Consider the following 57,671-nt stretch of genomic DNA (forward strand, 5'->3'; position numbering starts at 1 on the left):
CAGGTGCAGCGGGCCGGCTCGGGGCCGCCCACCAGCACAGTGTACCACACGCCGGTACCACGCACCCGGGCCTCGGTGCGGCCCTGGGGGCCAATGCTGACCAGCTGCACGTCCTCGGCCGCGGCCAGAAGGGCGCGGGCGTTTTTCAGGCGGGGGTTCAGGCTCAGGATGCGCTGGGTTTTGAAGGGCAGGCGGCGGTAGAAATACTGGTTTTCGAGCAGGTCGAAGCCCAGCAGACCCATGGCTGAGAGGCTGGCGCAGAGGCGGTCCACGGTATCGGGGGCGAGGCCGTGCTCCAGAGCAAACAGGGTAGGGTTGAAGGTTTCGTTGCCCCGGAACAGGGCGTTGGCCCCGGCCACCCACTCGGCGGGCAGCTCCTCGGCCAGGGTTTCCAGCTGGTTGCCCTCGCCCGAAAACCCGCGCCACGCATCCGCCGACAACGCCAGCACAAACTGCTGCCCGCCGCCCAGCTCCAGCACGAAGGCCGCGGCTTGCCCGTTGGGCGCGGCGTACACGCGCAGGGTTTCGCAGAGCGGCAGCAGGCCTTCCAGCAGCCGCAGCCGGTGCACGCCACCCACCCGCACCGCGCCGGGGCTGGCTACGGCCGCAAAACCGGGCCGCGGCCCCCGCAGCACCAGAAACATATCCTGCCGGACAGCCCCGGCGGGCAAACTTTGCACCAGCTGCACGGCCTGCAGGCGGGTGAGGCGCAATGCTTCCTCCATCTGGGCCAGGTAGGCCTGCACCGTGGTCAGGCCCTTAATCCAGCGCTCCGGCAGGGCCACTTTGCGCTCCGTCACGCGCCCTTCGGCCCGCTCCAGCACCACCTCCTGCTCACCCACCGACAACAGCACCGGCTCGGTGCGAGAAATGCGGGCCAGGGCATTCACCATCGGCTCGTTGAAATCGACGTTGGTGGTGCCGCTGCACAGAAACTCGCCGTCCAAGGCTTCGGGGCCCAGGTCGAGGCGGGCGTACACGCCATTGCACGACGAAAACGCCTCGAACCGCAGCCGCCCGGCCCCGGCCGTCACAATCGGGTCGCGCAGCACGGCGCTCTGGGGCACGAAGCGGGCGGCTACCACCTTAGCCAGCGTGCTCAGGCCCCGGGCCGCCAGCCAGGAGTCGCGCAAACGGCCGCGGAAAAAGCAGGCGGTACCGGCCGCATCGGCGGCGTTTTCCGCAAAGGCCGATAACAGCAGGGCCTGGCCCTCGGGTCCCGTCTCCAGGGCCGAAGGCCGGGCATAGGCATAAGCAAAATCAGTCATAACAGTGGCAGTTGATTATGATGCCAAGTAAGCGAATTATTTTGGCAAATGCTAATAATGTTAGTAAAAATTTGCGCCCTAGGTCGGCGGCAATGGCTAAATAATTTAGTTGAATATCTGCGCTCAAGTGAATAGGCTAAATCAGGCTTAGTAATACGCAGCGTGGCTTTTTTGCCAAGCAAGCAGACTGCTTCCAGCAGAATTTTCGCAGCTGACTTAGTAGGGGATAAGGCGTATTGTATGATGAGCACGAAAAAGCCCCGGCAACAAGGCGCTACGGGGGCTTTTTATAAGCTGAGAACTAGTGCTAAAGACTAGGCTGTGTCTGAAAAGTGGTGTTGCAAAATGCGCCGAATACAGGCCAACAAGGCCATGTTGAGGAAGTGTGCATCATGTTTGTCGTAGCGAGTAGCCACGCGGCGGTGCTCCTTGAGCGAACCGAAAAAGCGCTCTACGACGTTGCGGCAGGCATACCGTTGCGGCTCGATGCGCGGCGGGCGGCCGCGTCGGCGGCAGTGCTGGCCTGCGGCAGGCCGGCGCCGCGGAATGACCGCGCGAATGCGGCGCCGGCGCAGCCAGCGGCGGATGTGCTGTGCGTCGTAGCCGCGGTCGGCAATGAGCTGACGCGGTCGGCGGCGGGCGCGTACCTGCTCGCACAAGGGCTCGAACTGCGGCGCGTCGTGGCGCTGCCCGGCCGAGAGCTGCAGGGCCAGTGGCGTGCCCGCTCCGTCGCAGACCACGTGCAGCTTCGTGGTCAGACCACCGCGGCTGCGCCCGAGGCACTGGGCTTTTTTTTCGCCCCGCCGGCCGCGCTTTTCGTGGCGCGCACCGTGGTCGAGTCCACCAGCCACGTGTCCAGGTCGAGCAGCCCATCTTGGTCCAGGCGTAAGCGCAAGGCGGCCAGCACCCGCTCGAAGGTGCCGTCCGAGGACCAGCGCCGGAACCGCTCGTAAGCCGTTTGCCACGGGCCGTAGCGCGCCGGCAAGTCCCGCCACGCCGCACCCGTGCACAGGATCCACAACAACGCGTTCCACAGCGGCCGGTCGTCGCGCCGCGGCCGGCCCGTGCGCTGCGGTGGCAACTCGGCTGCCACCACGACCCACTGCGCATCCGTTAACTCGTATCGTGCTGCCATACTCTAAGTTAAGCAACACCACTTTTCAGACACAGCCTAGTTCCCCTCCTTGGAAAGGAGGGGTTAGGGGTGGTTGACAATCGTTAAACGGTTTTTAGAACTAACTCTAGCATCGTTCCAGCGCGAGGTCAACCACCCCTACCCCCTCCTTGGAAAGGAGGGGAACTAGCTTTTAGTTTTAGCTCTACAACTCGGGCTAAATGCTACGCCGGTTGCGGGGCGGCCGAATGGTCGCCTTCGCCGGGGCCTTCTTCCTGGGGGCCGCCGTGCTCTTCGTCGGGCTTGTAGTTGGCTTCCAGCTCGGCCAGCTTCTCCTTACCGTAGGCGAAGCGGGTGATGAGCACGTACAGCACCGGCACGATGAAGATGGCCAGCAGCGTAGCCGACAGCATCCCGCCCAGTACCGTCCAGCCAATGGTCTGGCGGCTTTGGGCACCCGCGCCGGAGGCAAACACCAGCGGCAATACGCCCAGAATAAAGGCCAGCGAGGTCATGACGATGGGGCGCAGACGGAGGCGCACGGCCTCCAGGGTAGCATCAACCAGCGGCATGCCCTTATCCACGCGCTCCTTGGCAAACTCGATAATCAGAATGGCGTTTTTGGCCGACAAGCCAATCAGCGTAATCAGGCCAATCTGGGCGTACACGTTGTTGGTGAGCTTGGGCAGGAAAATTAGGGCCAGAATAGCCCCGAACGCGCCCAGCGGCACGGCCAGCAGCACCGAGAAGGGCACCGACCAGCTTTCGTAGAGGGCCGCCAGGAACAGGAATACGAACGTGAGCGACAGGGCGAAGATGTACACCGTTTGCCCGCCGGCTAGCTGCTCCTCGCGGCTCAGGCCCGAAAACTCGTAGCCGTAGCCAGCTGGCAGCGCCTGGGCGGCCGTTTCCTTCAGGGCGTTGATGGCGTCGCCGGAGCTGTAGCCGGGGGCGGCGTTGCCGTTGATTTCGGCCGAGCGGAACAGGTTATAGTGCGAAATCAGCGGGGCCGACTCGGTGCGCTGGTAGGTGGTGAGGGCGCTCAGGGGCACCATGCCGCCCTGGGAGTTGCGCACGTAGTACTGGCCCAGGTTGCGGATGTCGCCGCGGTACATGCTGTCGGCCTGCGTTACCACCCGGAAGTTGCGGCCGTACACCGTAAAGTCGTTCACGTAGGCCGAGCCCAGGTAGGTGCGCAGCGCCGTACCAATGTCGGAAATGGACACGCCCAGCTTCTTGGCTTTCTCCCGGTCAATGGTGAGCTGGTAGCCGGGGGTGTTGGCGGTGAAGAAGGAGAATGGGGCGGCAATTTCGGGGCGCTTGCGCAGGGCCCCGAGGAAGTTCTGGAGCTGAGCGTCGAAGTTCTTGATGTCGCCGCCCGCCTCGCGCTCCTGGAGCACAAACGAGAAGCCGCCGGTGTTGCCCAGTCCCGGAATGGCCGGGGGCGAAATCACCACCACGTTGGCTTCCTTCAGGCGGCTCAGGCGCTGCTGAATGGTGGCAATCAGCCCCTGCAGCTGCACTTCCTTGTCCTTGCGTTCCTCCCAGGGCTGCAGCTGGCAAAACACCGTGCCGCTGTTGGATTTGGAGGAGAAGTTTACCGCGTTGAGGCCGCCCAGACCGGCGTAGTGCCGGATGCCCTTAATCTGGCTCAACTCCTTCATGATTTCCTTGAGCGTGCTCACGGTGCGCTCCGTAGACGAAGCCTCGGGCAGGTTAAAGGTTACGATGATGCGGCCTTCGTCTTCGGTGGGAATAAAGCCACCGGGCTTCTTGGCAAACAGCAGCCCGGTGCCGGCAATAATGCACACCAGAATCACCACCACGAAGCGGCTGTGCTTGATGCCGCGCTGCACGCCGGCCCCGTACTTGCTGGTTACCTTCTCAAACCAGGTGTTGAACTTGTAGAAGAACCGGTCAAGTCCCTTCGAATTATCATCACGCTTGTGGGGCTTGAGCAGCAGCACGCACAACGCCGGCGTGAGCGAGAGGGCCACGAAGGCCGAGATAATCACCGAAATGGCAATGGTAATAGCAAACTGCTGGTACAGCCGCCCCGTGATGCCCGGAATAAAGCCCACCGGCACAAATACGGCGGCCAGAATGAGGGCAATGGCAATAACCGGGGCCGAAATTTCGCGCATGGCCGCCAGCGTGGCGTCCAGCGGCGAAAGGCCCCGCTCATTCATGTTGTGCTCCACGGCCTCCACCACCACAATGGCATCGTCCACCACAATGCCAATGGCCAGCACGAAGCCGAACATGGTGAGCGTGTTGATGGTGAAGCCCAGCGGAATGAACAGAATGAACGTGCCGATGATGGACACCGGAATGGCCAGCACCGGAATGAGCGTGGAGCGCCAGCTCTGCAGAAACAGAAACACCACGAGTATTACCAGCACCAAGGCTTCCACCAGCGTGTGCAGCACTTCCTCAATGGACACCTTCACCACCGAGGCGGCCTCAAACGGCACCACGTATTCCAGGTCGGCGGGGAACTGCTTTTTCAGCTGCTCCATGGTGGTGTTCACGTTTTCGAAGGTTTCGAGGGCGTTGGCGCCGGGGGCCTGGTACACCAGCAGGTAGGCGGCGCGCTTGCCGTCCACGAAGGAGTTGTTGGCGTAGTTGAACTTGCCCAGCTCCAGCCGAGCCACGTCCTTGAGATACACCACCGAGCCGTCCTGGGGCCGGGTTTTCACAATGACGTTGCCGAACTCCTCGGTGTTGGTCAGGCGGCCCTTCACGAACACGATGTACTCAAACGTCTGGCCCGTTTGAGCCGGGGGCGCGCCAATGGAGCCGGCCGCAATCTGGGCGTTCTGCTCCTGAATGGCGGCCGTTACTTCCTGGGCCGTTACGCCGAGCTGGCTGAGCTTATCGGGCTTGAGCCACACGCGCATCGAGAAGTCGTCGGCGCGGCTCACGATGTCGCCCACACCTTTGGTGCGCAGCAGCGCGTCCTTCACAAACACGTTGGCGTAGTTGTCGAGGAAGGTGGTGTTGTGGGTGCCCTTGGGGGCGTACAGGGCCACCAGCATCAGAATGCTGGGGTTGCGCTTGCGCACAATCAGCCCCAGGCGCTGCACTTCCTGCGGCAGCGTCGGCTGGGCAATGCTCACGCGGTTCTGCACGTCGAGAGCGGCAATGTTGATGTCGGTGCCCACTTCGAAGTTCACCGTCATGCTCATCTGCCCGTTGCTGGTGCTGTTGCTTTGCAGGTAAGTCATGCCGGGCGTACCGTTCACCTGCACCTCCACGGGCGTGGCCACGGTCTGCTCCACCGTCTGGGCGTCGGCGCCGGTGTATGTGCCGCTCACCGATACCGTGGGCGGGGTAATTTCCGGGTACTGCCCCACGGGCAGGTTCAGGATGGCCAGCACGCCCACCAGCACAATCACCAGGGAGGTGACAATGGCCGTGACGGGACGCCGGATAAAGGTTTCTGCAATCATAGCGGTGGACCTCACCCCCGGCCCCCTCTCCTCGGGGAGAGGGGGAGCCTGACGATTGGCGGGGGCTGGTTGCGTCAGATGGATAGTTTGAACTTGATGGGCAGGAATGGCCATTGCCAGCCTTGCGGCTGCGTGCTACAAAGCCGAGAAGCAACAGCCAGCAAGTACTCGTTGAACGCCCCCTCTTCTGAAGAGAGTGGCCCGGGGGAGGTTACCTGGCACCGGCGGCAGGGGCCCCGGCCGTAGCGGGAGCTTCGGTGGTGATTTTGCCCCCGTCGCGGAGGCGGTTCAGGCCCTCGGTTACCACTTTGTCGCCCTCCTTGATGCCGTTCATGATGACAATCTGGTCGCGGAGGCGGGGGCCGAGCTGCACTTTGCGCTGGGCAGCCTTGCTGCTGTCGCCGGCAATGAACACGAAGTTCTCACCCATCTGCTCCACCACGGCCTTAAACGGCACCACCAGCCGGCGGCCCGACTGCCGGTTGAGCACGTTGAGCACGGTGCTCATGCCGTCCTTCAGCTCGCGCTGCGGGTTGGCAAACTGCACCCGGATGGTCACAGTAGCCGTCTGCTGGTCCACGCCCCGGTCGATGGCCAGCATACGGCCGGGCTGGGGGTAGCGCGTGCCGTCGGGCAGCACAAGGCGGAAGGTGGAGTCGGGGCGGCCGCCGCTCTGGCGCTGCAAGTCGGCAAAGCGGCTCAGGTCGGCATCCGGAATTACGAAGTCTACGCCCATGGGATCCTCGGCGCTGAGCGTGTTGAGCAGGGTGGTGCCGGGGCTGACCTGTGCTCCCAGCCGCACCTGCGAAATGCCGATGCGGCCCGTAAACGGCGCGTTGATGAGGGAGTAGTCGAGGTCGGTGCGGGCCAGGGCCACCTGGGCCCGGGCCTCAGCCACCTGGGCCTGGGCGGTGGCGTAGCTGGTGGCGGCGTTGTCCACAATCTGCCGGGCAATGGCATCCTGCTGAGCCAGGCGCTGGTAGCGGTCCAAGTTTACTTTGGCATTTTGCACGGTGGCCTGGGTGCTGCGCAGGCCGGCCAGCGCCTGCTGGTAGGCGGCTTCAAACTTGCGGCGGTCCACCTCATACAAGGGCTGCCCCTTCCGTACTACGTCGCCATCCTTGAAGTAAATGCGGGTAATGAAGCCGGCTACCTGGCTGCGCAGCTCTACCTGGTTGATAGCCACCACAGTGGCGGGGTACTCATCGTAGTACACGGCGTCGGTGGTGCGGGCGGCAACCAGCGTTACGGGCGTGGCCGGGGGCGGCCCGGCGGCTTTTTCGTCTTCTTTCTTGCCGCAGCTGGCCAGGGCCAGCAGGCCGGCGGCCAAGGCGAGGGGGCGGAGGAGGGTATCGTGCATATTGGAAAGCAGGAGGGGCAGAGAGGAGGGTGATGTGTGTTTCAGAACGTCATGCTGAGCGAAGCCGAAGCATCTCTACCGCTTCGTTCTGGCGGGGCGCCTCACGGGACCCCTCCGGGGCAAGTCCCCTCTCTGAGAAAGGAGAGGGGGAGCCGGACGATTGGGGTTAGTCAGCGGTTGAGATGCTTCGACTACGCCTCCGGCTTCGCTCAGCATGACGGGGTAAAAAACGGATACTTAATACTCCGTGGGAAGTTCACCGCGGGCCCGCAGCAGGTCTACTTTACTGCTTAGCAGCTGAAACAGGGCGGTGTAGTAATTGAGTTGGGAAGTGCGGAGGGTCGTCTGGGCTACAATGAGGTCGATGTAGGCCCGAATGCCTTCCCGGTACTGCAGGTTGATGACGTTATACACCTCCTTGGACGCTTCCAGATTGCGCTTCCCCAGTAGGTACTGGGTATAGAGGCCCTTATAGTTAGCCAGTGCCGTCGCATACTCCGTGTTGATCTGGTTGCGGGTGTTGGTGATGTCCTCGTCGAGGCGGGTAGTTTGCAGGCGGGCCCGGCGCACGTTCTGCAGGCGCCGGAAGCCGGTGAAAATGGGTAGGCCCAGCTGCAGCCCCGCGTACGAATTGGGAAAGCGCGTGCGGTACAGCTCGCTGGCCGAGTTGTTCTGAAACACCGAGTTGTAGTTGGCAAAGGCCGACAACGACGGCAGAAACCCGAAGCGGTAGTAGTCCACCGTCAGGCTCTGCAAGGATTTCTCGGTTTGCAGCTGCTGTAGCTCAATGCGGTTGCCAATGTTCAGGGCGGCAGCCGTATCGGCGGAGGCTTCCAGCTCCAGCTGCAGCGTATCGTACTGCACGGTCAGCCGGCGCTCGGGCGGCAACCCCATCAGCTGCTTCAGGTACGCCAGCCGCGACTTAATGGCTTCCTGGGCCTGCTTACGACCAGCCAGCGAGTTGTTCAGCGACACCTCGGCCTGCAGGTATTCGGTTTTGTCGGCCAGGCCGGTGTCGTAGCGGGCCCGGGCGTCGCGGTAGTTGCGCTGGAGGCGGGCAATATCCTGGCTGAACACCTCCAGCTGGCGCTGGGCCAGCAGCACGTCGTAGAAGCTCTTGCTTACGTCCGATACGGTAGCAATCCGCACGTTCACCGTATTCTGCTCGGCGGCCTGGTTGTTGAACCGCTTGCTACGGGCGGCCAGCAGCACGTCGTTGTTGTAAATGGCCTGGGTTCCGCTCAGGCCCACCGTAGTAACATTGCGCACCCCAATCTGCCGGGGCGTAAGCGTGCCGGTGGCGGGGTCGGGGAAGATGGTGAAGGGCAGCTGAAAATAGTGCTGGGCCGTTCCCTGCAACCCTACCTGCGGTAGCCAGCCGGCCAGCGCAATCTGGTTGGTAGAACGGGTAATTTCCTGGTCGATGCGAGCCTGCCGAACCAATGGTTGGTTTATCAGAGCCACATTCAGGCACTGTTGAAGGGAGAGGGCCGTATCGGCGGGCAGTACGGGCGCAGTAGGCTGGGCCGTGGCCCAGGCAGGGGCCAGCCACAGCAAGCCCAGCAGCAGCCGAAGCGTCTGGTGTACGTGTTTCATTGGAAAGGAAAGCGGCTAACCCCCGGCGTATGGGGGCGGCGGGCGGGGAAACCCGGTAAGAGCGGAAGAGAGGATGCCCTGATGGACACCGGCCGCCGGGGGGAGGCTGCACGGGCCGCCGGGCCCGGAAACGACCAGCCAGCCCCGAAAGGCCGGCCCTGTTCCGGTAGATGAAAGGAGCGGAAGCCTACTAAACCCGGCAGTTGCCGAAAGGTTATAGCACTTCTTAGAAACGTACTGGTATTGCTCAGCTTACGCGGGAAACGCAAAGCCGTTGCGCCGAGCTATGCAGGTAGTTAACACACACATTAAGACGACGCAGATAGGCGGCTCTTGGATAGAAAAAGTGTGTGATTATTGCGGCAATTAGGTAGCCGCTCGTCACGTATGAGGTGGTCTTCAAATCCGTTTGATTATGAAATACCACGGCATTTATCACCAGTAATTCGTAGGATATCAAAGTGTGCAGAAAAGGTATTTCTTCTGCTGTCCTCATTTGCTTAGCCAGTGCTTTATTGGCCTATCATTTTCTCTTGAATTAGAGGCTAAATAGCGGAACACGCTGTCGAGAAAAGAGGTAAGCTGTGGTGCTTTATAAGCGGTATCCTGCACTCCGTTGAGTAAATCGGCTTGACCTGCGGGCATTTTGTAGAGTACCATCTGACAAGTGTCGGTGCCCTTCACAAGCAGTAAGGTATAGTGACGTACCGAAGGACGATAATCACCGGGCTTCACGCGTATCGGGCTTAGCTTTTTAGCGAGCTTCCGTAACTGTTGAAGAGTTGAGGTATCGGAAGTGCTTTTATAAATCAAGCGCCCATCATCTGCCTGTCCCACTACGGTGAGGGAGGTTAGACTCGGGCTGCTAATTGACCTAATACACAACCGATCAGCCGCTCGTTGAAGCACTACATCCTCATTCAGGCGCAAACAGCTATACACAAGGAATGCTGGTGCTAAAATGAATAAGCCAGTTTTTACTAAAAGCTCTTTGACGCTCATTGAGTAGTAGTGCTAGAAGTAGACGAATGATAGTTAAGGATAATTGCATGCGGGAGTCTATCGGCTTACTCAACGGCTTCACGCTCGGGGGTGCGACATACAAGGTTTGTGCTACTGGACGGCCCACTACTCCAGCTCCGTCACGGTTACCAGCACGTCGGTGTTGCGGCCGTGGTCGTCGGCGCAGGAGATTTTGAGGGGGCCGGGCTTCGGCCGGAAAAATACCCGCTCGGTAGCCCTGGCGGTGCGCAGAAACTGGTCGTTCACGTACCAGTGCACCTGACGCACCTCGTTGTCGGTGGTGCAGCTGAGCAGGAGCTGCTGCTGCTCGCGGGCGTTGAGCACGTACTCAGTGTTGGCAGTGGGGGAGGTGATGGTAGGGGCCAGCTCCCGGCCGCCGCGCACCCGCTGGCACTGCGGATTGTGGGGCGGCAGGCGGCGGTACGGCAGGCCCTGGGCCTCTTTGTAGGCCGCCACTTCCGGCAGCAGGTTGGGGTACAGCTCCCGCCGGAACCCAGCCGCCGGCGCGCAGGCCCGGCAGTAGGTGTAGCTGCCATCTCCCGACACGAGCACCTCCCGCACGTGCTGGCACCGTTGCCCGGTGCTTACGTTGGGCAGAAAGTAGTCGATTACCTGGTTCGGGCAGTTCTCGCCCGGCACCCGCCCGCTTTCGGCGCACACCAGCCGGAAATCCAGCGCCGCGGGCGGCACAAACCAGTCGTTGGGGGCATTGTAAGCCAGGGCATTGAACAGGTCGAACAGCAAAGGCGTGGCCACGTCGGCCCCGGTGAGGGCGGGGCTGCCCTGCCCGCTGAAGTTGCCCACCCACACGCCGATGGTGTATTGGCGGTTGTAGCCGATGCTCCAGGCGTCGCGGCGGCCGTAGCTGGTGCCGGTTTTCCAGGCCACCTTCGGCAGGCGCATACTGCTGGCGGCTCCCAGCGGCAGATCGGGCCGGGTAAGCTGGCTGAGGATGTCGGTTACGAGAAAGGCAGCGGATTCGGAGAGGAGCGCCTCACCCCCCGACGCCCTCTCCTGCAAAGAAGGGGAGCCTGACGATTCCGAACCGCGCCGCCGTGGCTCTCCCTCCCTGAACGAGAGGGGGCCGGGGGGCGAGGCCAACCGCAGCGGTGCGTACCGTCCCCCATTCGCTAGCGTCACATATACGCCCGTCAGCTCTTCCAGACTCGCCCCGCAGCCGCCCAGGATGCTGCTAAGGCCCAGCTGCGCCCGGTTGCGCTTCACGTTCTGAAAACCGGCCTGCTGGAGTTTTTCGGTGAAGGCGGGTACGCCCAACTGGTTGAGCACGCGCACGGCCGGAATGTTGAGCGAGTAGGCCAGGGCGCGCTCCAGCGTCACCTCGCCGTTGCAGCGCTTGTCGAAGTTCTCGGGGCGGTAGCCCTGGAAGTTGGTAGGCACGTCGGGCAGCAGCAGCTTGGGCGTCACGAGGCCCCGGTCCAGGGCCAGGGCATAGAGAAACGGCTTGAGTGTGCTGCCCGGCGAGCGGACAGCCACCACGCCGTCGTTCTGGCCCTGGCCCGCGAAGTCGCGGAAATCAGCCGAGCCCACGTAAGCTTCCACCTGCCGGGTGCGGTTGTTCACCACCAGCACGGCCGCCTGCGAAATGCCCAGCTCGCGCAGGCGGCGCACATAGCCCCGGGTGAGGTCTTCGGCCTTGCTTTGCTTGCTGCGCTGCAGACTGCTGCGGATGATGGCCTGGTGCGGAAACTGCCGTACCAGCCGCCGCGCCAGGTGCGGGGCCAGCGTAGGCGCGGGGTGGCGCTGCACGTCCAGGGGCTCCAGCAGCGCATCGGCCACGTCCTGGGCTGGGAACAGCCCCGCCGCCCCGAAGCGCCGCAGCCACCGGTTCCGCTCCCGCAGCACGGCCACGTTATTGCGGCCCAGCACCAGCCCCCGCGGGCGGTTCGGAATGATGGCCAGCGTCACCGTCTGCGCCAGGGAGAGGTAGTCGGGCGTTTGCTGGAAATAGAGCAGCGCGGCCGATTTTACGCCTTCCACGTTGCCGCCGTAGGGCACCAGGTTCAGGTAGAGCTGCAGAATCTCGTCCTTGCTGTAGTGGGCCTCCAATTGCGTGGCGCGCAGCATTTCCAGCAGCTTGTTGGGCAGGGTGCGCTCCTTGGGCTCCAGCAGCCGGGCCACCTGCATGGTAATGGTGCTGGCCCCGGTGGTGCGGCCCCGGCCAGACAGGTTGCGGCCGGCCGCCTGCACCAGTGCCAGCGGGTTTACCCCGTAGTGCCACCGAAACCACCGGTCTTCCTTTTCCAGTATGGCCTTGCGCAGCACCGGCGTGATTTCGCGCAGCTCCGTCTTCATCCGCCACTTCTGGGTGGGGTTGAGGTAAGCATGCAGCACGGTGCCGTCCTGGGCCAGTACGATGGGCGAATACAGCGGCGCGGGCGGCAGCGGGAATAGCCGGTCGAGGCTCCACAGCAACAGTGCCACTACCCCGATACCCGTGAAAAGCCGAATGGCAGAGCGCCGCTTCATAGGAGCAAATATAGGGGAGAACTGAGTCCGGCTAGGAATAGATGAAATAGGATACGCGTTAGGGTATATGTGTAAACAAACGGGTTATTTATTGTCAATAGTGTAATGAATAAGCTGTTTCGTTGAAAAATAACCAATAGGGCGAAATCCGGCTGAGAGGTGGCACTCGTACATGAAACTGCCGCTGTATTCTACCAGCTACGCTGCCCTATCTCAGACCTGGCCAGTCGAGGAGAAGGCACCCAGCGGGCACAATCAGAAGCGGCAGCTCCACCTTTCTACCCCCTTTCTATTTCCACAGCCCTACATGAAAAACAAGTTCTTACTCACCCTGGTGCTGCTGGGCGCCGGCGTTCGTGCGTCCTTCGCACAAGCTGTTGTCGACCCCGAGCTGCGGACCGCCCTGGCCGCCAACCCGACGGCACAGGTGATTGTCACCTTCAACGGCAACGGTGCGCCGGGGCTTGCCCAGCTGTCCTTGCTGCAGCGTCTGGGTATTTCGCGCGGCATTACGCTGCAGGCCCTGCCGGTAGCCGGCGTTATTGCCACGGCGGCCCAGGTAGATGCGCTGGCGCAGAACCCGGCAGTCCGCTCCCTTTACATCAACAAAAAGCTCGACTATTATAACTTCGACGATACCCACCTGACGGGCGTGAAGCGCCTGCGGGCCGACAAGCAGATGACGGCCCGCAACGGTGGCCTGCCGGTATCGGGCAAGGGCGTGGGGGTACTCATCAACGATAGTGGCGTGGATGGCACCCACGAGGATATCAAGTTTGGCTCCCACCTGGTACAGAATACGCTGGGCTCCACGAACCTGAACTCCCTGAGCACCCTGCTGCCGGTAACGTACATTGAAGGCGTGCCGAACACCGATACCAACTCCGGCCACGGTACGCACTGTGCCGGTACGGTAGGCGGTACCGGGGCCCGCTCCAACGGAAAGTACGAGGGCGTGGCTCCCGGGGCCTCGCTGCTGGGCTACGGCTCGGGTGGGGCGCTGCTGGTGCTCGATGCAATGGGGGGCTTTGATTACGCCCTCACCCATCAGTTTCAGTACAACATCCGCGTCATCAGCAACTCCTTCGGTAGCAGCGGCGACTTCGAGCCCAACAACCCGCTGAACGTGGCCACCAAAAAGTGCTACGACCGGGGCATGGTGGTGGTGTTTGCGGCCGGCAACGAAGGCCCCGGCGCCGACACCCACAACCCCTACGCCATTGCGCCCTGGACTATTTCGGTGGGTGCCGGCGACCGGAACGGGCTGCTGGCCGACTTCTCCTCCCGCGGGGTGCGCGGCGAGCAGGGCACGTTTGTGATGGACGGGGAAACCTGGACGTTCAAGAACGAGCCCGCTATTGTGGCTCCCGGGGTAGATGTGGTGTCTACCCGCGCCATTGCGCCGGTATCGTCGCTGGGTGCCCAGCAGGATATTGAGGTGCTGCAGCCCGGAGAAGTGCCGTTTTACACCCACAGCAGCGGTACTTCCATGGCTACGCCGCACGTGGCTGGTATTGTGGCGCTGCTGCTGGAAGCCCGCCCGAACCTGACGCCCGACCAGGTAAAGGAAATTCTGCAGAAAACTGCTACCAACATGCCCGGCCGCCAGTCGTGGGAAGTAGGCGCAGGGTATGTGAATGCCTACGCCGCCGTGGACCAGGCTTTCCGCTCTGCCACCTATGGCTCCTCCGTGAATGCCAGCCGCCGCTTCAACAGCAGCGTGAATGCGCAAACCACCACGGTGCCTTTCTCCATCAACTTCAACCCCGCCGTTACGGCCGGCAACAGCATGTCGTTCCCGGTTAGTGCCGGTACCAATAGCTTGGAGGTGAAGATTTCGTCGCGGGGTATCCTGGGCGAAACCGGCAACCTCACCAACCTGGTGCTGCTCGACCCCAACGGGGTGCGCTACAGCTCCGGTACGCCCGTTACCTTCACGCTTTCCACCGACCGGAGCGTAGCCGTGGCCTCGCCCATAGCGGGCACGTGGAAGGTGCAGGTAGAAGGCGTACGCGGCGTGGCTGCCCCCGAAACCGTGAGCGGTACTATCTCCCTGCTGACGGCCGCTGGCACCACGAACCTGAACGATGTAACTGGCCACCCGGCTGAGGCCGCTATCAAGCTGGCCGTTACCAACCGCCTGGTGGATGGCCTGAGCAACGGCTTCCGTCCCGATGCCCCGCTTACCCGCATTCAGCTGGCCGACTACCTGCTGATGGGCCAGGGCATCCGTCAGCTGCTGCCCTTCAGTGGGGCCCGTTCCTTCTCCGACGTTTCCTCCGCCGCCGATGTGCTCCTGACGGAATCGGTGGTTGCGAAGGGCGCGGCCCAGCGCGACCGGTTTCATCAGGCGGGTGGTGTTATGCTGCCCACGGCCACCGGCACGTTCTCGCCCAATGCGCAGGTAAACCGCGCGTCGCTGGCGTACTCACTGGTACAGAGCCTGGGCTTCGAGCAGCAGGCCCTGGCCCGCAACAACCAGCCTCTCACGGTGCAGGTAAACGGTCAGGCCATTCCGGTGGATGATGCGGCCAACATTCCGGCTGCTCTCAAAGGCTACGTGAGCGTGGCCCTGGAGCTGAACCTCATCAACGCCTACTACACGCTCAAGCAGGGCCCCTACGACCTGCAGCCCACGCTGCACGCTACCTTCAAGCCCAGCCAGAATGTAACCCGCGCCGACTTTGCCGTTATTGCAACCCGCACCTTCCCGCAATACGACGCCGTGACCCAGCCCACCGCCGCCCGCGGTACGGCTACGGCTACCACTACGGCTACCACGGCTGCTACTCTGCTGGACCGCAGCACCGTGGCGTACCCCAACCCCTTCAGCGGCTCTACTACCATCAGCTACCACCTGGCTCAGCCCGGCCCGGTAAGCGTGGAGGTGTATAACACGCTGGGCGTGAAAGTACGCACTCTGGTAGCCGGTACCGAAGAAGCGGGTCTGCACCAGGTACGTTTCGACGCCGGTAACATGGCTCGGGGCACCTACTTGTTCAAAGTGAAGAGCGGCGCTGCCGTTACCACCCAACGCCTCGTGCTGCAATAAGCACCGGGTAGCATTTCAACCAACAGGCCGGCTCCATTGGGGCCGGCCTGTTGCGTTGATGGGAACAGGGTTTGGATAACAGAAGCGGGGTATACTGGGCCTTTACACGGCCTTGAACCGTACATTCGTTCTGTTCTTTCGCTCTGTCGCTATGGCTGTCATCACCGATATTTCCCAGCTCGACCTCACCAAAACGTACACCTACGCCGACTACCTGACGTGGCGGTTGGAAGGAGCAGTGGAGCTGATCAGAGGCAAAGTGCGCCGGACGAGTCCCGCGCCGCGCGTGCGCCATCAGCAAGTGTCCTTTCGGCTAAACACGCTTATCGGAGCCACCCTGCGCGGTAAAACCTGCCAGGGTTCCGCCGCGCCGTTTGATGTTCGCCTGCTGAAAGCTTCGCCCAACGGCGACGCCCAGATTACCACCGTGGTGCAGCCCGACCTCTGGGTGGTGTGCGACCCGGCCAAGCTCGACGAGTTCGGCTGCGTGGGCGCCCCCGACTGGATTATCGAAATCCTGAGCCCCGGTAACACCGCCCACGACAGCAAAACCAAATTTGACCTCTATGAGGAAAATGGCGTGCTGGAATACTGGATGGTGAATTATGGGCTGAAAAACGTGGTGGTGTACACCCTGCAAAATGACCGATACGAGCTGCAAGGCGAGTTTTACCAGCCCGGCCCAATTCCGGTAGCTACGCTGCCCGGCGTGGAGCTGGAGTGGGCGGAAGTGTTTGAGGGGATATAGCAGTTAGGGGCGAATCAACTCGTGTCGATAGATTGTGCCATTTTCAAAGTACAGGGTAAGCACAGCAGGGCTGCTGCCGAGAAAACTTGGCTCCTGTCCCAATTCATACGTCCAAGCGTCGGTGTCTGCCCCGGTATCTGGTTTTCCTAACAGCGGCAATGTTCGTGGTTTAGTGAGCCCACGCAGAGACCCTGACTCTACAAGATCTTGTATGATGGTATATCGGGTGCTTGGTTGCGCTGCCCACTGCTGAGAAGAGAAAGGCTGTTGAGGGTATGTATAGGCCAGCCCACCAAAACAGGCTATTCCACCGATAAATATTCCTGATGCCAGCAAAATGGCACTAGTGGAAAATCCTATCATTCTGGGCCAGCCAGAAGGCAGGAATCTATGCGAAATTGCGTAGGTGGCCCATACTCCTCCGACAGCAGACAAAGGAAGCCATATCAGTAAAAACGTCATTGAAGATTAGGTAAAAACGAATTGGTACGAATCTGTCATCCTGAGCGCAGCGAAGGACCTTATTATGTCAGAACGACAATCGTTTCAGCATGACAAGGTCCTTCGCTCCGCTCAGGATGACAGGTTGTTGTTTACCGCACCCGCACCGTGCCGCTGCCGGCGTAGCTGTGGTACTCGGCGTTGTACATAGCGTCGGCGCTGATGGGGCCTAGCTTGAAGGTGCCCTTGCTCACGGCGCGGCAGAGGTAGTAGAACGACTTGGGCGCGGGCGTGACGGTGGTGAACAGGTTGATTCGGTCGTCGCGCACGTCGAGGTAGTCGGGTTGGGCGGCGTCGGTGGCCCAGGTGATGTCGCGCACGGCCCCGATGCGTGGGTTTTCGATTTCCAGACCGGCGGGGAGCAGGTCGGTGATGGCCACGTTCTTGACTTCACCGGCCGACTCAGCTGACTGGATGGTGATTTTCACGACTACCAAATCGTTCTGGCGGAAGCTGGGGCTGCCTACGGGCTGGCCGGTACGGTTGAGGAACTGGCGACGCACCTGCAGGTAAGCGTCTTCCTCGCGGATCTGGCCGGTGGGCGAGATGCCCTCGGTTTCCCAGAAGTAGTAGAGGCTGCCCCGGCCGCTGGTGCGCAGGGCCAACTGGCGGTTGGCCACGTTGCTTACCGTGAGGTCCTTGCCCGAGAAGTTGCCGATAGCCTTGCCGTCGGCCAGCAGACTGGCCGTGACGGTGCTGCCGGCGTTTTTGCGGGCCAGCTTGCCCAGCGCTAGCAGCGCGAAGGCGCGTTCCTGGGTGCTGAGCCAGTTGGCCTGCTTCACCTGGCGGCTGAGCTGGCGGGCCAGCACGTTCACCTGGGCGTTGGCGGGGTCGGCGGCGAGCAGGGCGTTGAGCACCAGGGCTTCGTCGCGGATGGGGGAGGAGAAGGCGTCGCCGAGCTGGCGGCCGGCTATGGACTGCACCCCGAAGCGGGTGGGCAGCGCCTCCCGGTAGCTGCGCTGGTTGCCGCTCAGGGCGAAGGCGCAGGCCAGCACCCAGCGCGAATCTTCGGGCAGCAGCTTGCGGTTGGCTTTGTAATAGTTCAGGCCCACGGCATCGGGGCGGCCGGCCAGGGCCAGCACGTACAGCGAGTAGGCAATTTCCTTCTTGGCCAGCGTGACGGGCTGAATCACGCCGCCGGTCTGGATGATGTTGTAGGTCTCGGTTTCGCGCTTGCGGACGCGGGCCTGCAGGTAACGGAGTACTCTATCGAGCACGTTCTTGTTCACATCGAAGCCGGCTTGCTGGGCTTCCAGCAGGAAGTGCGCTGCGTAGGCCGTGGCCCACCAGTTGTCGTAGTCGCCGCCGGGCCAGTAGCTGAGGCTGCCGTTGTACATCTGCTGGGCTTCCACCTTGCGGATGGCTTCCTGCACGTGGTAATTGGGGTTAAACAGGCCAGTTTTACCCGTTTTGCCGGCTTTTTGGCCCAGGGTGGCGGCCAGGTCGCCGTAGTAGAGCTGCGGGAAGGCGGCCGACACGGTTTGCTCCAAGCAGCCGTAGGGGTATTGCAGCAGGTAGCGCAGGTCCTTGGCAAACTCCGTCATGGGCGAGCGGCTCACCACCAGCTGGCTCCGCAGGGAGGAAGGCAGGAAGTCGGTGCGCAGGTTCAGCTGCTGGGCCGCGCCGCCCGCCACCACGCCCGCCCCCGTGCGCTTCTGCAGCGGCGATGCTGGGCGGATGGGTAGCTCGATGGTTTCAGAAGGCCCTCTAGAAGCAGTTTTTGAATCAGGATTATACAGTATCCATGTAACAAATTTTGCTGAGCCTATTCCTCGAGCGAAGACTCGGAATGTGACTTGTCGTTCCACATTCGGCTTAAGAATTAACGCGTCACTTGGTCCAGTGTCACTCCGGGTCCAGCCATACGAACTTGTAATAAACCCTACAAGCTTACTATCTCTGGCTTCATCGACAAGACCGATTGCAACAGCGGCAGTTATAGGCTTGCTCGTCGTATTCGTCAGCGTTACCGGCACGTCAATCGTGTCACCTGGACTCAAAAACCGCGGTAACGCAGTCGAAATAACCACCGGGTCGGCCACTTTCATGGTATGTTCGGCTGAGCCGAAGGCGTCGCCTTTGTAGGCTACGGCCATGATGCGGATGGCCCCGCTGAACTGCGGGATTTGTAGCTTGTAGCGCACTTTGCCGCTGGCATCGGCGGTGAGTACGCCGCTCCATTTGGCGAGCAGGCGCACCCGGCGGTTGGGCACGGGCGTGGTGCGGCGCGAGAGGTCGTAGCCGTCGCCGCCGGTGCTGCTGGTGCCCAGCTCGGGCAGCAGGAAGGGATACACGTCGTAGGCCTGCACTTCCAGGGCGCGCTTCTGGTAGAAGTAGCCGTAGGGGTCGGGCGTGCGGTAGTCCTTCATCTGCAGAATGCCCTCGTCCACCATGGCCAGCGTCACCTGCGCGCCGGGGGCGGTGGTCACTTCAATGGTCTGGGCGGTCTGGGAGCGGCTTTGGGCGGGGGCTTTGATGGCAACTTGCAGGCGCGCGCCGGGCTTTTCCACCGTGAGCGGCACGAAGCCCCGGGCCACGGTGAGCGGCAGGCGGTTGTCCTTGATTTCGCGGATGGCGGTGGCCGTCACGTAGATGTTGGGCACGTGGTTGCCGCGGATGGGCACGTCCACCTTGGCCGATTTCTCGTCGGTAGTCACGTAGAAGTGGTCGAGCACCCGGTCCCGCTCCACCGTCACGAGCACGCGGCCGGGGAAGGGCGTTTTCAGCAGCAGGTGAGCCACGTCGCCGGGCGCGTACTTGGGCTTGTCGGCCTCAATGGTCACCTCGCCCTCGTTATTCACCTCAAAGGAGTTGCTCTGGGTGTCGCCGTAGCCGTAGGCGTACACGCGTCGGGCCACGTAGGTGCTGGCCCCGGGCCTGGAAACCCGGATTTCATACTCGCCGGAGTAGGTGGGCGAGAAGCCCAGGTTGGCATCGGAGGTGCTGCTGCCGTACACCGGAATGGTGCGGTTGAGCACCACTTCCTCCCGCTTCTGCGAGTTGTACACGTAGCGGCCGCCCTGTCGCTCAATCACCGTTTCCCAAAGCAGGCGCACGATTTGCACCTGCGCCTGGGCCTGGGTGGGCTTGCCGGCCGGGGTGAGGGCCACCAGCTGCACGGCCAGCGGCTTACCGGTGCTCACCAGATCATCGGCACTCCGGATGCCGAACAGCACCGGCTGGGTCTGCACCTCGAAGGTAGCCAGGCGGTTTACCGGGCGGCCGGTTTCGTCGAATACCGTGGTGAAGGCCGCGCCTTCCAGCGTGCCCAGGTCGGTGTAGTCGGGTACCTGGTAGGTGGCGGTGCCGCGGCCGGCGGCGTCGGTGGTGCCTTCGCGGGTGGTCTTCTCGAACCGGTCGGCAATGGGCGTCGATTCCAGGTCGCCGTAGTTGCCGCGCCGCCGCTCGCCGCTGTTGATGGCAAAGGTGTACTGCTCGTAGCCTTTCGGCTTGAAGGCCTTTTCCTTCAGCGAAAACTCGACTTCAAACTTGCGGTCGGCGGCCGGGGGGCCAAACAGATTCTGGGCCGTAATCAGGGCCGAAACCGACTGGCTGGGCTTCACCACGGCGCGGTCGGCCTTCACCGTCACCTTCATGCGGTCCGGAATAAACTCCTCCACCGAGAGCTGGCGTGAGGTCAGCAGCACGTCGTTGCCGGTGAGGACTTCCAGGGTGTAGAGGCCGGTCATCACGGCCGGGGGCAGGATGAAGCGGGCCTCGAAGGAGCCGGCCGCGTTCAGGGTTTTCTGCAGGCTGGCGTACTCCTTGCCGGTGGGCAGCAGCAGCCGGATTTTCACCGGCAGCCCCTTGGGCGGGGCCTGCCAGGCGTCGGTGCGCAGGACGGTGTTGGTCTGGATGGTGTCGCCGGGGCGGTACAGGTCCCGGTCGCCGTAGAGGAAGGCTTGGTAGCGGGCGGCGTTGGTTTGCAGCCCGCCCACCTCGAAGCGGGAGGTTTCCACGCGGCTGCGGCCCAGGTCGAGGAAGGTGAAGTCGTTGCCCTGCTGGGCCATCACCATACCCAGCTTGAAGCGGCCGTTGGCGGCCGTGCTGTCGAAGCGGGCAACGCCGTCGCCGTTGGAAATGCCGGTGCCCATCACCTGGTTGTTGGTGCTGATGTAGCGCAGCTCCACCCCGGAAAGCGGTTTGGCGTTGCGGATGGAGTTGGCAAACACCAGCGTGCTGCCGGCCTTGCCCTGCTTCACAATCAGCCCGATGTCCGATACGGCCACCAGCTTGCTCACCTGCAGCCATTGCCGCTCGGTGTCCTGCACCTTGATGATGTAGAGCCCCTTCAGCCCGCCCGAAAACTCCAGGTCCTTCAAGTTCAGGTTCAGCAGCCGCAGCCCCTGCGCCTTCGGCAGCCCCGACACGGTGTAGGTGCGCTCGGTGAGCACGTTGCCCAGGTTCTCCACGTCGTAGTACTGAAAGGAACGGTCCACGTACTCGCCGCTTTCATCGGTGCTGCTTTCTTCCTCGCCGTCGTACTCGGGGTAGCCGTACTGGCTGCCGCCGCGCAGCAGCTGCTGAATGTTGTTGGCGTACACCTTGGCAATGGTCACCTTCACCTGGTTTACCTCGTTGATGCGCACGCCTAGGTTGCGCGAGCCCAGCGCGTCGAGGTACATGGCCTTCTCGGCACTGCCGAAGCTGATGGTGGGCCGCTCGTCGGAGAAGCTCACGGTTTGACTCACGCCCTCCCCGAGCATTCCGCCCAGCGCCCCGCGCAGGCCCTGGTTCACGCCAATCTGGTAGGTGCGGCCCACCTCAAAGCCGCCTTTCAGCCGCACGCCGTTTTCCGTTTCCTCCACCTCGTAGGCCACCTGCGGCGACACGGTGAGGTAGCTCTGCAAATCGGTGGCCGTGACGGGCTGGTTGGTGGTGATGAGCACCACCGGGTCGGCATTTTTCAGCGAGCCTTCGATGGTGGTTACCTGCAGGGCCTCGGGGTCGGGCACGGTTACCTGGGTTTCGTACTCGGCGGTGCTGGGCTGGTCGCTGCCCACGGCGTGCAGGCCCTGGGCCAGCGCCACGGTGAGCGGTGTGCCGGGGCGCACCTGCTGGTTGAGGCGCACGCGCACCACCTCGCCGGGCTCCCCGCTCACCTCAAAGGCCACGGGCTGGCCGTCCTGGGTCACGCGCAGCAGGGGCTTCACGTCGGCGGGCTTTACGGTGTAGTTGAAGGGCAGCTCCACGCGCATCTCGGCGGTGCCGGCGGTGCCGGCGGCCCGGCTGGAGCGGCCCCAGAACGCCTGCGGCTCCTGCATTTCCAAGTAGGGCGTGTGGAATTTCTGCCGGTTCTCGGGCAGCTCGGCGTTGCGCTTGCCCTCGGGCAGGGCCGAGCTTTGCAGCGTGGCCGTGAAGTTGGTGCTGGGCTTAAACGGCGTGCTGGGCGAGAAAATCAGCTCCCGGTCCGACGTCCACTTGAACTTGCCGCGCACGGCCGGCTCGAAGCGCACCACCTGCACCGTATCCCAGCGGTCCTGCAACTCGGGCGTCACCACGGCATCGGCAAACTGGAACACGAGGTTCTGGTACGGGTCAATTTCCTCGCCGTTGGGGTCCTGGCCAGCATTGGAACCAGACTTAGAGCAGGCGCACAGCACCGCCAGCAACACCAGCAGCGGCAGGCGGGAAAGTGTTTTCGATAGCATGGAAGGGGAGGAGCTTAAAGGGACGCCGGAAGGTAGTGAGAAACGGCGTTTCTGCTAGGTTTTGTATAGGTTTGAATGGGAATAGTTATTCGGCTCCTACTGTATTAGATGATGGATAAAAAGTACACCGGAAGTGTCGCCGATGTGGACCGGCTTTTACACGAGCTCTTAATAGGCACAAGTGTCGAAAGCTTCGGTGTGTCGCTCACAACGCCGTTTATTGACTTCAGAGATACAAATGCAGATGAAATTATTCATCTGCATTTCGACGCCGATATTGTGTTTTATCCTTCTTCCCGATGCCAACTGACCAAAGAAGAGCTGATGCTGGTCGGGATGAATAGCATTCATTTGAAGCGTGTAGTGAAAGTAAATTGCACAGATTCTTATGATTTAGAGATTCAGCTTGAAGGGGGGACTTGGTTCAAGATATGCGGAGACGCCGATGGTTATGAGCCGTGGCGAATATCGAAAGGACTAGGTAAAGTGTTTATTGAACCATATCTAGGAGGAGGTGGATGCGCTATTTGGGCGGAAGAGTAAATGAAATTCTACACTCCCCTCAAACACCTCCGCCCACTCAATGCCGAACCCCGGCAGCGTGTGCACCGGGCCAAGGCGAGGTATAGGCAAAATAGCTTTATAATCCAGCACCGTATTCATGTCCCGCCCCGTTTTCTATTGGCTATTTGCTGCGTTTTTACTGGTGGCGGGGCTGACTTTCTATGTGCTGCGTCCTGTCCGTTCTTCATCCGTTATGCCCACCACGAAAGCCAACCCCCAGCGCCTCTACGCTGATGTGGAGTTTCTTACTTCCCTGCACCCCGCCCGCAACTACGAAAATCTGGCGTCGCTGAATCAGGCCGCCGATTACATCAAAGCCGAGTTCAGTAAGCTCGGCGGCGAGGTAGTGGAGCAGCCCTTCGAGGCCGATGGCCGCCGCTACCGCAACATCATCCTGCGCCTGGGCCCGGCCGATGCCCCGCGCCTGGTAGTGGGCGCGCACTACGACGTATTCGGTGACCATGCCGGAGCCGACGATAACGCCAGCGCCGTGGCAGGACTGCTGGAAACGGCCCGACTGCTGCACGGCCGCCGGCCCCCGTTGCGCTACTGCGTGGAGCTGGTGGCCTACCCCAACGAGGAACCGCCTTACTTTGCCACCGAAGACATGGGCAGCTACGTGCACGCCAAGTCGCTGCACGAGGCGGGTACGCCGGTGCGGGCCATGCTCTGCTACGAAATGATTGGCTACTTCCGCGACGAGCCCGGCTCACAGCGCTTCCCTAACCAACAACTGGCCGCCCTCTACCCCAGCACCGGCAACTTCATCACCGTAGTAGGGTGCACCGGTCAGGAGCCTCTCACTGAAAAAGTACACAACCTGATGCAAGCCAACGCTGATATCAATGTGCAGCGCATCAACCTGCCCGTTGGTACTGCCCTGGCCAATCTTTCCGACCACCGCAACTACTGGCACTTCGGCTACGAGGCCCTGATGCTCACCGACACGTCCTTTCTGCGCAACGACAACTACCACGAAGCCTCCGACACCATCGATACGCTGGATTTCCGGCGTATGGCCGAAGTGGTGAACGGAGCGTACGCGGCTATTCTGGGCTTGTAAGCGGCTGAATCAGTTTCCTGAAAAATAGCCCGACAACAGGGGCCCGGCGAGCTGTACCCGCCGGGCCTTGGTGGTTGGCAGCCTTACTCCAGCGACGGAAGCGGGTCGGAGGGAAGCTCGGGTTCCTCAGGCTCGTTAGCAATGGGTTGCGGTGCCAGCCGGTCCTTGAAGCGGGCGTACAGCGCATTCATGCCCAGCAGCAGCAGCCCCATCAAAATGAAGACTACCGCCCGGGTGATGGTGCCGCTCTGGCGCATATCGAAGAACAGGAGCCGGGCTAGGCTCAGTGCCATACCGGCCAGGGCCACGTATCGCAAATCCTGCCGGCGCAGCAACAAGCTGCACACGAAGGCGGCCACTACTTCCAGCATCAGCAGCACCGTGAGTACCGAGCGGTCGAAGGACTGCACCAGCAGCAGCGTAAGGGCCCCGAAGGCGGGGTAGAGCAGCAGCGGAATGAGGACGGCTGGCGAGAGGCGGCCCAGCCCGGCCAAGGGGGCCAGTACCGGGGGCCAGTAGGCCGGGCGTCCGGCGTCGGGCTGCAACCGCACGGCCACATAGGCAAACAGCAGCGCCACCGCCCCAAACGACACCAGCCACGGCACCGTGAGCAGCTGGCCGGGAGCCAGGTAGCGCAGCGAAACGTAGCCGCTGCCCAGCACCGCCGCCCCAAAAAACAGTAGCCCGTACTCCTGCACCCGGCGCAGGCGCCAGGGCAGGCGGGCTCCGCCCAGCGTCAGCCCGAACGCCCCAGCCACCCAGAGCAGAGGCAGCCATTCGGTCCGGATTTCATAGCCGATGGTGAAGCTGGCGAACAGCAGCAGTGCCTCGGGCAATAGCGGCTGCAGGTAGCGCCAGGAATGGTAAAGCGGTTCCGATGCGGGCGGCCGCTGCCAGGCCAGCCCCCCGAGTAGCAGCAGCACCGCGCTAGCCGTGAGGCGGCGGTCCGGCAGTCCCGGCAACAGGTTAGTCGGGTTATCCAGCAGCACGTATAAGTGGCCCAACAGCCCCAGCGCAAGTAGTGCGTAGGTGAGGTGGAGCAGGAATCGGTCGGGGGAGCCGGCGCGGCGCAGGGCTTCGGGCGTAGCGTAGTGGCGGTGGGCCCAATGGGCGGCGGTAGCGGCCAGGGCCGCCAGCAACAGCCAGAGCAGCACCGGTAACGCCTCGGCTCGCGGGGCAAAGACCGCCCAGCTGAGCAGCGTAGCCTGTACGCCCAGCAGATACAGCCACGGTGCGCGCACCTGCTGTTCGGCCGCCGGCCACCACGAGGTAAACAGCCCCGTAGCGGCCACCAGCAGCAATGGCGCCAAGTAGCTCAGCACATGCAGCGGCTGAAAAACTGCCGTGGTTGGCAGGGCATGGTTCCATTGCAGCAGTTGGTAGCCAATAGTGGTCAGCACTATGCCCAGCCACAGGCCGGGAACGGCAAACCGGCGGCGCACCAGCAGCAAACCGGTCAACAGGCCCGCCGCTACCCAGCCGGCCCAGGTATGCTCGTACACCAGGCCGCCTGCCGTCAACAGCTGCATGGCTGGCAGCAGCCCCAGCAGCCGCACCCGGTGTTGCGGGTCATCGGAAAGCGGCACGGCATCGAGCACCGGGGCCTGTTGCCAGTGCAGCCAGCGCTGGGCCGCTACCGTGGCCAGGGCCGCCCCCACCAGCAAAGCCGCCCGTTGCAGATCAATAAGCGAATCCAGGCGGCAGATCAGGAAGGGCAGCACGGCGGCTAGGACCATGGTAAACAGCAGCAGCCCCCGGTACAGGCCGGTTTCCCGTTGCCCGGCCAGGGCCAGCGTAAATAGTAGGAGCTCCGCATATAGCAGTGTAACGGTGGCGGGCCAGCTGAGCCCCAGCTCGTGCAGCCCCAGCATACTAACGGCCAGCACCAGCTGCCCCAGCAGCAGGTGCGCCGGCCGGAACCAGCCCAGCTGCCCGCGCCACCAGTACGCCAGCCCGAACAGCAAGCCGGCCGCCGCACTGCCGCCGCCCAACAGAGCCCCCAGCGGTGGTTGAGCTTGTCCAAATACGGCCTGCACAAACAGGCCCGTCGCGCCTAGGTAGAGCAGCAGCGTAAGGCCGCACAAGGTCTGTTGTAGGGAAGTACTGTGAGCGGGAGTCAGCAGCCGTTGCCAGGTTGGGCGCAGCACGGGCAGCATTAGCAGTACGGAGCTGCTGAGGCCGGCCGCAAACAGCAGTAGCAAGCGCCGGTGTAATTCCCCGGCTTCCAGCTCGCGAACCGCGCCGGTACATGCCAGCAGGAAAACGAGGCCACTGAGCAGTGCCGCGCCCAGCAGGGTACGGTAGGCGTTGGCTTCGCGGGCCCACCCACAGGCTCCGGCCAGCAGCAGGGTTTCCAGGTATAGTAGCAGCAAGGTAGTGGGCCAGCTCAAGCCCGCTTCGTGCAGGCCGAGGATGACCACCAGCAGCAAGGCCTGCCCGCACAGCAGATGCAGGGTGCGAAACCAGCCGCCCGTGGCCCGCAGCCACCACGCCACCCCAAACACGGCCCCGGCCGCCGCCAGCGTACCGCTCAGCAGGGCAAACAAGGGCGGCTGCGCAAAGCCAAAAATGGCTTTGGCCAGCAGCGCACCCGCACCCAGATAAAGTGCCCCTACGACCCCGCCGAACGTCTGCTGCATGTCGCGGCTTCGGCTTTCTGTTTCTTCCGTCAGCCAAGGGGCTTGCTGGAGCATCAGGTAGTAGGCCGCGCCCAGTAAACCGGCCAGCAGCAGCAGAAACGCATTGCGGGGCAGCTCGGCCGCAGTGTAGGTGCTGAGCTGCGTCAGGTTAAGCAATACTAACCCTATTCCGGCCAGCAGCGCCCCCACCGAAGCCACCTGAAACACCACTTTCTCCTGCTCCCGTGCCATCACGAAGGCCACTAGCATGGTTTCAAACAGCATAAACAGCAGAATGAGCGTGCCCGAGACGTGCCAGCCCTGCAAAGAAAAAGCGGTAAACAGGGCCAACATCAGGGAAATGATGCTATCCGTACGAAACAGCCACCCGATGCCCAGCTGCCGGGCCCGCCGCGCCACCCAGAACGTGAACAGCGCCCCCAGACCCAGCGGCACGGTTTTCCAGGGCGAGCCGGTGCTGTAGCGGTACAGGTTGATGCCCAGGCAGGTCCAGTTGAGCACGTGGGCCGCAAACAGCAGCGCATCGAAGCGGACGGTGGCGTACACCCGGCGGTACTGCACCACGGCGCCCGCCACTCCTACCAGCAGCACCAGCGCCATGGCGGGCAGCCGCACTGCCACGGGCAGCGCGCCCGTTGTTACCTCGGTAAAGCCCTGGTACCAATACTGGTGAAAGGCAAAAAAGCTCAGAATGCTCAGCAGTAACTGGTATTTCCAGCGTTGCCGGTACGTAATACCAATGCTGAAGACCGTAACGCCGGCCGCCGCCGCTAGCGTGAGCAGGTTATGCGGCAATACGGCCAGAGCCACCAGGCTCAGCACGCCGTGTAAAGTGGCTACGGTTTCCCGGCGGGCATCCCAGGCCAGCCACAGGTTCACGGCTACGCCGGCCAGCAGCAGGTAGCTGAGCGGCGGCCCGGCCCACCGCAACCCTGGTACGCTCACGGCCCCCACGCAGGCAAATAGAAACACCGCCGCCGCGCTGCTCTGCAGCCACACGTGCAGCTTCGCTGCAAACGGCCGGGGCCGCAGGTAGTAGTGCAGCCCCAGCAGCACCGCCGCGAAGCCGGTAATCATACCGAAGCGGGCCGGGGCACTCACCCGCAGGGCCGTGTAAATGCCCAGAAAGCCAATGCCGGTCACGAGGACCACCGCTCCAAGCACACCCGTCCAGTTATCCAGCAGCAGCTGCTCGGTCCGGTCCCACCAGGTAGGGGCGGCGGGCTGGGTGGGTTGCGGGCGGGCGGGTACGGGGCGTAAGGTCGGTACCCGGTCCGGTTGTGAAGCCGGCGCCGGGCCGGCAACCTGCGGGGTAACCGGGGCAACCACTGGCGCATCGGCAATGGGTGATGGGGTAGCGGCAACCGGAGCGGGTGTAACAGCCGCTGCCACCGGAGCCGAAGCTGGTAATGCGGGCGCAGCGGGCGGTACCACCGGGCCTGGTGCTGCAGCCGGCGGAGGTGTGACAATTTTGGGTGGGACAGTTTGTGTTGTCTCGCTTGAAGTTGTCACACTCAGAGCCGCCGCAAGTGGGGCGGTACCAACGGCGGCTACTGGCGGTACTGGTTCCCGCTGCGCATCTGGCGCGGGGGGGGCCTCAATTGGGGCGGCAGCCGTTGGGGCCGCGTCAGTAGCGCGGGGTAGCCGAAGCAGCTGCTGACGTAGCTGCTCCACCGTAATCTGCAGCTCGGCGTGGGCGTCTTCGCGCTGCTGCAGCCGGTCGGTCAGGTCGCGCAGCCGTTTGCTGATGTTCTGATACAGTACGGCCAGTACAATGACCGTCAGCATCAGCAGGGAGGTGCTCATAGGGGAAGTCCGTAAGAGATAAAACACAAAGTGGCCGTGGTCAGACGGCCGATAACAGGGCGGTGGGGGCGCTGAAAAATCCGGCAGCCATCTGCAATCCGCTATAGCTAATGGACTGAAAAGTACCGGAACTACGGCGGATAATCCTAATTAAAATGACAAAATTTTACACGTTGCAATTTGAGCGGTTCAATTGAGTCACTGGCGTGAGTGTAGCGCAGCACACTTCGTAACCAACTCGTGCTCATGCAGAGGAGGCTGTGCACCCACTGCCGCGACGCGAAAAGCCTGTATTGCGCCACTTGGATTAGCCGAGCTGGCGAGTGAGTTGAAAACTCGCGGCAAGCCTTGGCACGAGTTACGGTGCGCTACACTCGCGCCAGCTACTCCGAATCCGCCCAAGAATCAGCTAGGCCCGTACCTTCACGGCTATGCTTTCCCACGCCCACGAAGTCTTTCTGGAAGTTGCCCGGCAGCTGAGCTTCACCAAGGCGGGGCAGACGCTGTTTCTGAGCCAGTCGGCCGTGAGCAAGCGGGTGCGGGCGTTGGAGGAGCACTACAAAACGGGGCTATTCGAGCGGCTCGGCAACGCGGTGCAGCTCACGGCAGCCGGCGAGCTGCTGTACCGTAAGCTGCTGCTGGCCCGGCAGCTGCAGCACGAGCTGGAGCAGGAATTCACCGAGCTGAGCCCGGAGTTTCAGCCCCGCCAGCAGATGATAATCGGGGCCAGCACCACCATTTCGCTCTACGTGATTCCGCCGGTACTCTCGGCCTACCTGGGCCGCTACCCGCACACCCAGCTCACGCTCAAAAACCGCAACTCCGAGAACATCCTCAAGGCGCTGCTGGAGCACGAAATTGACCTGGGCATCATCGAGGGTATCCACAAAGTCAGCCACGTGACCTATACCCCGCTGCTCACTGATGAGGTGGTGGCCGTGTGCTCGGCGCGCAACCCGCTGCACCGCCGCGAGCTGGAAGCCCAGGATTTGCGCCGCACGCCCGTAGCCCTGCGCGAAACCGGCTCTGGCACGCTGGCCGTGCTGGAAGAAGCCCTGCTGGCCCACGGCATCCGCCTCACCGATTTACCGGTGAAAGTGCGCCTGGGTGGTACCGAGGCCCTCAAGAATTTCGTGCGGGTAGATACCTGCCTGGCGTTCCTGCCCCGGCAGTCGGTGATGAAGGAACTGGCCGCCGGCGAGCTGGTGGAAGTACCCGTGCGCGACCTGAACCTGGTGCGCCATTTCGATTTCGTGCAGCGCAAAGGCACCGAAAACAATCTGCCCTACAAAACCTTCGTGCAGTTCGCCCGGCGGTATTACGGCAACGCACAGCAGTAACCTGGCACGTCATTCCGAGCCTGTGAGGAATCCCGCGTGCTGATGCCTAACGGGGGTAGAGACGCAATAGCTGGAGTCTCGTCGTTGCTGATGTTGTTTAGAATGTGCGGTTCTGGGCCGTTCAACGACGAGACTCCAACTATTGCGTCTCTACATCGTTCATCATTCCAAACAGGCATAGGCTATTCCAAGAAGGCGTTTGGTTTAGGCATAGGGCGGCGGGAGCTTTGCGTTGAACCTCCTGCCATGACCACCCTCGAAACCACCACCCATTCCCGTCTGCAGGTGCTGCACTGCGCCGCCTGCCACGCCCCCCACGACGCCTTCGCGCTGCAGCGCGTATCGGCCTGCTGCGGCCAGCCGCTGCTAGCCCGCTACGACCTCACCGCCCCGCTGCCCCCCACCGACGTCATCAACCCCACTGATAACTCCATGTGGCGGTACCGGGCTTTGCTGCCCTTGCTAGATGACGCCAACCTCGTGACGCTGGGCGAAGGTTGGACGCCGCTGCTGCCGCTGCCCCGCCTGGCTGCCCGCCACGGGTTGCGCAGCGTGCTGCTCAAGGATGAAGGCCAGAACCCCACCGGCTCGTTCAAGGCCCGGGGCCTGAGCATGGCGGTATCGAAAGCCAAAGAGCTGGGCGCAACGGGCTGCATTATTCCCACGGCCGGCAACGCGGGCGTGGCGCTGGCCGCCTACTGCGCCCGGGCCGGCCTGCGCTGCGTGGTGGTGATGCCCCGCCACACGCCCACGGCCTTCAAGGAGGAATGCTACTGGTACGGAGCCGAGGTGCACCTCGTGGATGGTCTCATCAACGACTGCGCCGCCCGGGTGCGGGAACTGAATGCCGCCGGCGAGCTACTTGATGTATCTACCCTTAAGGAGCCCTACCGCCTCGAAGGCAAGAAAACTATGGGCTACGAATTGGCCGAACAGCTCAACTGGTCGATGCCCGACGTGCTGCTCTACCCGGCCGGGGGCGGCACCGGTCTTATTGGTATCTGGAAGGCCCTGCGCGAAATGCAGGAGCTGGGCTGGTTGTCGCGCCACGCCAAGCTGCCCCGCATGATAGCCGTGCAGGCCGCCAGCTGCTGCCCATTGGTGGAAACCCGCGCTGGCCGCCAGCCCAACTGCCACGCCTACGTGGGCCAACCCTCCATTGCCAACGGCCTGGCCGTGCCCCGCCCCCTGGGCGAACCACTGATGCTGGACGTGCTGGACGAGTCCAACGGCCTGGCTCTGTCCATCACCGATGAGCAGATGCTGGCCGGTATGCGCGAGCTAAGCCACCTGGAAGGTCTGTTCGTGGCCCCCGAGGGCGGCGCACTCTGGAGCGCAGCGCTGCAGCTGCTGCACGCCGGCCAGATCCGGCCGGAAGAGCAGATTCTGCTGCTCAATACCGGCTCGGCGCAGAAGTACCTGGACAACGTGCTGGGCCGGGCAAATGGGTAGCAATGCGAACGGGGTAGAAACGCACTGGTTGAAGTCTCGTCGTTGCTGAGGTTGGGCTGTCTGAACGATGTAGCGACGCGACACTTTGCGTGCCGTCGTTGCCGGGGTTGGGCTATCCGAACGGACCTGATGGCACAGACGATAAGATGCGAAGTGTCGCGTCGCTACAACCGGGCAATGAAGCGGTAGAGACACTTCGACAAGCTCGGCAGAACATTCTTTCTCTCACCAGGTCAAAAACTAACTCCGCAGCCCCATTACCCACACGTACACCAGCGTACCCCCCAGAAACGCCAGGAACAGCGGCCCCTCACCCGGCAGCGCCAGTGCCTGGGAGAGAATAGCCAGTGCTCCTGCGGCTGCTAACCCCCAGCCAAACCATTTCGACTGCTGCCGCCGCTTGGGGTGCCACTGGCGCTGGGTGCCCACCAGCGGAAACAGCAGCCCCAGCCCCACAATACCGGCTGTAGTGAGGGGAGTAATATGCCCGTACCGGCCCGCGCCCAGTAAGGCCAGCGCGCTCAGCAGCAAGGCCAGAAACTGGTTAGAATAGCGCGTATCAGCCTCGCTGAGAGCAAAGCGGCCGTAGCGGTTGAAGCGCAGCAGGGAGTTGAACAGGGGCTCGGCAAACCAGCTCATGTACACCAGCACCAGGTACAGCGGCAGCAGCCCCGGTACCACCCGCGAGAGTAGAAACAGCCCAATAAACAAACCTTGCCGCATACCGGGACTCAGCGTCTGGGTCCAGACCATGAAGCGGTAGAAGCCGTTGTAGAGCCAAAACCGGGCTTTCAGGGCCGAAACCAGGCCTTCGCGGGCGTAGTCGGAGGTGGGGTTGAGGCGCAGGGCTTCGCGAAAGTATCCGGCGGCTTCTTTGGCGCGGCCGCGCTCCAGGGCCACCCAGCCCAGGTCGGCGTGGGTGCCGGCATCCGAGGGGCTGTGGCGCAGGGCTTCGTCGAGGTCGGCGGAGGCTTCGTCGCGGCGGCCGAGGCGGGCCAGGCAGCGGGCCCGCAAACCCAGACAATCCACGTGGGTCGGGTCGGCCTGGAGGCCGGCTTCGGCGGCGCGCAACGCAGCGTGCAGCTGCCCCTGCTGAAACCGTAGCTGGCCCAACACGTGCTGGTAGTCGGCATCCTCAGGATCAAGGGCCAGGGCTTCTTCAATTGCCTGCAGAGCCGCCGGCAACTCGTGCTGGCGCTGCAGGGTGGCACTCAGCACGTAGAAGGCAAAGCTGTTTTCGGGGTCGAGGTGGATAGCCTGCCGGGCTTCGGCCTGAGCCTCGGGCAACCGGGCCAGCTCCATCAACGCCAGAGCCAACAAACAGTGCAGAAAACCGTTGTCGGGGTCGTCGCGCAGCTGGCGGCGGGCTTCCTGCTCGGCCTCCTGAGGGCGCTTGTGCTGCAGGAGCAGCTGTACACGGCCAATATTCGGGATAGAGTTCATGTCAGTTCGGGATGCGCAAAAGAGCCGCTATTCGAGGTAGGAAAAAGCCAGCAGATACAGCCACGTACCCAGATTGAACCAGAGCATAAACGCCCGGTTGCTAAAGCCAAAGTGCAGCTGAAATACCGCCAGCCCTGCTGCCAGCACCAGCAACATAGCACCATACAGATAGCCTGCGCGGCGGCCCCGTACGGTGCCGAGTGTTTGCCTAATTAGCGCTGCTGCCAGCAGGCTAATGGCCACTACTACACCGGCTCCGGCCGTTGTAGCGGGCAGCAGCAGGGCAGCCAGAGTCAGGTAAAATACCACAATGGCCCCGGCTTCCACTGCCATCAGCTGGCGTAGTGAGGGTGGCAGCACGTGGCGGGTAGCCGGCCGCAGCAGCTGCCAGCTCAGGTTCAGCGTCTTAAAGCTGACGATCAGTGCAATAGGGGAGAGAAACAGCAGCACTGCCCCTGCCAGCACTGGTAGCGCATATTGCCGCAGGGTGGTAGCTGCAACGTCTTCCAGCGCAGCATAAAGGATTACCAGGAGCATCAACACAAACGGACCAAACAATAAGAAGCCCGCCCGCTTGTCTTCCACAAACCACGGCCTGGGGGGCTTAGGCTGGGGAGCAAGCCCCGCCTTGGATACCGCTGCCGATACTACGCCTACCCGCGCTTCGTGAGAGGTTGGGTCGAGGGCCAGGGCCTGCAGAAAGTGCGCCTCAGCCCGCCCAAACTGGGCATGCTCCAGGTGGCTGAATCCCAGGTTAATGTGCGTGGGCGCGAACAAAGGAGCCTCGCGCAGTGCCTGTCGGTACGCCGGCTGCCAATCAGCTTCGCCACCCAACCGTGACAGAGCCCGCGCCCGGAGGTTGAGGCACTGCACATGCTGCGGGCGCAGGCGCAGACCTTGGTTGGCGGCGGTTAAAGCAGCTTCCACCCGGCCTTCGGCAAAGGCTACGGAGCCCTGAATAAAATGGTAGTCAGGCACGGTGGGCCGCAGCTGCAGGGCCGTGGCAATGTGCAGGGCCGCTGGCGGCAACTGCCCACTCTGCAGGCAGGCGAGGCTGAGCACGTAAAAGGCGAAGTCGTTCTGCGCGTCCAGGGCCACGGCCCGCTCGGCGAGCGGCTGGCTTTCGGCCGGCTTATTTTGGCGAATCAGGCTAAGCCCCAGCAGCGCCTGCAGCTGGCTGGACGCCGGAAACCAGGCCAGCTGCCGACGCGCTTCTGCTTCGGCCAGATCGGGGCGCAGCTGACGGAGCAAAACCTGAACCCGGCGCGGTTGAGGGGTATCCATAGAACACGTGATAGACTAGGAAAAAGCAGTAGTCAGGCCGCAAAAGCTGCTATCCGCCGAAATATATAGACCAGCAAGCCGCCGGCCACCAGCATACTCAGGAGCGGTCCGTAGGGCCAGGTAACCGGCCAGCATGCCACGGTAATGCTCCCCGCAAACACGGCTGCCGCCACCCCCAGCCACCCCAGCGGCGACTTTTCCGGCACGGGCTGATCGGAGGCGTGCTTGAAGGCGCCGACAATGGCCATCACCACCGTGGTGAGGCCGCCCGTCAGGCCCGGCCCCAGGCTGCTTTCCTCAAACCCCAGTTGCAGCAGCCCCCAAATGAAGCCGGGCAGCAGGGCCAGCACCAACATGCTGAGCGCGGCGGCGGGCCCGTAGCGGTACAGGGTTTCCTGGGCGTAGGGCATGGCCGCGTCGGGGCGGTTGCGCAAACGCCGCACCTGCGGGTGCAGACGCCAGTACACGGCTTCAAACCCCATGAACAGCAGAATCGGGATGCACAGCAGACTCAGCGGAATCAGAATCAGCAGAAAGTAACCCCACGCCTTTAGCTTGCCTTGCTTGGTTCCTTCTGAAATGAACGTCAGGTAGTTGTCCAGCCATACGGCTGCCCGACCAATCCGGAGTTGGCGGCGGATGGCCTGACTGGCACCCTGGAGGGCCGTGGCATCGGTGGGGGCCAGGCGCAGTACTTCCTGATAATGCACCTGAGCAGCTGCGTACTGCTGCTGGCGCATTGCCTCGCGGCCCAGCAGCTGGTGCGCCTTGGGCAGGTTAGGATGCGCTGCTACCAGCTGCTGCAGCACCGGCGCCAGCTCCGGCCAGCGCTGTAACTCGTGCAGCGCATCAGCAAGGGCTATCAGGCAGTCGGCGTGGGTGGGGTTGTAGGCCAGGCCCTGCTCGGCGGCGGCCAGCGCCAGTGCGGGCTGGTTTTGATGCAAGTACAGTTGCGCCTGCGCCGCCAGGTATTTGGGGTTGAAGGGTTGCAGGTGGAGGGCTGCGCGCAATGCCTTGGCCTGGGCCGGTGCCTGCCCTGCCTGGTTTTCCACCAGAAACAGCACGTAAAACGCCTCACTGGCGGCCGGGTTCAGGGCCAACGCCTGTTGGGCCACTTCCCGCGCTTCGTCCAGCCGGTTCTGTTGGTAGAGCGCAAAGCTGAGCAGAATGTGCGCAAACACCTCCTGTGGATTGCGCGCCAGCTGCTGCCGCACCAGCTGCTCGGCTTGCTCGGGCCGGTGAATATCCAGCAGGTTCTGCACTGCGTCCTGCCACTGTGTGGCTGGGGGATGGGGCAGCATAAGGCCGTTATTTCTTAATGCCCAGGTAGGTCAGGATGTCGTCGTAGGTGCCGCCTTCGTTGGAGTACAGGGCGTAGTTTTTGGCGGTGGCAAACCACTCTTTGGTGCTGGGGCGCACCTGCTTGGCGGCGGCCAGCAAGTGGCTCTGCTGCACTGGCCGCACCTGGCCAGCTTTCATCGACTCGCGCAAACACGCTTCCACGGCCGTGTCCACCACGGCCTGCAGGTCGGCACCGGAGAGGCCGGCCGTTTGCGCAGCCAGGGCGGGCAGGCGCAGGTCGGCGGCTACGGGTTTGCCGCGCAGCAGCACTTCCAAAATGGCTACGCGGGCGGCTTCGTCGGGGGGCGTCACCAGCACAATCCGGTCGAAGCGGCCGGGGCGTCGGAAGGCGGGGTCAAGCTGCCACGGCGCGTTGGTGGCGGCCAGAATCAGCACGCCGTCGTTGGAGCTGCGGGCCCCGTCCAGCTCCTCCAGAAACTGGTTGATGAGGGTACGGCCGGCACTCTGGCGTAGGTCGTGGCGGTTGGCCGCCAGGGCATCTACCTCATCAAAAAACAGCACGCAAGGGGCCTGCACGCGGGCCAGCTCAAATAGCTCGTGCAGCTTCTTCTCGCTCTGGCCCATCCACATGTCCAGAATATCGGTGATGCCCACGTGGATGAAGGACGCCTGCACCTCGCCGGCCGTAGCGCGGGCCAGGTAGGTTTTGCCGCAGCCGGGCGGGCCATACAGCAGCAGCCCGCCGCCCGCGGCCTTGCCGTAAGCTTTGTACAGGTCGGGGTGCAGCAGAGGCTGAATCATCTTCATCCCAATTTCCTCTTTCACTGCCTCCATGCCGCCCACGTCCTGAAACGTAATTTTCGGCTTCTCCAGCCCCGCAAACAACGCTTGCTCATCCAGGCCCTGGGCCGAAACGTGGGTGGCGTTGTAGTCAGCGGGGGCACCACCGCCGGCAGGCTGGGCGGCCGGGCGCAGCCCTAGTTGCTCGTCGAGGTCAGTGTCGCGGAGGGTGCCGTCCAGTTGCAGGGCCTGCTGGTAGGCGGCGCGGGCCTCGTCGGGTGGGCCGCCGGCGCGGGCCAGCACGCGGGCGTGCAGCAGGTGGGCGCGGGCGTGGTTGGGGTGGGCGCGCAGCACTTCTTCCAGCACCACCAGCGCCGCCGAAGTCTTTTGCAGCGCCGCATAGGTTTCAGCCAAACCCAGCTGCAGCTCCTCATCGTCGGGGGCGTGGCGCAGGCCCAGGCGGTAGTGTTCCTCGGCTTCGGCAAAGCGGCCCACCTGGCGCAGCAGGCCGGCTACGTGGCGGCGCAGGGGTACGTTTTCGGGCGAAAACTGCAGCGCGTCGAGCAAGGGTTGTAAGTCGGAAGGATTGGGTAAAGCCGCCATAGCGATAGGTCTGGTAAGAATGCTGCAAGCTACGGGTTTCGCCCGCAACTAGGACCCGCCACGTCAGCCGCATGGGGTTGGACGCGGGCAGCACCAAGTACTAATGGTGGATGCAGCTGGGTTGCTGAATGAGGGGGTGTATTAGTATTTTAACAGATAATTTAGATGGGGTGCCTACGATTAAGAAGGTGTTTTGAAGTAAAAAAGCGTTTTTATAGTATATTGACCTCTGAAAACAAGGCCAAATTGCTAGATAGTCGGTTATGTCTCCTGAATCTTCTTCTCTGAAACCCAGCAAGAGCCTGTTTGCACTGGTTGTGCTGCTAGTGCTGGCGTTACTGGCGGCTTTCGTGCGAGTGCCGCACCCGGCCGCTGCGCCCGGCTCCCTCAATGGGGCCGACGTGGCCTGGATGCTCACGGCTACGGCTTTCGTGCTGATTATGACGCCGGGCCTGTCGTTTTTCTACGGCGGGATGGTGCGGCCCAAAAACGTCATCAGCACCATGCTGCAGAGTTTTGTGGCGTTAGGCGTTATTTCGGTGCTATTCTACTTCGTGGGCTTTTCGCTCTGCTACGGCGACTCCTGGCACGGGCTCATTGGAAACCCCTTTACGTTTGCGCTGCTGCGTAATGTGGGTACCGCCCCCAATCCGGCCTTTGCTGCCACCATCCCGTTCATTCTCTACTTCGCGTTCCAGCTCAAGTTTGCCATCATTACCCCAGCCCTGATTACCGGCTCATTTGCCGAGCGGGTGCGGTTCAAGGGCTACCTGGCCTTCATGGTGCTGTTCAGCCTGTTTATCTACTGCCCGCTGGCTCACTGGACCTGGCATCCTGAGGGTTTCCTGCGCCAGTGGGGCGTGCTCGATTTTGCCGGGGGTACGGTGGTGCATATTTCGGCGGGTGTGGCGGCGTTAGCGGGGGCTATGGTGTTGGGCCGCCGCTCGGCTAACCTGCGGCCCTCGTCGTTCTCTACGCCTAACGTGCCCTATGTGCTGCTCGGTACTGGCCTGCTCTGGTTCGGGTGGTTCGGCTTCAATGCGGGCTCGGCGCTGGGCGCAAACGAGTTAGCGGCCCTATCCTTCGTGAATACCAATCTGGCCTCGGCCGCCGCTCTTATGGCCTGGATTCTGATTGAAGTGGTACGTGGGGGCAAACCTACGGCTGTGGGCGCCTGTACCGGCGCAGTGGTTGGGTTGGTAGCCATTACGCCCGCCGCCGGCTACATCGACTATGGGCAAAGCATTCTGTTTGGCGTATTAGCGGCCTTCATCAGCCACGCGGCCGTGCACTGGCAGAATTCCCGCACCACCATCGACGATACCCTGGACGTATTTCCGTGTCACGGACTGGGTGGCATCGTGGGTATGCTGCTCACGGGCGTGTTTGCCGATAAGGTGGGGCTGATTCACGGCACGTTCACCACTTTCGGATACCACGTACTGGGGCTGTTCATCGTCATTTCCTACTCGTTCGTCGGGGCCTGGATTTTATTGAAAATAACTGATCGTATTTTTGGGATGCGCGTAAAACTCCAGGATGAGGAGTTGGGGCTCGACCTCAGCCAGCACGAGGAGTCCACGTACCACATCGACGAAGAATTTGAGCGCACTTACCGCCGCGAGCCAATGCCGGAAAATGCGTAGAGCAACATCGGTCGCCATTGCTGCATTCTCCGGAAAAGGTGCGGCAGCCCCCCTCGGCAGCCGGTGAGTTAGAGAAGGAATGAGGGGATTTATATTTATCCTGAAGGCCACCGGCGGGGAATCCGGTGGCCTTCGTTCGTTAGGTGGGTGGTCGTTGGGTAGTTAGATGGTTGGGTTGTTACGCTTTGTTTTACCCAGAAAAATAGAACCGCCTAACCTCCAACCCCCCAATCACCTAGCCACCCAGCTTACTGAGCACAAACGACACCAAAAACCCGATGACGGTGATGAGGCCCGTGAAGTTGTGGGCTACGGCAAAGGCCTCCGGAATCATGGTATCGGCAATCATAGCCAGCACTGCCCCAGCCGATATGGCCGTGGTGGCGGCCACCACCTCCGCTGAAAACCCGCTGAATACGGAATAGCCAATCAGAGAAGAAATGCCGGAAATTACGGCAATGCCCGCCCACAGGCCCAGCACGTAAGCCGGGCGGCGGCCGGCCTTACGCATACCGGCGGCACTGCTTAATCCCTCGGGCAGGTTACTGAGGAAAATGGCTACTACCGCCACCATGCTCACACCCCCGCCGGCCAGCATACTCAGGCCAATCACAATACTCTCCGGAATACCATCGAGCAAAGCCCCCACGGCCAAAGCAAGGCCGTTGTCGTCACCAGCCTCGTTGCCCTCGGTGTGGCCCTTCTGCACGGCGGCGCGCTCCTGAGTCTGCTCCTCGCCGGAGCGCTTGCGGTGCTTGGCCCCGTAGCGGGCCAGCAGCCAGTTGGCCAGGGTGTACAGGGCAGCCCCACCCACAAAGCCCAGTCCGGTTGAGTCGAAACCACCCTTACGATAGGCTTCCTCCATCAGCTCCAAGGACAGGGTAGAGATTAAGACGCCGCTGCCAAACGCCATGATAGCCGCAATCAGCCGTTGCGGAATGTGGGTAAAATAACCCACAGCAGCACCGAGCAGCAACGCGGAACCGGAAACCAGGCCCCAGAAGCCGGCCACGGCCCAAGTAGGAAAAGACAGCATAAGCACAGGCGGGAGGAGAGGCAGATGATACCAGTGAAACGGCTCGTCCATTCAACGCCAAACTCCGGCCAAAAGATGCGCTTAAGCCGCGTGGTACTGCTGCAGCACCAGGAGTATCTGCTGCTCCGTGGGGCCCTGAATTTCCACTTTCTTGAACGGGGTCGTGTGGCCGCTCAGCAGCGTAACGCGGGCTTTGCTCACGCCAAACAGCTGGGCCAGGTATGCCAGCAGGCAGGCGTTGGCCTTGCCATCCTGGGCCGGGGCCTGCAGGCGCACCAGCAGGCTCCCGTCGGCGGCGCGCTCCAGCTGGGTACGGCGGCTGTTAGGTTTGGCTTTCAGGTGCAGCACCGGCACAACTAGGCGGGGTCATTGTAGGCATCGTACACGTTCCAGGCCCAGATGACGAAGGGCACCACAAATGTCCAGGCCAGCAGGAAGCCAACAACGCCCCCAACGGCCCAAATCAGAAAGGCTTTCAGAATCTGGCCTTTGATGAGCTGGCCCAGGCCGGGAATAAAAAAGGAAAGCAGAGCGGGTACGCCGTAGGTCGGTTTCATAGCAGAGGGAGTGAAGAGTCGGGAAGTTGAGAAAAATTACCGATTCGGGCTTGCCCGAAGGGGCAGTGGCTACGCACTACGCACCGCCCGCAGGCCGGCGTGTGAAAGTAGCAGCACTTTTGGCCGTGAAACATCAGAGCCTCGTGGTGGTCGTACACCTGCTGGGCGTCCCAGCCGGGCGGGAGCAAAGCAGCCAGCTGCGCGTGGGCGGCGGCTTCACCTACCTTTGGGCCGATGAGGCCCAGACGCTGGGCTACGCGGTGATGGTGACTATCCACGGGCATGGCGGGGCGGCGCAAAGTGCTGAACAGTAGTACGGCGGCGCTGGTTTTAGGTCCCACCCCGGGCAGCTGTTCCAGCCAGGCCCGGGCTTCCGGAATGGGCAGTTCGGCCAGAAACTCCAGGTCGCAGGGGCCGTTGCAGCGGCTGCTTACCGCTTGCAGCACCTGCTGCAGTCGGGGGGCTTTCTGCTCCGGCCAGGTGCAGGCGCTGATGGCCGCCTCCACTTCCGCCGTGGGCGCGTCGCGTACCGCCTCCCAGGTCGGGAACCGGGCGCGCAGCTGCTGGTAAGCCCGGTGCGAGTCCGGGTTGCGGGTACGGTGGGAAAGCAACGAGCTGATCAGCTCACTGAGTGGGTCCTTGGTGCTGAAAAAGGCAAACGGAGCCCCGTATTCGGTGCAGAGCGTTGCGTGCACCCATAAAGCCAGCTCCCGGCGCTCGGGAAGGGTGAGGATGGAGACGGGAGTATTCACCTTCCTGCCTACGCAAATGGAAGCAGCCAGGGTTAAGGCGGCGCGCTCCTTCCACCAGCCAAAACGCCCCGGCTGTGGTTGGCCGGGGCGTTTGCGGGGTGTGGGGTGCACCGGGTTACTGCTGGCCCCGGTTGTAGAGCAAAATTGCCTGTTTCACGCTGTTTTGCGACTTGCCGCCGATAACCAGCGGCACAATGGCCAGCGGAATGGCTCCGTACACCAGCGGCGACACCGAGAAACCGTTGCTTCCGCCGATGCTGGAAAGCGTACCCGCCAGAAACAGCGCACCGGCCCCAATGTAGCTCAGGGTAGTGATGCGCTGAAAGCGGCGGGCATCGGCCAGCAGCTGCTGGGAGCCGGGGTTGTCCTGAGTAGCTAGCTGCAGGTTTCGGATGCTGAGGTCTTCGATGGGGCCATTATCCTTGCTGAAGTACTCGTTCCGCACCGTGCGGTAGCCGCCAAACCCGCCATACGGATAACCGCCAAAGCCCCCGTAGCGGCCATAGCCGTAGGGCCCGAATCCGCCCGGGTTACCCGTGTATTGCTGGGTGGTGATGGAATACAGGCTGATGCGGCCCACCCGGTCGCGGCGGAGGGTGGTTTCGCGCTTGGAACGGCCGGGCAGCGTGGTCCGCACATAAAAGCCGGATTCATCCTCGTAGTAGCGCACATCGTTCAGATCAAGCCGCTGCTGCCCGTCTACCAGCAGAAACGTGCGGCCGAACACCGGCTGCTTTACTTCCACATCGTAGCCGCGCAGCACCTGCCCTGATTTCAGACCTACGGCGTAGCGGGTGGTGTTGGCGGGCGGAAGCGGCGCCTGCCGCTGCTGGGTACGTACCGAATCGGGCACTGCGGGCGGGGCTGCCAGGGTGCGGGAGGCCGAGGACCGGCGCGTGGTATCAGGGGGCGGAACGGTGGTAACGGGGGCCGGAGCCGGCGTAACGGGAGACGTCGAAGCAGGCGGAGCCGGCTGCGGAGCCGGAGCACCGGGCAGGGTGTTCAACTCGCGGGGCGTTTGCTGGGCCAGGGCCGGAGCAGCCAGCGCGCACAGGGCCAAGAGCGGGAGGGAGCGGAGCAACATACAGGATAAAGAAAGACGGAAAGAGCGAAATAGCAACCTGGAGTGTGAGCAGACCGTGAGCAAAAATCCGGCCGCTGAGCCTGAAGCGCTGATATGTCGGAGGAACTGCGGTACCCGGCCGAAAGTGCCCGGTTAGCGGCCCATATTACGAGTTCTTTCACCCATATGCAGCATCCCGTCCGGCCGCAGCGCCAAGCCCCACACCAATGCGAGGAGGCTAGCGCCCCGGCCGGGCGTTGCATCCGGGGGGGGGAGGGGCTAGCAGTTCTCCCGCAGCCACGCCCGTGCCGCCTCCATTGTCTGGAAGTGTTCGGCTACCACCAGCGAGTTGCGGACGATATCGGTCATGATGTGCTGCACGGAGGTCTGGTTGAAGATATCCTCCGACTGCACAATGGCAATGCGCCGACTTCCGGCCGCTATCAGCCGCGGAAAATAACTGTCGGTAATCCACTGCTGGTCGGCCCGGGAAATCACGCGCATCTGCCGGGTATCGGCCAGAATGCAGGGCGTTTTGTGTATCCTGACCTGCTGCACAGTGGCATCGTGAGCCTCGCGCAGCAGCTCTCCCGAGGCAAACCCCTGCCACTGCTGATGGATGGCCGGCACGCTTTCATCGTAATAAATTATGCAATGCTCGTTTTCGAACAGGGGCTGCATGAGTAGGAAGCGGATGAGGAAATGGGGGAAGGAGCAGGGATGTTAACGCAACAGCTTTTCCAGCAGATTCATGCTGTCAACCATATCGGTACTGGATTCAAAATCGAGGGGTTTGAGAATATAGCCGCTCACGCCCAGGTTCTGGGCATTAAGGCGGTCCATATCCATGCCGGAGGTAGTGGTGATGAACACTGGAATATCCCGTAGTTCGGGGTTGTTGCGGATTTCGGTCAGAAACTCGTGGCCGTTCATTTTGGGCATGTTCAAATCCAGCAGTATTACCTCAGGCAACGGCCGGATGGGCTCGACTCCATTGCGGCCCAGCAGCAAATCCAGGGCCTCCAGGCCATTGAAAGCCGTGTACAGCTTGTGGGGTACACTGAACTTCTCGAAGGCCTTCTGGGCCGTCATGGTATCAAAAAAGTCGTCTTCAACAAGCAGAACGGAGCGCATGCGGTGAGATGGTGAAGTGGTGAAATGGTGAGTGGTGAAATGTGCGGAAATGAGTGGTGAGTCTGAGATTAACCTGCGCAATTCGCACATCAAACTCACTATTTCACCACTCACCATTTCACCTATTTGTGCCAGGTAAACACAAAGGCGGCGCCCTGGCCTTCTTCGGATTCGATGTGGATGGTGCCGCGTTGTTCCTCTACAATGCGCTTCACAATGCTCAGGCCAATGCCGGTGCTTTCGGCCGTGTGCCGGTCGCGCAGGGTCTGAAACATCAGAAATACTTTTTGCTGAAACTGCGGCGCAATACCGGGCCCATCATCCTGCACCCGAAACTCGTAGCAGGAGCCCAGGTCGCGGGCCGATACGGTTATAAGGCCATCGGGGCGGTGGTGGTACTTGGCCGCGTTGCCGATGAGGTTGGTGAATACCTGCTGCAGACTGAGGCGGTCAGTGCGGAGCATGGGCAGGGGCGTGGGCGTTTCTACCCGGAAGGTGGGCGGCACTACCAGCTCGGTCACTTCGGCTACCAACTGCTGCACATCCACTTCCTCAAGCTTGCGCTCAGTACGGCCGGCGCGGGCGTAGGCCAGCAGGCCGTTAATGAGGTCTTCGAGGCGGTGCAGACGGCCCTTCATCATGTCCAGGTACTGGCGCATCTGGGGGCTCAGCTCGTGGGGCAGCTCGTCCTCAATCCACTTTACCACCGTTACCACCCCGCGCAGGGGAGCTTTCAGGTCGTGGGAGGCTACGTAAGCAAACTGATCCAGCTCCCGGTTACGGTTCTCCAGGACCGTGAAGCTGGTATCCAGCGCCTGCGTCATGTGGTTGAGCGAAGTAGCCAGGTTGCCCAGGCTGTCCTGCTCCTGATCAGAGATTTTTACGGTGTAGTCGCCGGCCACTACACGGTTCGCCAGAGCCTCAATAATACTGATACGCCGGGCCACATCGGCATTGGTGCGCTGCAGCTCCAGCTGCAAGGTCTCGTTTGCTTGCAGCTCCTGATTTATTTTGGTAAAGAGCCAGGCCACCATCAGCGTAGCCAGCAGCGCCGAAATAACGATGGCTGCCGGGGTCGTATTCTCAAAGAAATCCTGGCGCCGCTGTCGTTCTCTCAACAGTATCTTTTCATTGGTCTGAACGCGGGCAATCAGCTCCCGCAGGGTCAGCTGTCGGATGCGGTCCTCGCGCACCAGTTGGCGTACTGCTTCCGTGGAAGGCGGTAATTTGGCCCAGCGTTCCAGAAAAGTCAGCTCATCCCGCAGTCCGCGCTGCAAGGTATCCAGGCGGTCCTGCTGCTGGGGGTTATCCAGCGTGAGCAGTTGCAGCGTGTCAAAATCCTCATCAATTAACGGTTGGCTCTGATAGAAGCCGGGCAGGTAGGTAGAGTCACTTAGCAACAGATAGCCGCGCACCTGACTTTGGGCGTCGCGCAAGTGCCCGCGCAGGCTGGAGGCACTCTCCAGCACCCGATACGTGTGCTCTACTTGCCGGGTATAGTACCCTAGCTGCTGAATACTATACCACGCTGCGGTTGAGGTCAGGAGCAGTACGCCCACTGCAATAACAAACCCAAGAATGATTTTGGTATTGAGCTTTAGGCCCATAGAACAGAAGCAAAAGAAACGCGAAGAACAGCTGCCGCAAGATACTGCCACGACAATAAGTGAGCTTACAACGGCCCGTAGGCCGCGCAAGTTGGCCTCCGTATCTTTGCCAACTTTCCAGCCGGCCGCTCAATTGCCCCCGTATGCCCCTCGACCCCATTACCAGCCCCCAGAATCCGCGCATCAAGAATCTGCTGAAGCTGCAGCAGAAATCGTCGGAACGGCGCGCTCAGGGGCTCACCATCATTGAGGGTCTGCGGGAGCTGACTATTGCGCACGGGGCCGGCGTAAGCATTACCGCGCTGTTCGTGTGCTCTGATCTGGCTGGTCCGCAACGGCTGCAACAACTGCAGGAGCTATTCGGCAACGGGCCCGCGGATTGGTTCGAGGTATCGAAGGCCGTGTTTGAGAAGGTGGCCTACCGGGAAGGCTCCGACGGCGTGCTGGCCCTGGCCCGCCCCCCGCACCTCACGCTGGATACGCTGCCGCTGCCCGCCAACCCGCTGCTGCTGGTGCTGGAAGCCGTGGAGAAACCCGGCAACCTAGGCGCCATCCTGCGCACCGCCGACGCGGCCCAGGCCACGGCCGTCGTGGTGTGCGACCCCCGCACCGACCTGTTCAACCCCAACGCCATCCGCAGCAGCATCGGGTGCTCGTTCACGGTGCCCACCATTGCCACCACCCGGCCCGAGCTGCTGGCCTGGTGCCGGCGCCACGGCATCCGCACCTACGCCGCCGCCCTCACCGACGCGGCCGTACCCTACACTACCTGCGACTTCCGCGGCCCCACGGCCCTGGTCATGGGCACCGAAGCCGACGGCCTCACGCCCGAGCTCCTGCAGGCCTGCGACCAGACCATCATCATCCCCATGCGCGGCGCCATCGACTCCCTGAACGTGAGCACCGCCACCGCCATCCTCACCTTCGAAGCCGTGCGTCAGCGGGAGCAGTAGGCAGCGGCACGTAGCCATCCTGCTGCACTGCCTGCAGATAAGGAGCCAGCAGCCGGGCTGTTACCTGGGCTGGCAGCTTATGCGTGAGCCGGTACTGCCGGATGGCCGTGTACAGTTGCCGACGGTTCCAGGCGGTGGCTTTGCCCAAACCAAACGCCGATACACCCAACAGGCTGAACGCTACCGGTGCCACCCAGGGGTCGTAGTAATATGTGCCAGCGTTGGGTACGATGACGCCGGAGCTGGTGGTGGTTTCTCCCATGTGTCGCCCTACGGCCGATACCAACGGTACTGGGTAGCCGGCAAACTGCATGATGCGGCGCCCGGTGTTCCACTTGCTGTAGTACAGCCGGATAACTGCCCGGGCAGTATCATTGAACCCGTAGGATTCCTCAAATGATGCTTCCGTAAGCCGGAATTCGTAGGGAGCGGGCTGCTCCGGCATAATGCCTGGCTCGCCCAACTGGGCCCGGGCCGCACTGGCCAGTAGCAGCAACAGGAATAGCAAGCCGCAACGTCTGCCGACAACGGTGGTAAAGAAATACATAATGATAGGACAATGGGAAAGCCGATGCACCGGCTTTCCTCGCCAAGATACCCAATTGCCAGAAAGGCCGCGCAAGTTTTAGAACTTTACCGTGGCCGATAGGTTCAGTACCCGCCCTTCCACGGGGGGCCAAAGCTGGGGGAAGTTGGGGTTGAGGCGGGAGCCCAGCACCACGCTTTCCCGGCGCGTCTGGCGGTAGTCGAGCAGATTTTCGCCGTTGAGCACCAGCGTGAGCGGGCCCTGGGTGTAGCGCAGCAGCGCGGCCATAATGGGGTAGCCCGGCGTGCGGCGGCCATCGGAGAGGTACTGCTGGCCGGTGTAGCTGGCCTCGATGCCGGCGGCAAAGTGCTCGGTAAACTCCTGGGTGGCTACGGCGGCCAGCTTGTGGCGGGCGGCCAGCTCCACGTGCGGGTTTACCGCGTCGTAGCGGCGGCGGGCATCCGTAAACACGTAGCCCAGGTACAGCTCGGTTTCGTCCTGGCGCAGGCGCACGTAGGTTTCAAAGCCCTGGCTCACCACGGGCTGGCCGGCGTTGTACCAGGCCAGCGGGGTACTGCCGGGCGTGAGGCCGTAATCGGGCAGCACCAGCGGGGAGTTGAGGCGGGTGTAGAAGAACGACTGGTTGAGAGTCAGGGTCAGCTCGCCCGCGTGGTGCTGATAATTCACGTCCCAGTTCAGGCCGGTGGAGCGCTCGGCCCGCAGGCCCACCAAAGGCTGCAGCTGGGGGTAATCCCGCTCATCCAAGTCGTTCACGTAGGGTACGGGCACGCGGTAGCCCAGGCCGCCGTTGAGGCGCGACGTTACGCTTTCGGAAAACCGGTACAGCAGCGCCAGCCGGGGCAGCAGGAAGTTACCGTACTGGTTATGGTGGTCGAGGCGCAGGCCGCCCTGCACCGTGAGCTGGGGCACGGGTTGTCAGTCATCCTGCACAAAGCCGCCCACCGTGCTATACGTGTAGTTGCCGGCCGGCAGGGCCGAGGGGTCATCCTGGGGCCGCAGCTGCTCGCCGTTAACGTTCAGGCCCGCTACACGGTGTGCTGCCGGCCCAGCCGGTGCAGGTAGCTCAACTCCGAGAAATACGACAGCTGCCGGGCCCGGAACCCCACGGTATGGGTGGTCACGCGCCTATCGAAGCTGCTCGCGGTGCCTTTTACTGTTAGACTGCCGCCACCCACGCTGTCCTGGGTATACACTAGGTCGGCGGTGTGGCGCTGCATGCGGTTGGTCACGAAGTACTGGTGCAGCGCGTCGGGGCCGGCGCGCACCACCTGCTGGTCGCCTCCGCGGCGGTCCTCCACGGTGCCGGTGTAGCCCACGGCCAGCTGGCCCAGGCGGTTGGGGTAGTAAAACAGCCGCGGGTGCACCGTGAAGTTGCGCAGGCGGGGCACGTCGGTAAACCCGTCGCCGTCCACGTCCACGTCCTGCTGGCGGGTGCCGCCCGCAAACAAGGTGTAGCCCACCCGCTGGTTGCGGCCCGATACGAAGCTATTGAGGTTGGTTTCGCGCAGGGTGCTTTGGTTGAGGGTGAGGCTGCGCTCCGGACTACCCAGGCGGGGCTGCTTGCTGATGAGGTTCACCAGGCCGGCAATAGCCCCGCCCCCGTACAGCGTGCTGCTGGAGCCCTTAATCAACTCAATCTGCCGCAAATCGAGCGGGGGTACCTGCAAAATCCCGAAGGAGCCGGCGTAGCCCCCAAACAGCGGCAGCCCGTCGCGTAGCATCTGCGAGTAGCGGCCCTGCAGGCCCTGAATGCGCAAATCGGCGTTGCCGGTGGTGGGCTGGGTGGGCTGAATCTGGGTGCCGGCAATGTCGCCCAGCAACGAGGCAATGTTGCCGGGTTTGATGGCGTTTTCCTCCTGCAGCTCCTCCTCGCCCAGTACCTCTACCCGGGTAGGCAGGTCCTCAATGCGTGAGTTGGTGCGGGTGCTGGTTACTACTACTTCCTCCAGCGCGTTGGCATCCGGGGCCAGCAGCACGGTGGCCGGGGTTGTCTGCGGCAGGGCCACTTGCACCGTTTTCACCCGGTACCCGATAAAGCTGAGCACCACCTCAGCCGTGGGGCCGGTTACGTTCAGGATGCTGAGCTGGCCCTGGGCATCGGAGGAAGCGCCCAGCGCCGTGCCCCGGATGGCCCCGCTTACGGCCGGCAGCGGCTGCCGGGTCAGGGAGTCGCGCACCTGTACCTGCACCGTATATTGGGCCCAGGCGGCCGGAGCCAGCAGCAGTAGTATGATCAGTAAAACGAAACGCATGAGCAGACGGTAAGGAGAAGCTGCAAACATGCGGTAGGCTTTCTGAAGATAAGCTGAAGTGTTGCTAGTGCCAGGTGAGGGTACCGCCCCGGGCAGTGGCGTAGGGCGTCAGGTCATCATCAAACAGCCAGAAATCGGCGCGGTAGGAGCTGCTGAGGTAGCCCAACTCGTGGTCGAGACCCAGCACCCGGGCCGGGTACAGCGAAGCCATGCGCAGGGCCTCTTCCAAGGGCAGCCCCACGTGCTGCACGCAGTTGCGGATGGCTTCGGGCAGCGTGAGGGCCGAGCCGGCGAGCGTACCCTGCGCATCCACAAAATGGTTGCCCGCGCGCCGGAACCGGTACGCGCCCTGCTCACTGTCGGTCACGGCATCGGTAATCAGGAACAGCCGCTCCCGCAGCAGCTTCTGGCTGATGCGCACGGCATCAAAGCTGCAGTGCACACCATCCACGATAATGCTGGCGCAGGCCGTGGCCGAATCGTACACGGCTCCCACCAGCCCCGGCTCCCGCCCCTGTAGCGCCGACATGGCGTTGAACAGGTGCGTAGCCGCCGAAAAACCCTGTCGGAAGCCCGCCGTGGCCTGCTCGTACGTAGCATTGGAATGCCCCGCCGATACCACTACATCGGCCTCCCGCAAACGGGCTACCACCGCCGCCGAGGCCATTTCAGGAGCCAGGGTCATCATCTTCAGCGTGCTGCCGCCTAGTTGCAGCAGCTCCTCAATTTCGGCCACCGTCGGCTCCCGGATAAACTCAGCCTGGTGGGCGCCTTTCTTGAGTGGGTTGATGTAGGGCCCTTCCAGATGAATGCCCAGCAGACCCGGGTACTCCCGGCAAAACTCCCGGCCGGCTTCCAGCGCCTGCCGCATCATCGCCCAGGAGTTGGTGGGCATAGTGGCCAGCACGCCGGTGGTGCCGTGCCGGAACGCGTACTGCGTGAGGATGCGCAACGCCTCGGCAGTTGGCGCTACGGAAAAAAGCTGGCCCTGGGCTCCGTACACCTGTAAATCGAGCAGCCCGGGCGCCACGTTCAGGCCGCGGGCATCCACGGCGGGCACGTCGGCGGGGGCCGCTACCTCGGGCAGTACGGCCTCAATCAGCCCATCCTGTACCAGCAGCGTGTGGTGGGGCAGCACCGTGGAGCCGGTGTAGATAGTGCAATTGCGGAGCAGATAACGCATAACGAGGGAAAAAAGCAGAGCGACAAGGGCGAAACGCGAAGTTGGCAGGTTCCCGGCAAACGCCCGCTGCTTATATTACCTCCGTTTCCCTCGTTGCCTTTCCGATGCCCTTCCTTAAGCCTTTGCCTGCTCCTGGGTCGTGGTGGCCCCGCCTGCTGCTGGGCGCGTTGCTGGTGGTACTGGTGTTCGGAGCCTGTTCCACCTCCGAGTTTACCGTCGAAAACGCCTCTGTGCAGGCTCCGCTGGTGTTGCGCTACCGCATTGAGAAGCGTACCCAACTGCTGTTTAGCTACTACGATACGCTGGCTACCGAAGTGCTGTACCACGGCCGGCCCCTGCTGTCCGCCACCCTCTGCCAGCCTGATTCGGGCGGGCCAACGCTGGGGCGGTTGCAGCGGCTACCCCGGTATCCGGCCCGGTGGCTGCTGCGGGTGCAGTGCCTGGCCGGGTATGAACCGGTCAATAGCGTGTATCTGCTGCGCCTGACTACTGCCGGGCCGCGCCTGCACCGCATCGGGGTTGAGAACTCCGGGTACTCCTCGCCGCCGTTTAACCTGGCGGCTGATACCGGGGCCGTATGGGTGCCGCGTACCGATACCAGCGGTACGGTTTTCGACCTGGAGCAGCTGCGGGCCCTTCCCGTGCAGTTTCCGGCGTTTCCCGATTCCGTCCGGAGGAAGTTTGATGAGCCGACGGAAGTGTACTACCTCGGCCCTGACCGCCGCACGCTGGCCCGCCTCTTCAGCCCCGATACGACCACTACCACGCTTAGCGAGGGCCAGGCAATTGGGCGGCGTACCACGGCTCCCGCCCCGGCCGTGTACATTGATGAGCAGGATATAATTACCGGCCGCTTGCAACGCCGCCGCCTGCCCGGGCGTATGCTTTCCGCCGAAAACCCGTTTCAGAACGCCCGCTGGCAGCAGGATTCCATCGCCCGCTGGCATCTTCAACTGACACCATGAGCACACCCGTTGAACACCGCACCATCCGCGTCCACGGCCACGTGCAGGGCGTTTTCTTTCGTCAAAGCACCCAGCAGGAAGCCCGCCGCCTCGGCCTCACCGGCACCGTGCGCAACAACCCCGACGGCAGCGTAACCCTCGAAGTCGAAGGACCGCTGGAGGTCCTGCAACAGCTGGAAGCCTGGAGCCATCAGGGCCCGCCCGCCGCCCGGGTTGATGAGGTACAGGTTACCGAAGGCGAAGTGCGGGGCTACGTTGATTTTCGGGTAGAGCAGTAGGTGCTCAAACGCGCCGCAACTCCTCCATCCACACGTCCAGCGCATTAGCGGCGTGCAGCAGCGGCGGGCCCTGGGGCGTGGGGAGGCCGTGGCTTTCCACCAACGTAGATTCCCAGTGCTGTAAAGTGGCTTCTCGCAGCTGCCACGGCTCGTGCCAGAGCCGGCCCCGCCAGAGTGCCGCATCATGCTGGCCGGGACGCACCGTGTGGCCCGCCGTGTACAAATGATACCGCTCAGTAAGGAAATAAGTCAACGAACCGGGCTGCGCCAAGGGCAATTCCGCGCCCGGCGTCCAGGTGGCGGCAAACGTAGCCGGAGCCTGGCCACGGTGCGTGCGCGTGGCCGTGGCGTGCAACGCGTTGCCTTGGCGGGTAAGCTGCATGCGGGCGTGCAGGTAGGGCAGGTGAAACAGGGTCCGGGCGGCCCACACGCCCAGCGGCTGGGTTGCATCCAACGACAAAAACCACACGCCCGGTACCCCATTGAGGCGGGCGTAGGTGCGCACGTTCAGCTCGTGCAGCGCGCTTAGGCCCGGCACGGCCGGCAGGCCCAGCGGCCGGATGTGGCTCATGGTAAACGGCACCACGCCCAGCCACGCCTGCCCCGCAAATAAATCCAGCTCCAGCCGCTCCGGCAGGTAGGGCCGTAATACCGCTGGCGGCATAGGCCAATGCGCAAACAGCAGGTTGCTCCAGCGCTGGCGCATTAAGGACCAACGAGGCGGAACGCTGGCGGGTGAGTAAGCAGGTAGTTCGAGCATAAGCGAATGGCGGCGGCGGTTGCCTCATACGTAACCGCACTGGGCCACGTATGTGCTAACCAGGGCCAAAACAAAAAGGGAGCAGCCACCGGCCACTCCCTTTTATCAAAATTATCTGCTGCGAGTTAGTCTACTTTCTTGGCAGCACGCAGACGCTCGTTCTCGTCGAGCAGGATTTTGCGCATCCGCACCGATTTCGGGGTTACTTCCAGGTACTCATCCTTCTGGATGTATTCCATGGCTTCTTCCAGCGAGAACTGACGCTTGGGCACGATTTTCACGTTTTCATCCGAGCCCGAGGCGCGCATGTTGGTGAGTTTCTTACCTTTCTGGATGTTGATGGTCAGGTCGTTGGGGCGGGTGTGCTCCCCGATAACCTGGCCGGCGTACACTTCCTCACCCGGATCAACGAAGAACTCGCCGCGGTCCTGCATCTTGTCGATGGTGTAGGCAGTGCCGGCACCGGTGTCCATCGAAATCAGCGAACCGGAGATACGGCCGGGAATTACGCCTTTATAGGGCTCGTAGGCCGAGAAGCGGTGGTTCATGATGGCCTCACCGGCGGTGGCGGTCAGCACGTTGTTGCGCAGGCCAATCAGGCCGCGGGCCGGAATGTTGAACTCCAGGTGCTGCAGGTCGCCCTTGGGCTCCATGATGGTCAGCTCGCCTTTGCGCATCGTCACCAGCTCAATCACCTTACCGGCCGTTTCCTCCGGTACGTCCACTACCAGGTGCTCGATGGGCTCCAGACGGTTGCCGTCTTCGTCCTCCCGGAACAGTACCTGGGGCTGGCCTACCTGCAACTCGAACCCTTCGCGACGCATGGTCTCGATAAGTACCGACAAGTGCAGAATACCCCGGCCGTACACCAGGAAGGTGTCCTCACGGTCGGTTTCCTTCACGCGCAGGGCCAGGTTTTTCTCGGTTTCCTTGAACAGACGGTCCCGCAGGTGGCGCGAGGTCACGAACTTGCCTTCCTTACCGAAGAAAGGCGAGTTGTTGATGGTGAACAGCATGTTCATCGTCGGCTCGTCGATGCTGATAACCGCCAGGGCCTCGGGGTTTTCAGCGTCGGCCAGCGTGTCGCCAATGTCGAAGCCTTCGATGCCGGTTACGGCGCAGATTTCGCCGGAGCTCACCTCCGCTACCTTGTTTTTGCCCAGGCCTTCGAATACCTGCAGCTCTTTAATTTTTACTTTCTTGATGGTGCCGTCACGCTTAATCAGGCTCATGTTAGCGCCTTCTTTCAGCGTACCGCGGTGCACGCGGCCAATGGCAATCCGGCCCACGAACGACGAGTAATCGAGCGAGGTAACCTGCATCTGGGGCGTACCGTCCAACTGGGGAGCCGCCGGGATGGAAGCCACCACGGCGTCGAGCAGCGGAATGATGCTGTCGGTTTTCACTTTCCAGTCGGTGCTCATCCAGCCCTGCTTCGAGGAGCCGTACAGGGTCACGAAGTCCAGCTGGTCTTCGTTAGCTCCCAGGTTGAACATCAGGTCGAATACCTGCTCGTGCACCTCGTCGGGGCGGCAGTTTTCCTTGTCCACCTTGTTCACCACTACAATGGGCTTCAGGCCCAGGTCGATGGCTTTGCCCAGCACGAAGCGCGTCTGGGGCATGGCACCTTCGAAGGCATCCACGAGCAGCAGTACGCCGTCGGCCATCTTCAGAACCCGCTCCACCTCGCCGCCGAAGTCGGCGTGACCAGGGGTGTCGATGATGTTGATTTTAACGTCCTTGTACCGTACTGATACGTTTTTGGAGACGATGGTGATGCCCCGCTCACGTTCCAGGTCATTGTTGTCCAGAATCAGGTCGTCGAACTGCTGGTGCTCGTCGAACAGCTTGGAAGCGTGAATGATCTTGTCCACGAGCGTCGTCTTGCCGTGGTCAACGTGGGCGATGATGGCGATATTGCGAATGTTCTGCATACAAAGGGTTTTCCGGGCGCAAAGGTACGGAATGAAACTGGCAAAAGCGCGCAGTAATGAATTGTTACTGAGAGAGGAAGAAACTTCGGGCGAGAAGACAGACAACTTATTGTCCCCCTGTGGTTCCCGGAAGTATAGGCAATGGGCTATTTATGGCGGAGAAGGCCGAACTGTAGTCCGGCTCCGTATGTTCTGTCAGCGGCCCGGTTTTGGGCTGGCTTTCTGGTTTTCGTTTATCTCAGACCTCTCGTTTCGCATGCGGTTTCCCCTTCTGATTCTGTTCTTCTCAGTGCTGACCTTAAACTCGGCCTGCTCCCAGAAAAAAAATGATGCTAAAATGGATTTGGCCGATTCGCCCCGGCCGGTAACCAATCCGTCGGCCGCCGCCAAAGCCTATCCCAAGGCAAAACCTGCCACCGGCCGGCCCGATGAGTTTCCGGTGCGTAAATCGGACGCGGAATGGCGCAAGCAGCTGACTTCCGAACAGTATTTTATCCTGCGCCAGGAAGGCACCGAGAAGCCCTACAACAATCCTTACTGGGACAACCACGCCAAGGGTAACTACTACTGTGCCGGCTGCCATAACCTGCTGTTTTCCTCGGCTACCAAGTTTGAGTCGGGCACGGGCTGGCCGAGCTTCTGGGCCCCGGCCTCCGAGGCCAGCCTGAAAGTGGCTACCGACAAAAGCCTGGGCATGACCCGCGACGCCATCATGTGCGCCCGCTGCGGTGGGCACCTCGGTCACGTCTTCGACGACGGCCCCAAGCCCACCGGCCTGCGCTACTGCATGGATTCTTACGGCATGGTGTTCGAGCGGGCTAAATGAGTTGGTTGTTTCTAGTTGTCAGTGGCTCGTCTGCTTATACGCCCTGTCACTGACACCTAACAACCAGTAACTAGCAACTACCCTAATTTTGCGCTGGCCCGCTGGCGACCCGCGCCAGTGGGCCATTTCGTTTGTTGTACCAGTGGAGCCTGCGCTCTGCTGTACTTTTTACCCTCCGTTCTATGTCAACCCAAGTTCATTCTGATTCCATTGCTGAGCTGCAGCGGGCTTTGGCCCCGGCACGCGAGCAGCTGGTAGCACACAGCGTGTACCAGTCGTTGCACTCCCTTGATGATCTGCGCGTGTTCATGCAGCACCACGTGTTTGCCGTGTGGGACTTCATGTCCTTACTGAAGGCCTTGCAGCGGGAGCTTACCTGCGTGGAAATTCCGTGGGTGCCGCGCGGTAACGCCGCCACCCGCCGCCTTATCAATGATATTGTGCTGGAAGAGGAAACGGACGTGGACCCCGAAGGCCGCCCCGCCAGCCATTTCGAGCTGTATTTGCGCGCCATGCGGGAATGCGGGGCCGATACGGCCCCCATTGAGCGGCTGCTGGCAGCATTGGCGGCTGGTCATACCGTAGCGGAAGCGTTGGTAGAGGCCAACGCGCCCGCTTCGGTGCAGGAGTTTGTGCTGGGCACATTTGCCATCATTGAGTCGGGCCGGCCCCATGCTATTGCGGCGGCTTTCACTTTTGGCCGCGAAGATGTGATTCCCGACATGTTCCGCCATTTGGTGGCCGACCTCAACTTCCGCTTCCCCGGCCAGCTCGATACATTCAGCTACTACCTCAACCGCCACATTGAGCTGGATGAGGAGGTGCACACCCCCCTGGCCCAGCAAATGGTGCGCGACCTGTGCGGCCAGGATGCCCAGCGCTGGCAGGAAAGCCTGGATGTAGCCACGCACTGTATGCAGGCCCGCGTGGGCCTCTGGAACGGTATTCAGGCCGATTTGCACCTGATTCACGGATAACGGGCCAACTCCGGCTGCCGATTCACGTTAAACCAGGCAGCCCGTCCGCACCGGACGGGCTGCCTGGTTTTTTGCTATGAAACGGCTGTTGATTTTACCCGCTCTTGCCTTGCTGGCAGGTGCCTGCACCACCTCCGAAACGATAGGGGAGGAGGCTGCCGTGCAGCGCCCACCCACCCGCATCGTCACCGACGCCGACCGGCAGGCCGCCTACAATAGCAACGCCGGCTACGGTGGCTCCGTGCCCGATGCCACGCCCGGTCGGGTGCCCATTCGGGAGCAGGCCAGCGGCATCAATTCCCGCAAGCGCCCCGAAACGCTCAACACCAACGACAACAACACAACGACGCCGGAAACCCGCATGCGCCGCGTCAACGGAGCCCCTGCCGATACCCTGCGCCTGCCCCGGTAAACTTTTAGTGCCGGTATGCTAGTGCCAGCTAAACCCGCAACGCCCGATTTCCATCTGGAAATCGGGCGTTGCGGGTTTAAGCGTAGACAACTTATTGAGTGGCTTCTGACGCAGTATCGGGTGTTGAAGCAGTGGCGGGAGCCGCCGCTTTGGCCGCTGAGCGGGCCGGCCGGGCCGCTGGTTTACCGGCGGTGCTGGTGGGCTTACCGGCGGGCTTGGCTGCTACCGGGCGGGCGGGCGCGGGCTTGGCGGCAGGCCGGTTAGCCGTACGGTTGCGGGCCGGGGCTTTCGCTGCAGCTGTGCCGGCACTGTCCGTGCTGGCGGAGTCGGTTGCACCGGAATCCGTTGAGATGCTGTCGGAGGCGGCGGGCGTACCGGTTTCATGGCGGCTGACAATGGTATGCAGAGCCTGCTCGAACAGGTGCTCCATATCAGTATCCAGGCGGCGGGTGGCGTCTTTCACTACCTCTTTCAGCTTGGCTTTCGTTTCTTGCCGGATGCGCTTCACCACTTCGTTGATGCGGCCATCCAGCTCTTTCTGCAGCTGCTTGGCGGCTGTTTTCAGTGCCTTCTTCTGCGTTGACTTTTTGCTGGCTTTCGAGTCCTGAATGACGGAAGTAGTCGATTCGGCTGCTTTGGCGGCTTTGCGTTGGGCTTTTTCGGCGGCATTCTGCTGCTTACGGGCCTTTTTGTCCGGCTTTTCTTGGTCGGTGTTCTTCATGGCTTGAAAAATGGGAGGAGAGGTGTAAGCTTCTCTACGCAAAACTCCGCGGTAGGTGAGCGAAATATAGAAGGATTACTAGATGAAATTTAGGATAGCTATATTATGATTTACGGCCGGCGGGCTCCATCCCAGGAAACAACCGGGCATGCGTAATCGGTTTAGTACAGACCGGCTGCCTAATTCCTCTTTATTCCTTGTTCCTTTGCACTCCCGTTGCCGGTTTCGGCGGCGCTTACACTGCTTTTTCGCTTACTATGTCCTCTCTGCCCAAGCGCTATACCGTAACGGCCGCGCTGCCCTACGCCAACGGCCCCGTGCACATCGGCCATCTGGCCGGCGTGTACCTGCCCGCCGATATCTACGTGCGCTACCTGCGCGCCCAGCAGCGCGACGTGAAATTTATCTGCGGCTCCGATGAGCACGGCGTGCCCATCACCATCCGGGCCCAGAAGGAAGGCGTGACGCCCCAGCAGGTGGTGGATAAGTACCACGCCATCATCCGCGACTCGTTTCAGGAGTTTGGCGTGTCGTTCGATATCTACTCGCGCACGTCCTCTAAAACGCACGCCGATGTAGCCAGCGGCTTTTTCAGGAAGCTCTACGAGGAAGGCAAGTTCATCGAGCAGACCTCCGAGCAGTACTATGATGAGAAGGCCGACCAGTTTCTGGCTGACCGCTACATCGTGGGCACCTGCCCCAACTGCGGCAACGAAAACGCCTACGGCGACCAGTGCGAGAAGTGCGGCACCTCGCTCAGCCCCACCGAGCTGATCAACCCCCGCTCCATGCTCTCGGGCAACCACCCCGTGCTGCGCGAAACCAAGCACTGGTACCTGCCCCTGGATCAGTACGAACCCTGGCTGCGCGAGTGGATTGTGGAAGGCCACAAGCAGGACTGGAAAGCCAACGTGTACGGCCAGTGCAAATCGTGGATTGACCAGGGCCTGCACCCCCGCGCCGTTACCCGCGACCTGGACTGGGGCGTGCCCGTGCCGGTGGCCGGGGCCGAGGGCAAGGTGCTCTACGTGTGGTTTGATGCGCCCATCGGCTACATCTCGGCCACCAAAGACCTGCTGCCCGATACCTGGGAAACCTACTGGAAAGACCCCGAAACCAAGCTGGTGCACTTCATTGGCAAGGACAACATCGTGTTCCACTGCATCATCTTCCCCACGATGCTCAAGGCCCACGGCGACTATATCTTGCCCGATAACGTGCCCGCCAACGAGTTCCTGAACCTGGAAGGCGACAAAATCAGCACCAGCCGCAACTGGGCTGTGTGGCTGCACGAGTACCTGCAGGATTTTCCCGGCCAGGCCGACGTGCTGCGCTACGTGCTCTGCGCCAACGCCCCCGAAACCAAGGACAACGACTTCACCTGGAAAGACTTCCAGGCCCGCAACAATAACGAGCTGGTGGCCAACCTCGGTAACTTCGTGAACCGGGCCGTGGTGCTCACTCACAAGTTCTTCGAGGGCAAAGTACCCGCCGCCGTAGGTTTCACCACCGAGGACGAGGACGTGCTGCGTCAGCTGCA

The 57,671-nt window shown here is 62.2% G+C and carries 41 protein-coding genes and 1 pseudogene (2 of these 42 running past the window's edge); 14 read left to right on the forward strand and 28 right to left on the reverse strand.

Annotated elements, in window-relative coordinates; translation table 11 throughout:
* The 7 genes and pseudogenes from ACN19L_RS15870 to pbpC form a co-directional block, all read right to left on the reverse strand.
* Positions 1–1,268, reverse strand: partial view of an SWIM zinc finger family protein gene (locus ACN19L_RS15870; RefSeq protein WP_426490449.1) — the 5' portion only. It extends 79 nt beyond the left edge of the window; 1,268 of the gene's 1,347 nt are visible here — the first part of the coding sequence; the start codon lies at positions 1,266–1,268; its stop codon lies beyond the left edge, outside the window.
* 314 nt (positions 1,269–1,582) lie between these two features.
* A pseudogene (locus tag ACN19L_RS15875) lies at positions 1,583–2,403 on the reverse strand (IS5 family transposase).
* A 203-nt stretch (positions 2,404–2,606) separates the two neighbouring features.
* Positions 2,607–5,834, reverse strand: coding sequence for an efflux RND transporter permease subunit (locus ACN19L_RS15880; protein ID WP_426490450.1), 3,228 nt, complete (start codon positions 5,832–5,834; stop codon positions 2,607–2,609).
* Between the two features lie 211 nt (positions 5,835–6,045).
* A complete protein-coding gene (locus ACN19L_RS15885) occupies positions 6,046–7,194 on the reverse strand; it encodes an efflux RND transporter periplasmic adaptor subunit (RefSeq protein WP_426490451.1) in 1,149 nt (382 codons plus the stop codon).
* Between the two features lie 237 nt (positions 7,195–7,431).
* On the reverse strand, positions 7,432–8,790 hold the full coding sequence (locus tag ACN19L_RS15890) for a TolC family protein (RefSeq protein WP_426490452.1): 1,359 nt from the start codon (positions 8,788–8,790) through the stop codon (positions 7,432–7,434).
* Between the two features lie 492 nt (positions 8,791–9,282).
* Complete coding sequence (locus ACN19L_RS15895; protein ID WP_426490453.1) at positions 9,283–9,792, reverse strand: hypothetical protein; 510 nt, start codon at positions 9,790–9,792, stop codon at positions 9,283–9,285.
* 126 nt (positions 9,793–9,918) lie between these two features.
* Positions 9,919–12,300, reverse strand: coding sequence for a penicillin-binding protein 1C (gene pbpC / locus ACN19L_RS15900; RefSeq protein ID WP_426490454.1), 2,382 nt, complete (start codon positions 12,298–12,300; stop codon positions 9,919–9,921).
* A gap of 307 nt (positions 12,301–12,607) precedes the next feature.
* Between pbpC and ACN19L_RS15905 the strand changes: the two genes are divergently transcribed.
* Positions 12,608–15,352 carry a S8 family serine peptidase gene (locus tag ACN19L_RS15905; protein ID WP_426490455.1) on the forward strand — a complete coding sequence of 915 codons (2,745 nt, stop codon included), beginning with the start codon at positions 12,608–12,610 and terminating at the stop codon, positions 15,350–15,352.
* Between the two features lie 151 nt (positions 15,353–15,503).
* Positions 15,504–16,100, forward strand: a complete 597-nt coding sequence (locus ACN19L_RS15910) for a Uma2 family endonuclease (protein ID WP_426490456.1) — start codon at positions 15,504–15,506, stop codon at positions 16,098–16,100.
* A gap of 593 nt (positions 16,101–16,693) precedes the next feature.
* Here ACN19L_RS15910 and ACN19L_RS15915 read toward each other — a convergent pair.
* Positions 16,694–22,252, reverse strand: a complete 5,559-nt coding sequence (locus tag ACN19L_RS15915; protein WP_426490457.1) for an alpha-2-macroglobulin family protein — start codon at positions 22,250–22,252, stop codon at positions 16,694–16,696.
* Positions 22,253–22,360: 108 nt separating this feature from the next.
* On the opposite strand from ACN19L_RS15915, the gene ACN19L_RS15920 reads away from it, so the two are divergent.
* Both ACN19L_RS15920 and ACN19L_RS15925 read left to right on the forward strand, forming a co-directional pair.
* Positions 22,361–22,795, forward strand: a complete 435-nt coding sequence (locus tag ACN19L_RS15920) for a hypothetical protein (RefSeq protein WP_426490458.1) — start codon at positions 22,361–22,363, stop codon at positions 22,793–22,795.
* Between the two features lie 214 nt (positions 22,796–23,009).
* Positions 23,010–23,879 (forward strand): M28 family peptidase, encoded by an 870-nt coding sequence (locus ACN19L_RS15925; protein ID WP_426490459.1) that lies wholly within the window; start codon positions 23,010–23,012, stop codon positions 23,877–23,879.
* Between the two features lie 83 nt (positions 23,880–23,962).
* Here the strand turns inward: ACN19L_RS15925 and ACN19L_RS15930 are convergent, their stop codons facing one another.
* Entirely contained in the window at positions 23,963–28,324 is a 4,362-nt protein-coding gene (locus ACN19L_RS15930) for a hypothetical protein (RefSeq protein ID WP_426490460.1), read from the reverse strand.
* 431 nt (positions 28,325–28,755) lie between these two features.
* On the opposite strand from ACN19L_RS15930, the gene ACN19L_RS15935 reads away from it, so the two are divergent.
* The gene (locus ACN19L_RS15935) at positions 28,756–29,664 is read left to right on the forward strand and encodes a LysR substrate-binding domain-containing protein (protein WP_426490461.1); all 909 of its coding nucleotides are present in this window, start codon (positions 28,756–28,758) and stop codon (positions 29,662–29,664) included.
* Positions 29,665–29,910: 246 nt separating this feature from the next.
* On the forward strand, positions 29,911–31,116 hold the full coding sequence (locus tag ACN19L_RS15940) for a threonine synthase (RefSeq protein ID WP_426490462.1): 1,206 nt from the start codon (positions 29,911–29,913) through the stop codon (positions 31,114–31,116).
* A gap of 240 nt (positions 31,117–31,356) precedes the next feature.
* Here the strand turns inward: ACN19L_RS15940 and ACN19L_RS15945 are convergent, their stop codons facing one another.
* Genes ACN19L_RS15945 through ACN19L_RS15960 form a run of 4 tightly spaced genes read right to left on the reverse strand, consistent with a single transcriptional unit; the run spans position 31,357 to position 36,528 of the window.
* Complete coding sequence (locus ACN19L_RS15945) at positions 31,357–32,559, reverse strand: tetratricopeptide repeat protein (RefSeq protein WP_426490463.1); 1,203 nt, start codon at positions 32,557–32,559, stop codon at positions 31,357–31,359.
* 27 nt (positions 32,560–32,586) lie between these two features.
* Positions 32,587–33,843 carry a tetratricopeptide repeat protein gene (locus ACN19L_RS15950; protein ID WP_426490464.1) on the reverse strand — a complete coding sequence of 419 codons (1,257 nt, stop codon included), beginning with the start codon at positions 33,841–33,843 and terminating at the stop codon, positions 32,587–32,589.
* A 32-nt stretch (positions 33,844–33,875) separates the two neighbouring features.
* Complete coding sequence (locus ACN19L_RS15955) at positions 33,876–35,144, reverse strand: tetratricopeptide repeat protein (RefSeq protein WP_426490465.1); 1,269 nt, start codon at positions 35,142–35,144, stop codon at positions 33,876–33,878.
* Positions 35,145–35,151: 7 nt separating this feature from the next.
* A complete protein-coding gene (locus ACN19L_RS15960) occupies positions 35,152–36,528 on the reverse strand; it encodes an AAA family ATPase (RefSeq protein ID WP_426490466.1) in 1,377 nt (458 codons plus the stop codon).
* Between the two features lie 263 nt (positions 36,529–36,791).
* Between ACN19L_RS15960 and ACN19L_RS15965 the strand changes: the two genes are divergently transcribed.
* On the forward strand, positions 36,792–38,174 hold the full coding sequence (locus ACN19L_RS15965) for an ammonium transporter (RefSeq protein ID WP_426490467.1): 1,383 nt from the start codon (positions 36,792–36,794) through the stop codon (positions 38,172–38,174).
* A 235-nt stretch (positions 38,175–38,409) separates the two neighbouring features.
* Here ACN19L_RS15965 and ACN19L_RS15970 read toward each other — a convergent pair whose 3' ends face one another.
* From ACN19L_RS15970 to ACN19L_RS16005, 8 genes are all read right to left on the reverse strand, one after another.
* The gene (locus tag ACN19L_RS15970) at positions 38,410–39,210 is read right to left on the reverse strand and encodes a ZIP family metal transporter (protein WP_426490468.1); all 801 of its coding nucleotides are present in this window, start codon (positions 39,208–39,210) and stop codon (positions 38,410–38,412) included.
* Positions 39,211–39,291: 81 nt separating this feature from the next.
* Entirely contained in the window at positions 39,292–39,558 is a 267-nt protein-coding gene (locus tag ACN19L_RS15975; protein ID WP_426490469.1) for a DUF167 domain-containing protein, read from the reverse strand.
* 8 nt (positions 39,559–39,566) lie between these two features.
* Entirely contained in the window at positions 39,567–39,767 is a 201-nt protein-coding gene (locus ACN19L_RS15980) for a hypothetical protein (protein WP_426490470.1), read from the reverse strand.
* The gene (locus ACN19L_RS15985; protein ID WP_426490471.1) at positions 39,764–40,519 is read right to left on the reverse strand and encodes an endonuclease III domain-containing protein; all 756 of its coding nucleotides are present in this window, start codon (positions 40,517–40,519) and stop codon (positions 39,764–39,766) included. Before ACN19L_RS15985 ends, ACN19L_RS15980 begins: the two co-directional genes overlap by 4 nt.
* Positions 40,520–40,634: 115 nt before the next feature.
* Positions 40,635–41,603 carry a hypothetical protein gene (locus ACN19L_RS15990; protein WP_426490472.1) on the reverse strand — a complete coding sequence of 323 codons (969 nt, stop codon included), beginning with the start codon at positions 41,601–41,603 and terminating at the stop codon, positions 40,635–40,637.
* A 258-nt stretch (positions 41,604–41,861) separates the two neighbouring features.
* Positions 41,862–42,263, reverse strand: a complete 402-nt coding sequence (locus ACN19L_RS15995) for a hypothetical protein (protein WP_426490473.1) — start codon at positions 42,261–42,263, stop codon at positions 41,862–41,864.
* A gap of 42 nt (positions 42,264–42,305) precedes the next feature.
* Entirely contained in the window at positions 42,306–42,716 is a 411-nt protein-coding gene (locus ACN19L_RS16000; protein WP_426490474.1) for a response regulator, read from the reverse strand.
* Positions 42,717–42,838: 122 nt separating this feature from the next.
* Positions 42,839–44,323, reverse strand: a complete 1,485-nt coding sequence (locus ACN19L_RS16005) for a sensor histidine kinase (protein ID WP_426490475.1) — start codon at positions 44,321–44,323, stop codon at positions 42,839–42,841.
* Positions 44,324–44,466: 143 nt separating this feature from the next.
* Here ACN19L_RS16005 and ACN19L_RS16010 point away from each other — a divergent pair, with 143 nt between their 5' ends.
* The gene (locus ACN19L_RS16010; protein WP_426490476.1) at positions 44,467–45,276 is read left to right on the forward strand and encodes a TrmH family RNA methyltransferase; all 810 of its coding nucleotides are present in this window, start codon (positions 44,467–44,469) and stop codon (positions 45,274–45,276) included.
* Here the strand turns inward: ACN19L_RS16010 and ACN19L_RS16015 are convergent.
* The 4 genes from ACN19L_RS16015 to nagA form a co-directional block, all read right to left on the reverse strand.
* Positions 45,242–45,823: a hypothetical protein gene (locus ACN19L_RS16015; protein WP_426490477.1), complete on the reverse strand. Its 582-nt coding sequence runs from the start codon at positions 45,821–45,823 to the stop codon at positions 45,242–45,244. The genes ACN19L_RS16010 and ACN19L_RS16015 overlap by 35 nt on opposite strands.
* Positions 45,824–45,901: 78 nt before the next feature.
* Entirely contained in the window at positions 45,902–46,732 is an 831-nt protein-coding gene (locus ACN19L_RS16020) for a TonB-dependent receptor plug domain-containing protein (protein ID WP_426490478.1), read from the reverse strand.
* Positions 46,733–46,848: 116 nt separating this feature from the next.
* Entirely contained in the window at positions 46,849–48,075 is a 1,227-nt protein-coding gene (locus ACN19L_RS16025) for a TonB-dependent receptor (RefSeq protein WP_426490479.1), read from the reverse strand.
* Between the two features lie 64 nt (positions 48,076–48,139).
* Positions 48,140–49,258, reverse strand: a complete 1,119-nt coding sequence (gene nagA, locus ACN19L_RS16030; RefSeq protein WP_426490480.1) for an N-acetylglucosamine-6-phosphate deacetylase — start codon at positions 49,256–49,258, stop codon at positions 48,140–48,142.
* 104 nt (positions 49,259–49,362) lie between these two features.
* On the opposite strand from nagA, the gene ACN19L_RS16035 reads away from it, so the two are divergent.
* Both ACN19L_RS16035 and ACN19L_RS16040 read left to right on the forward strand, forming a co-directional pair.
* Positions 49,363–50,223 (forward strand): hypothetical protein, encoded by an 861-nt coding sequence (locus ACN19L_RS16035; protein WP_426490481.1) that lies wholly within the window; start codon positions 49,363–49,365, stop codon positions 50,221–50,223.
* Positions 50,220–50,501, forward strand: a complete 282-nt coding sequence (locus ACN19L_RS16040) for an acylphosphatase (protein ID WP_426490482.1) — start codon at positions 50,220–50,222, stop codon at positions 50,499–50,501. Before ACN19L_RS16035 ends, ACN19L_RS16040 begins: the two co-directional genes overlap by 4 nt.
* A 4-nt stretch (positions 50,502–50,505) precedes the next feature.
* Here the strand turns inward: ACN19L_RS16040 and ACN19L_RS16045 are convergent, their stop codons facing one another.
* Both ACN19L_RS16045 and typA read right to left on the reverse strand, forming a co-directional pair.
* Entirely contained in the window at positions 50,506–51,261 is a 756-nt protein-coding gene (locus ACN19L_RS16045) for a YqjF family protein (protein ID WP_426490483.1), read from the reverse strand.
* A 125-nt stretch (positions 51,262–51,386) separates the two neighbouring features.
* A complete protein-coding gene (gene typA, locus ACN19L_RS16050; protein WP_426490484.1) occupies positions 51,387–53,195 on the reverse strand; it encodes a translational GTPase TypA in 1,809 nt (602 codons plus the stop codon).
* A gap of 256 nt (positions 53,196–53,451) precedes the next feature.
* On the opposite strand from typA, the gene msrB reads away from it, so the two are divergent.
* From msrB to ACN19L_RS16065, 3 genes are all read left to right on the forward strand, one after another.
* On the forward strand, positions 53,452–54,021 hold the full coding sequence (msrB, locus tag ACN19L_RS16055; protein WP_426490485.1) for a peptide-methionine (R)-S-oxide reductase MsrB: 570 nt from the start codon (positions 53,452–53,454) through the stop codon (positions 54,019–54,021).
* Positions 54,022–54,203: 182 nt separating this feature from the next.
* Entirely contained in the window at positions 54,204–54,998 is a 795-nt protein-coding gene (locus ACN19L_RS16060; protein WP_426490486.1) for a DUF3050 domain-containing protein, read from the forward strand.
* Between the two features lie 76 nt (positions 54,999–55,074).
* Positions 55,075–55,410, forward strand: a complete 336-nt coding sequence (locus ACN19L_RS16065; RefSeq protein ID WP_426490487.1) for a hypothetical protein — start codon at positions 55,075–55,077, stop codon at positions 55,408–55,410.
* Positions 55,411–55,501: 91 nt separating this feature from the next.
* Here the strand turns inward: ACN19L_RS16065 and ACN19L_RS16070 are convergent, their stop codons facing one another.
* Positions 55,502–56,131 carry a hypothetical protein gene (locus ACN19L_RS16070; protein WP_426490488.1) on the reverse strand — a complete coding sequence of 210 codons (630 nt, stop codon included), beginning with the start codon at positions 56,129–56,131 and terminating at the stop codon, positions 55,502–55,504.
* A 257-nt stretch (positions 56,132–56,388) separates the two neighbouring features.
* Here ACN19L_RS16070 and metG point away from each other — a divergent pair, with 257 nt between their 5' ends.
* On the forward strand, positions 56,389–57,671 hold the 5' portion of the coding sequence (gene metG / locus ACN19L_RS16075; protein ID WP_426490489.1) for a methionine--tRNA ligase. 763 nt of this gene lie beyond the right edge of the window; 1,283 of the gene's 2,046 nt are visible here — the first part of the coding sequence; the start codon lies at positions 56,389–56,391; its stop codon lies beyond the right edge, outside the window.

This window comes from Hymenobacter sp. 102 (assembly GCF_049949205.1).
Classification (GTDB): Bacteria; Bacteroidota; Bacteroidia; order Cytophagales; family Hymenobacteraceae; genus Hymenobacter.

What these genes read in the sequence shown, in the direction of transcription:
- ACN19L_RS15880 (WP_426490450.1), bottom strand. Translation starts at nt 5,834, where the DNA reads ATGATTGCAGAAACCTTTATCCGGCGTCCCGTCACGGCCATTGTCACC.
- ACN19L_RS15885 (WP_426490451.1), bottom strand. Translation starts at nt 7,194, where the DNA reads ATGCACGATACCCTCCTCCGCCCCCTCGCCTTGGCCGCCGGCCTGCTG.
- ACN19L_RS15890 (WP_426490452.1), bottom strand. Translation starts at nt 8,790, where the DNA reads ATGAAACACGTACACCAGACGCTTCGGCTGCTGCTGGGCTTGCTGTGG.
- ACN19L_RS15895 (WP_426490453.1), bottom strand. Translation starts at nt 9,792, where the DNA reads ATGAGCGTCAAAGAGCTTTTAGTAAAAACTGGCTTATTCATTTTAGCA.
- pbpC (WP_426490454.1), bottom strand. Translation starts at nt 12,300, where the DNA reads ATGAAGCGGCGCTCTGCCATTCGGCTTTTCACGGGTATCGGGGTAGTG.
- ACN19L_RS15905 (WP_426490455.1), top strand. Translation starts at nt 12,608, where the DNA reads ATGAAAAACAAGTTCTTACTCACCCTGGTGCTGCTGGGCGCCGGCGTT.
- ACN19L_RS15910 (WP_426490456.1), top strand. Translation starts at nt 15,504, where the DNA reads ATGGCTGTCATCACCGATATTTCCCAGCTCGACCTCACCAAAACGTAC.
- ACN19L_RS15915 (WP_426490457.1), bottom strand. Translation starts at nt 22,252, where the DNA reads ATGCTATCGAAAACACTTTCCCGCCTGCCGCTGCTGGTGTTGCTGGCG.
- ACN19L_RS15920 (WP_426490458.1), top strand. Translation starts at nt 22,361, where the DNA reads ATGATGGATAAAAAGTACACCGGAAGTGTCGCCGATGTGGACCGGCTT.
- ACN19L_RS15925 (WP_426490459.1), top strand. Translation starts at nt 23,010, where the DNA reads ATGCCCACCACGAAAGCCAACCCCCAGCGCCTCTACGCTGATGTGGAG.
- ACN19L_RS15930 (WP_426490460.1), bottom strand. Translation starts at nt 28,324, where the DNA reads ATGAGCACCTCCCTGCTGATGCTGACGGTCATTGTACTGGCCGTACTG.
- ACN19L_RS15935 (WP_426490461.1), top strand. Translation starts at nt 28,756, where the DNA reads ATGCTTTCCCACGCCCACGAAGTCTTTCTGGAAGTTGCCCGGCAGCTG.
- ACN19L_RS15940 (WP_426490462.1), top strand. Translation starts at nt 29,911, where the DNA reads ATGACCACCCTCGAAACCACCACCCATTCCCGTCTGCAGGTGCTGCAC.
- ACN19L_RS15945 (WP_426490463.1), bottom strand. Translation starts at nt 32,559, where the DNA reads ATGAACTCTATCCCGAATATTGGCCGTGTACAGCTGCTCCTGCAGCAC.
- ACN19L_RS15950 (WP_426490464.1), bottom strand. Translation starts at nt 33,843, where the DNA reads ATGGATACCCCTCAACCGCGCCGGGTTCAGGTTTTGCTCCGTCAGCTG.
- ACN19L_RS15955 (WP_426490465.1), bottom strand. Translation starts at nt 35,144, where the DNA reads ATGCTGCCCCATCCCCCAGCCACACAGTGGCAGGACGCAGTGCAGAAC.
- ACN19L_RS15960 (WP_426490466.1), bottom strand. Translation starts at nt 36,528, where the DNA reads ATGGCGGCTTTACCCAATCCTTCCGACTTACAACCCTTGCTCGACGCG.
- ACN19L_RS15965 (WP_426490467.1), top strand. Translation starts at nt 36,792, where the DNA reads ATGTCTCCTGAATCTTCTTCTCTGAAACCCAGCAAGAGCCTGTTTGCA.
- ACN19L_RS15970 (WP_426490468.1), bottom strand. Translation starts at nt 39,210, where the DNA reads ATGCTGTCTTTTCCTACTTGGGCCGTGGCCGGCTTCTGGGGCCTGGTT.
- ACN19L_RS15980 (WP_426490470.1), bottom strand. Translation starts at nt 39,767, where the DNA reads ATGAAACCGACCTACGGCGTACCCGCTCTGCTTTCCTTTTTTATTCCC.
- ACN19L_RS15990 (WP_426490472.1), bottom strand. Translation starts at nt 41,603, where the DNA reads ATGTTGCTCCGCTCCCTCCCGCTCTTGGCCCTGTGCGCGCTGGCTGCT.
- ACN19L_RS15995 (WP_426490473.1), bottom strand. Translation starts at nt 42,263, where the DNA reads ATGCAGCCCCTGTTCGAAAACGAGCATTGCATAATTTATTACGATGAA.
- ACN19L_RS16000 (WP_426490474.1), bottom strand. Translation starts at nt 42,716, where the DNA reads ATGCGCTCCGTTCTGCTTGTTGAAGACGACTTTTTTGATACCATGACG.
- ACN19L_RS16005 (WP_426490475.1), bottom strand. Translation starts at nt 44,323, where the DNA reads ATGGGCCTAAAGCTCAATACCAAAATCATTCTTGGGTTTGTTATTGCA.
- ACN19L_RS16010 (WP_426490476.1), top strand. Translation starts at nt 44,467, where the DNA reads ATGCCCCTCGACCCCATTACCAGCCCCCAGAATCCGCGCATCAAGAAT.
- ACN19L_RS16015 (WP_426490477.1), bottom strand. Translation starts at nt 45,823, where the DNA reads ATGTATTTCTTTACCACCGTTGTCGGCAGACGTTGCGGCTTGCTATTC.
- ACN19L_RS16025 (WP_426490479.1), bottom strand. Translation starts at nt 48,075, where the DNA reads ATGCGTTTCGTTTTACTGATCATACTACTGCTGCTGGCTCCGGCCGCC.
- nagA (WP_426490480.1), bottom strand. Translation starts at nt 49,258, where the DNA reads ATGCGTTATCTGCTCCGCAATTGCACTATCTACACCGGCTCCACGGTG.
- ACN19L_RS16035 (WP_426490481.1), top strand. Translation starts at nt 49,363, where the DNA reads ATGCCCTTCCTTAAGCCTTTGCCTGCTCCTGGGTCGTGGTGGCCCCGC.
- ACN19L_RS16040 (WP_426490482.1), top strand. Translation starts at nt 50,220, where the DNA reads ATGAGCACACCCGTTGAACACCGCACCATCCGCGTCCACGGCCACGTG.
- ACN19L_RS16045 (WP_426490483.1), bottom strand. Translation starts at nt 51,261, where the DNA reads ATGCTCGAACTACCTGCTTACTCACCCGCCAGCGTTCCGCCTCGTTGG.
- typA (WP_426490484.1), bottom strand. Translation starts at nt 53,195, where the DNA reads ATGCAGAACATTCGCAATATCGCCATCATCGCCCACGTTGACCACGGC.
- msrB (WP_426490485.1), top strand. Translation starts at nt 53,452, where the DNA reads ATGCGGTTTCCCCTTCTGATTCTGTTCTTCTCAGTGCTGACCTTAAAC.
- ACN19L_RS16060 (WP_426490486.1), top strand. Translation starts at nt 54,204, where the DNA reads ATGTCAACCCAAGTTCATTCTGATTCCATTGCTGAGCTGCAGCGGGCT.
- ACN19L_RS16065 (WP_426490487.1), top strand. Translation starts at nt 55,075, where the DNA reads ATGAAACGGCTGTTGATTTTACCCGCTCTTGCCTTGCTGGCAGGTGCC.
- ACN19L_RS16070 (WP_426490488.1), bottom strand. Translation starts at nt 56,131, where the DNA reads ATGAAGAACACCGACCAAGAAAAGCCGGACAAAAAGGCCCGTAAGCAG.